The 55,853-nt window shown below is 72.3% G+C and carries 58 protein-coding genes and 1 riboswitch (2 of these 59 running past the window's edge); of the genes, 20 read left to right on the forward strand and 38 right to left on the reverse strand.

What is annotated here, in order from left to right; genetic code table 11:
* The 3 genes from I847_RS0109305 to I847_RS0109315 all read left to right on the forward strand — a co-directional run.
* Window positions 1–879, forward strand: the 3' end of a protein-coding gene (locus I847_RS0109305) for an MDR family MFS transporter (protein ID WP_028049475.1). The gene continues 927 nt to the left of window position 1, outside the view; the window shows 879 of its 1,806 coding nt (coding positions 928–1,806); its start codon lies off the left edge, out of view; its stop codon occupies window positions 877–879.
* Window positions 880–1,074: 195 nt separating this feature from the next.
* Window positions 1,075–1,581 (forward strand): ubiquinol-cytochrome c reductase iron-sulfur subunit, encoded by a 507-nt coding sequence (locus tag I847_RS22870; RefSeq protein WP_081680700.1) that lies wholly within the window; start codon window positions 1,075–1,077, stop codon window positions 1,579–1,581.
* Window positions 1,582–1,584: 3 nt separating this feature from the next.
* Complete coding sequence (locus tag I847_RS0109315; RefSeq protein WP_028049477.1) at window positions 1,585–1,977, forward strand: hypothetical protein; 393 nt, start codon at window positions 1,585–1,587, stop codon at window positions 1,975–1,977.
* Between the two features lie 6 nt (window positions 1,978–1,983).
* Here I847_RS0109315 and I847_RS0109320 read toward each other — a convergent pair whose 3' ends face one another.
* The 10 genes from I847_RS0109320 to hisC form a co-directional block, all read right to left on the reverse strand.
* Complete coding sequence (locus I847_RS0109320) at window positions 1,984–2,652, reverse strand: hypothetical protein (protein WP_028049478.1); 669 nt, start codon at window positions 2,650–2,652, stop codon at window positions 1,984–1,986.
* A 63-nt stretch (window positions 2,653–2,715) separates the two neighbouring features.
* Window positions 2,716–3,039, reverse strand: a complete 324-nt coding sequence (locus tag I847_RS0109325; RefSeq protein ID WP_028049479.1) for a hypothetical protein — start codon at window positions 3,037–3,039, stop codon at window positions 2,716–2,718.
* A 21-nt stretch (window positions 3,040–3,060) separates the two neighbouring features.
* Window positions 3,061–3,729: a hypothetical protein gene (locus I847_RS0109330; protein ID WP_028049480.1), complete on the reverse strand. Its 669-nt coding sequence runs from the start codon at window positions 3,727–3,729 to the stop codon at window positions 3,061–3,063.
* Between the two features lie 51 nt (window positions 3,730–3,780).
* Window positions 3,781–5,040, reverse strand: a complete 1,260-nt coding sequence (locus tag I847_RS25555; protein ID WP_051274682.1) for a hypothetical protein — start codon at window positions 5,038–5,040, stop codon at window positions 3,781–3,783.
* Complete coding sequence (locus I847_RS25560; protein WP_196804523.1) at window positions 5,037–5,357, reverse strand: type VII secretion target; 321 nt, start codon at window positions 5,355–5,357, stop codon at window positions 5,037–5,039. Before I847_RS25560 ends, I847_RS25555 begins: the two co-directional genes overlap by 4 nt.
* The gene (locus I847_RS26685; RefSeq protein ID WP_231384158.1) at window positions 5,354–5,803 is read right to left on the reverse strand and encodes a YbaB/EbfC family nucleoid-associated protein; all 450 of its coding nucleotides are present in this window, start codon (window positions 5,801–5,803) and stop codon (window positions 5,354–5,356) included. The genes I847_RS25560 and I847_RS26685 overlap by 4 nt, the downstream gene beginning before the upstream one ends.
* A 16-nt stretch (window positions 5,804–5,819) precedes the next feature.
* Window positions 5,820–7,367 carry a dihydrolipoamide acetyltransferase family protein gene (locus I847_RS0109350; protein ID WP_028049482.1) on the reverse strand — a complete coding sequence of 516 codons (1,548 nt, stop codon included), beginning with the start codon at window positions 7,365–7,367 and terminating at the stop codon, window positions 5,820–5,822.
* A 22-nt stretch (window positions 7,368–7,389) separates the two neighbouring features.
* Complete coding sequence (locus tag I847_RS0109355) at window positions 7,390–8,412, reverse strand: alpha-ketoacid dehydrogenase subunit beta (protein ID WP_028049483.1); 1,023 nt, start codon at window positions 8,410–8,412, stop codon at window positions 7,390–7,392.
* On the reverse strand, window positions 8,409–9,554 hold the full coding sequence (gene pdhA / locus I847_RS0109360; protein WP_028049484.1) for a pyruvate dehydrogenase (acetyl-transferring) E1 component subunit alpha: 1,146 nt from the start codon (window positions 9,552–9,554) through the stop codon (window positions 8,409–8,411). The genes I847_RS0109355 and pdhA overlap by 4 nt, the downstream gene beginning before the upstream one ends.
* Window positions 9,555–9,859: 305 nt before the next feature.
* A complete protein-coding gene (gene hisC, locus I847_RS0109365; protein WP_034609821.1) occupies window positions 9,860–10,927 on the reverse strand; it encodes a histidinol-phosphate transaminase in 1,068 nt (355 codons plus the stop codon).
* Window positions 10,928–11,019: 92 nt separating this feature from the next.
* Here hisC and I847_RS22885 point away from each other — a divergent pair, with 92 nt between their 5' ends.
* Entirely contained in the window at window positions 11,020–11,448 is a 429-nt protein-coding gene (locus I847_RS22885; RefSeq protein ID WP_051274686.1) for a phage holin family protein, read from the forward strand.
* Here the strand turns inward: I847_RS22885 and I847_RS25565 are convergent.
* The 7 genes from I847_RS25565 to I847_RS25570 all read right to left on the reverse strand — a co-directional run bounded on the left by I847_RS25565 (window position 11,445) and on the right by I847_RS25570 (window position 17,214).
* Window positions 11,445–12,857, reverse strand: a complete 1,413-nt coding sequence (locus I847_RS25565; RefSeq protein WP_028049486.1) for a hypothetical protein — start codon at window positions 12,855–12,857, stop codon at window positions 11,445–11,447. The genes I847_RS22885 and I847_RS25565 overlap by 4 nt on opposite strands.
* Window positions 12,854–13,069 (reverse strand): hypothetical protein, encoded by a 216-nt coding sequence (locus I847_RS0109380; RefSeq protein WP_028049487.1) that lies wholly within the window; start codon window positions 13,067–13,069, stop codon window positions 12,854–12,856. The genes I847_RS25565 and I847_RS0109380 overlap by 4 nt, the downstream gene beginning before the upstream one ends.
* A 111-nt stretch (window positions 13,070–13,180) precedes the next feature.
* On the reverse strand, window positions 13,181–13,729 hold the full coding sequence (locus tag I847_RS0109385) for a hypothetical protein (protein WP_155856085.1): 549 nt from the start codon (window positions 13,727–13,729) through the stop codon (window positions 13,181–13,183).
* Complete coding sequence (locus I847_RS22895; protein WP_081680703.1) at window positions 13,726–15,030, reverse strand: DUF58 domain-containing protein; 1,305 nt, start codon at window positions 15,028–15,030, stop codon at window positions 13,726–13,728. The genes I847_RS0109385 and I847_RS22895 overlap by 4 nt, the downstream gene beginning before the upstream one ends.
* A gap of 2 nt (window positions 15,031–15,032) precedes the next feature.
* A complete protein-coding gene (locus tag I847_RS0109395; protein WP_028049489.1) occupies window positions 15,033–16,007 on the reverse strand; it encodes a MoxR family ATPase in 975 nt (324 codons plus the stop codon).
* Window positions 16,004–16,477, reverse strand: coding sequence for a hypothetical protein (locus I847_RS0109400; protein ID WP_028049490.1), 474 nt, complete (start codon window positions 16,475–16,477; stop codon window positions 16,004–16,006). The genes I847_RS0109395 and I847_RS0109400 overlap by 4 nt, the downstream gene beginning before the upstream one ends.
* Window positions 16,474–17,214 (reverse strand): DUF4129 domain-containing protein, encoded by a 741-nt coding sequence (locus tag I847_RS25570; RefSeq protein ID WP_081680705.1) that lies wholly within the window; start codon window positions 17,212–17,214, stop codon window positions 16,474–16,476. Before I847_RS25570 ends, I847_RS0109400 begins: the two co-directional genes overlap by 4 nt.
* A gap of 141 nt (window positions 17,215–17,355) precedes the next feature.
* On the opposite strand from I847_RS25570, the gene I847_RS0109410 reads away from it, so the two are divergent.
* The 3 genes from I847_RS0109410 to I847_RS0109420 all read left to right on the forward strand — a co-directional run bounded on the left by I847_RS0109410 (window position 17,356) and on the right by I847_RS0109420 (window position 20,372).
* Window positions 17,356–17,721: a hypothetical protein gene (locus I847_RS0109410; protein ID WP_028049492.1), complete on the forward strand. Its 366-nt coding sequence runs from the start codon at window positions 17,356–17,358 to the stop codon at window positions 17,719–17,721.
* 45 nt (window positions 17,722–17,766) lie between these two features.
* Window positions 17,767–19,215, forward strand: coding sequence for an adenylosuccinate lyase (gene purB / locus I847_RS0109415; RefSeq protein ID WP_028049493.1), 1,449 nt, complete (start codon window positions 17,767–17,769; stop codon window positions 19,213–19,215).
* A gap of 302 nt (window positions 19,216–19,517) precedes the next feature.
* A complete protein-coding gene (locus tag I847_RS0109420) occupies window positions 19,518–20,372 on the forward strand; it encodes a hypothetical protein (protein ID WP_231384167.1) in 855 nt (284 codons plus the stop codon).
* A gap of 142 nt (window positions 20,373–20,514) precedes the next feature.
* Here I847_RS0109420 and I847_RS27390 read toward each other — a convergent pair whose 3' ends face one another.
* The 4 genes from I847_RS27390 to I847_RS0109445 form a co-directional block, all read right to left on the reverse strand.
* Window positions 20,515–21,669 carry a hypothetical protein gene (locus tag I847_RS27390; RefSeq protein ID WP_231384159.1) on the reverse strand — a complete coding sequence of 385 codons (1,155 nt, stop codon included), beginning with the start codon at window positions 21,667–21,669 and terminating at the stop codon, window positions 20,515–20,517.
* Window positions 21,670–21,936: 267 nt separating this feature from the next.
* Window positions 21,937–22,455: a DUF4825 domain-containing protein gene (locus I847_RS0109435; RefSeq protein WP_028049495.1), complete on the reverse strand. Its 519-nt coding sequence runs from the start codon at window positions 22,453–22,455 to the stop codon at window positions 21,937–21,939.
* A 351-nt stretch (window positions 22,456–22,806) separates the two neighbouring features.
* Complete coding sequence (locus tag I847_RS0109440) at window positions 22,807–23,463, reverse strand: response regulator transcription factor (protein ID WP_028049496.1); 657 nt, start codon at window positions 23,461–23,463, stop codon at window positions 22,807–22,809.
* Window positions 23,451–24,719 (reverse strand): sensor histidine kinase, encoded by a 1,269-nt coding sequence (locus I847_RS0109445; protein ID WP_051274688.1) that lies wholly within the window; start codon window positions 24,717–24,719, stop codon window positions 23,451–23,453. Before I847_RS0109445 ends, I847_RS0109440 begins: the two co-directional genes overlap by 13 nt.
* Before the next feature lie 156 nt (window positions 24,720–24,875).
* Between I847_RS0109445 and I847_RS0109450 the strand changes: the two genes are divergently transcribed.
* Window positions 24,876–26,156 carry an ion channel protein gene (locus I847_RS0109450; RefSeq protein ID WP_028049498.1) on the forward strand — a complete coding sequence of 427 codons (1,281 nt, stop codon included), beginning with the start codon at window positions 24,876–24,878 and terminating at the stop codon, window positions 26,154–26,156.
* A gap of 2 nt (window positions 26,157–26,158) precedes the next feature.
* On the opposite strand, the gene I847_RS0109455 is transcribed toward I847_RS0109450, so the two are convergent.
* The gene (locus I847_RS0109455) at window positions 26,159–27,403 is read right to left on the reverse strand and encodes a glutamyl-tRNA reductase (protein WP_028049499.1); all 1,245 of its coding nucleotides are present in this window, start codon (window positions 27,401–27,403) and stop codon (window positions 26,159–26,161) included.
* Between the two features lie 46 nt (window positions 27,404–27,449).
* Here I847_RS0109455 and hemE point away from each other — a divergent pair, with 46 nt between their 5' ends.
* The 6 genes from hemE to hemL all read left to right on the forward strand — a co-directional run bounded on the left by hemE (window position 27,450) and on the right by hemL (window position 34,224).
* A complete protein-coding gene (gene hemE / locus I847_RS0109460) occupies window positions 27,450–28,514 on the forward strand; it encodes a uroporphyrinogen decarboxylase (RefSeq protein ID WP_028049500.1) in 1,065 nt (354 codons plus the stop codon).
* A 7-nt stretch (window positions 28,515–28,521) separates the two neighbouring features.
* Window positions 28,522–29,883, forward strand: a complete 1,362-nt coding sequence (locus I847_RS0109465; protein WP_028049501.1) for an NAD(P)/FAD-dependent oxidoreductase — start codon at window positions 28,522–28,524, stop codon at window positions 29,881–29,883.
* Window positions 29,884–30,195: 312 nt separating this feature from the next.
* The gene (hemC, locus tag I847_RS0109470) at window positions 30,196–31,116 is read left to right on the forward strand and encodes a hydroxymethylbilane synthase (protein WP_028049502.1); all 921 of its coding nucleotides are present in this window, start codon (window positions 30,196–30,198) and stop codon (window positions 31,114–31,116) included.
* Window positions 31,113–31,904, forward strand: a complete 792-nt coding sequence (locus I847_RS22910; RefSeq protein ID WP_051274691.1) for a uroporphyrinogen-III synthase — start codon at window positions 31,113–31,115, stop codon at window positions 31,902–31,904. The genes hemC and I847_RS22910 overlap by 4 nt, the downstream gene beginning before the upstream one ends.
* Entirely contained in the window at window positions 31,901–32,881 is a 981-nt protein-coding gene (gene hemB, locus I847_RS0109480) for a porphobilinogen synthase (protein WP_034609723.1), read from the forward strand. Before I847_RS22910 ends, hemB begins: the two co-directional genes overlap by 4 nt.
* Window positions 32,881–34,224 (forward strand): glutamate-1-semialdehyde 2,1-aminomutase, encoded by a 1,344-nt coding sequence (gene hemL, locus I847_RS0109485; RefSeq protein ID WP_034609725.1) that lies wholly within the window; start codon window positions 32,881–32,883, stop codon window positions 34,222–34,224. The genes hemB and hemL overlap by 1 nt, the downstream gene beginning before the upstream one ends.
* 264 nt (window positions 34,225–34,488) lie before the next feature.
* Here the strand turns inward: hemL and I847_RS0109490 are convergent, their stop codons facing one another.
* On the reverse strand, window positions 34,489–34,947 hold the full coding sequence (locus I847_RS0109490) for an Rrf2 family transcriptional regulator (RefSeq protein WP_028049505.1): 459 nt from the start codon (window positions 34,945–34,947) through the stop codon (window positions 34,489–34,491).
* 93 nt (window positions 34,948–35,040) lie between these two features.
* Between I847_RS0109490 and I847_RS0109495 the strand changes: the two genes are divergently transcribed.
* Genes I847_RS0109495 through I847_RS0109515 form a run of 5 tightly spaced genes read left to right on the forward strand, consistent with a single transcriptional unit; the run spans window position 35,041 to window position 39,221 of the window.
* Window positions 35,041–35,322 carry a metal-sensitive transcriptional regulator gene (locus I847_RS0109495; RefSeq protein ID WP_028049506.1) on the forward strand — a complete coding sequence of 94 codons (282 nt, stop codon included), beginning with the start codon at window positions 35,041–35,043 and terminating at the stop codon, window positions 35,320–35,322.
* An 11-nt stretch (window positions 35,323–35,333) separates the two neighbouring features.
* Complete coding sequence (locus I847_RS0109500; RefSeq protein WP_028049507.1) at window positions 35,334–35,564, forward strand: heavy-metal-associated domain-containing protein; 231 nt, start codon at window positions 35,334–35,336, stop codon at window positions 35,562–35,564.
* 35 nt (window positions 35,565–35,599) lie between these two features.
* A complete protein-coding gene (locus tag I847_RS0109505; protein WP_081680757.1) occupies window positions 35,600–37,966 on the forward strand; it encodes a heavy metal translocating P-type ATPase in 2,367 nt (788 codons plus the stop codon).
* A gap of 58 nt (window positions 37,967–38,024) precedes the next feature.
* Window positions 38,025–38,888 carry a CPBP family intramembrane glutamic endopeptidase gene (locus I847_RS22915; RefSeq protein ID WP_081680711.1) on the forward strand — a complete coding sequence of 288 codons (864 nt, stop codon included), beginning with the start codon at window positions 38,025–38,027 and terminating at the stop codon, window positions 38,886–38,888.
* Between the two features lie 45 nt (window positions 38,889–38,933).
* The gene (locus tag I847_RS0109515; RefSeq protein ID WP_028049509.1) at window positions 38,934–39,221 is read left to right on the forward strand and encodes a hypothetical protein; all 288 of its coding nucleotides are present in this window, start codon (window positions 38,934–38,936) and stop codon (window positions 39,219–39,221) included.
* 26 nt (window positions 39,222–39,247) lie between these two features.
* On the opposite strand, the gene I847_RS0109520 is transcribed toward I847_RS0109515, so the two are convergent.
* The gene (locus I847_RS0109520) at window positions 39,248–39,832 is read right to left on the reverse strand and encodes an HdeD family acid-resistance protein (protein WP_231384160.1); all 585 of its coding nucleotides are present in this window, start codon (window positions 39,830–39,832) and stop codon (window positions 39,248–39,250) included.
* Between the two features lie 204 nt (window positions 39,833–40,036).
* Between I847_RS0109520 and I847_RS0109525 the strand changes: the two genes are divergently transcribed.
* Window positions 40,037–42,646: a lysylphosphatidylglycerol synthase transmembrane domain-containing protein gene (locus I847_RS0109525; RefSeq protein ID WP_028049511.1), complete on the forward strand. Its 2,610-nt coding sequence runs from the start codon at window positions 40,037–40,039 to the stop codon at window positions 42,644–42,646.
* A 183-nt stretch (window positions 42,647–42,829) separates the two neighbouring features.
* Here I847_RS0109525 and I847_RS0109530 read toward each other — a convergent pair whose 3' ends face one another.
* The 14 genes from I847_RS0109530 to I847_RS0109595 all read right to left on the reverse strand — a co-directional run.
* A complete protein-coding gene (locus I847_RS0109530) occupies window positions 42,830–43,213 on the reverse strand; it encodes an SHOCT domain-containing protein (protein ID WP_028049512.1) in 384 nt (127 codons plus the stop codon).
* Between the two features lie 180 nt (window positions 43,214–43,393).
* A complete protein-coding gene (locus I847_RS26690; RefSeq protein ID WP_155856086.1) occupies window positions 43,394–43,549 on the reverse strand; it encodes a hypothetical protein in 156 nt (51 codons plus the stop codon).
* Window positions 43,550–43,565: 16 nt separating this feature from the next.
* Window positions 43,566–43,640: riboswitch (cyclic di-GMP riboswitch) on the reverse strand.
* 809 nt (window positions 43,641–44,449) lie between these two features.
* The gene (locus I847_RS22920) at window positions 44,450–44,620 is read right to left on the reverse strand and encodes a CsbD family protein (protein WP_034609727.1); all 171 of its coding nucleotides are present in this window, start codon (window positions 44,618–44,620) and stop codon (window positions 44,450–44,452) included.
* A 49-nt stretch (window positions 44,621–44,669) separates the two neighbouring features.
* Window positions 44,670–45,104, reverse strand: coding sequence for an SRPBCC domain-containing protein (locus I847_RS0109545; protein WP_028049513.1), 435 nt, complete (start codon window positions 45,102–45,104; stop codon window positions 44,670–44,672).
* A gap of 43 nt (window positions 45,105–45,147) precedes the next feature.
* A complete protein-coding gene (locus I847_RS0109550; protein WP_028049514.1) occupies window positions 45,148–45,741 on the reverse strand; it encodes a DinB family protein in 594 nt (197 codons plus the stop codon).
* A gap of 48 nt (window positions 45,742–45,789) precedes the next feature.
* Entirely contained in the window at window positions 45,790–46,362 is a 573-nt protein-coding gene (locus I847_RS0109555; RefSeq protein WP_028049515.1) for a 1-acyl-sn-glycerol-3-phosphate acyltransferase, read from the reverse strand.
* Between the two features lie 7 nt (window positions 46,363–46,369).
* Window positions 46,370–47,524 carry an NAD(P)/FAD-dependent oxidoreductase gene (locus tag I847_RS0109560; protein WP_028049516.1) on the reverse strand — a complete coding sequence of 385 codons (1,155 nt, stop codon included), beginning with the start codon at window positions 47,522–47,524 and terminating at the stop codon, window positions 46,370–46,372.
* Window positions 47,521–48,555 (reverse strand): semialdehyde dehydrogenase, encoded by a 1,035-nt coding sequence (locus I847_RS0109565; protein ID WP_028049517.1) that lies wholly within the window; start codon window positions 48,553–48,555, stop codon window positions 47,521–47,523. The genes I847_RS0109560 and I847_RS0109565 overlap by 4 nt, the downstream gene beginning before the upstream one ends.
* Before the next feature lie 376 nt (window positions 48,556–48,931).
* Window positions 48,932–49,330 carry a hypothetical protein gene (locus I847_RS0109570; RefSeq protein WP_028049518.1) on the reverse strand — a complete coding sequence of 133 codons (399 nt, stop codon included), beginning with the start codon at window positions 49,328–49,330 and terminating at the stop codon, window positions 48,932–48,934.
* 238 nt (window positions 49,331–49,568) lie between these two features.
* Window positions 49,569–50,429 (reverse strand): NAD(P)-dependent oxidoreductase, encoded by an 861-nt coding sequence (locus I847_RS0109575; protein WP_028049519.1) that lies wholly within the window; start codon window positions 50,427–50,429, stop codon window positions 49,569–49,571.
* Between the two features lie 10 nt (window positions 50,430–50,439).
* On the reverse strand, window positions 50,440–51,006 hold the full coding sequence (locus I847_RS0109580) for a sugar O-acetyltransferase (RefSeq protein WP_028049520.1): 567 nt from the start codon (window positions 51,004–51,006) through the stop codon (window positions 50,440–50,442).
* A gap of 13 nt (window positions 51,007–51,019) precedes the next feature.
* A complete protein-coding gene (locus I847_RS0109585) occupies window positions 51,020–53,542 on the reverse strand; it encodes a polynucleotide kinase-phosphatase (protein WP_028049521.1) in 2,523 nt (840 codons plus the stop codon).
* Window positions 53,539–54,924 (reverse strand): 3' terminal RNA ribose 2'-O-methyltransferase Hen1, encoded by a 1,386-nt coding sequence (locus I847_RS0109590; protein ID WP_028049522.1) that lies wholly within the window; start codon window positions 54,922–54,924, stop codon window positions 53,539–53,541. The genes I847_RS0109585 and I847_RS0109590 overlap by 4 nt, the downstream gene beginning before the upstream one ends.
* 29 nt (window positions 54,925–54,953) lie before the next feature.
* On the reverse strand, window positions 54,954–55,853 hold the end of the coding sequence (locus I847_RS0109595; protein WP_081680713.1) for a penicillin-binding transpeptidase domain-containing protein. The gene runs 1,095 nt beyond the window's last position; only the last 900 of its 1,995 coding nucleotides appear in the window; the start codon falls outside the window, past its right edge — the gene reads right to left on this strand; its stop codon occupies window positions 54,954–54,956.

Here is a 55,853-nt window from a genome sequence, read left to right on the forward strand (position 1 = left end):
TACCTGCAGATCGTGAAGGGCCAGACGCCCACGCACGCCGGCCTGACGCTCATCCCGTTCACGCTCGGCATCATGGCGGGCTCGATCATCGCCGGTCAGACGACCGCCCGGACGGGCCGCTACAAGGCCCTGCCGGTGTTCGGCACGGTGCTGATGGCCGGCGCCTCGCTGATGTTCTCGCGGCTGCAGACCGACACGTCGCTGAACTTCCTCTTCGCGTGCTCCATCGTCTTCGGGCTCGGGCTCGGCTTCACGATGCAGCCGCTCGTGCTCGCGGTGCAGAACGCCGTGCCCGTGCGCGACATGGGTGTCGCGACCTCGTCGTCGCTGTTCTTCCGGCAGATGGGCGGCACGCTCGGCACCGCGATCTTCCTGTCGATCCTCTTCTCGACGGTCGGCGACAACATCAGGGCCGCCTTCGCGTCGGCGGTCAAGACGCCTGCGTTCCAGCAGGCCGTCGCCGACCCGGCCGTGCAGGGCAACCCGGCGAACGCGCCCGTGCTCGGCCTGCTGCGGCCCGGATCGGATGGCGGGAGCCTGCCCTCGCTGAACGACTCGTCGTTCATCAACAACCTGGACCCGCGGCTGGCCAAGCCGTTCCTCGACGGGTTCTCCCAGTCGATCGACACCGTGCTGCTCGTGGCCGCGTGCATCATCTCCGTCGGGATCATCCTGACCGCCCTCCTGCCCGAGCTGCCGCTGCGCAACGTCTCCGGCATCCAGGGCCGCATGGACGCCGACGCGGCCGACGCCGCTGCGGCCGAGGTGCCAGGTGCGACCGCCGGTGCGACGGCCGTCAGCGGGGTGTCCGCGATCGTGGCCGACCAGGCCGCCGTCGACCGGGTCGACGCGGAAGCGGCACAGGGGCCGTCCAGCTGACCGCCTCGTCGTTCGACCCTCCGCCGGCTCCCTGACGGAGGTCGAACTGACGGAGGTCGAACGGTGAGGCGGACCGGCGGCGTCGAGCCTGGCGGGCTAGCGTCAACGCAAACAGGTGCCCCGTGCGGTGAACTTCCGCGACCTCCGCCTCGTGACAACTGGTGACCGCTCGTCCCGGCTCGCACGGAGGTGGCAATGTCCTCGCTGCTGGATTCCCCGAACACGCTGGACCCGACCGACGTCACGCACGCCGACTGCACCGGTTGTCTCGACCGGCGCACGGTCCTGGCGCGCGCCGGCCTGGTGACCATGGGCGTCGCCGCGGCCGGTGTGCTGGCGGCCTGCGGGGGCAGCTCGTCGAACACCGACCCGGGTTCCACCTCCGGCGGCGGCGGGTCGGGCGGCGACGGCTCGCTCGCCAAGGTCTCCGACATCCCCGAGGGTGGCGCGATCTCCGCGACGGGTTCGGACGGCAAGCCGATCCTGCTGACCCAGCCGTCGGCGGGCACGATCGTGGCGCTGACCGCGATCTGCACCCACCAGGGCTGCACGGTCGCACCCGACGGCAAGCAGCTGAAGTGCCCCTGCCACGGGTCCGTCTACGACCTGTCCGGCAAGAACGTGTCCGGCCCGGCGCCGGCGCCGCTGACCGCGATCGACGTCCACGTCAGCAACGGCGAAGTGCTCGCGGGGAAGGCCTGAGCCATGGAGCGGCAGCCGACGTCCTACGTCCTGCGGGCCCTGCTCAGCGTGTGCCTGCTGGTCTCGGCGATCGTCCACCTCTACCTGTGGAACGACTGGGCGAAGGACGTCGCGGTGGTCGGCCCGGCGTTCCTGCTGAACGGCTTCGGCGGGATCGTGCTGGCCGTGCTCGTCCTGGTCTGGCGGCACTGGCTGCCACTGCTGGGTGCCATCGGGTTCGGCATCGCGACGCTGACGGCATTCGTCATCTCGACGACGCCCAGCGGGTTCTTCGAGGTGCACGAGCGGTGGGTCGGCACCTCGGTGTGGCTGGCCGCGATCTCCGAGCTCGGGGCGATCGCCCTCGGCATCGTCGCGATCGTCGTCGAGTCGAACGCCGCCCGTCGAACCGCGTAGCCCCGGTCAGTCGTCGCCGAGCAGCCGCCGCTCGTAGGCCGCGACCACCTGCGCCGGGGTCCAGTCCTCGGTTCCGACGGCCTGCGACCGACCCACGTACGTTCCCCGACCGCGATCGGCGCCGAGCCAGCACGCCTCGTCGAGGAACACGGCCCGGGCCTGCGCCAGCGACCGGGAGGTGAACAGGACGCTCGCGACACCCCGGTCCCGATAGGCGACGACGAAACCGTCCGCCGTGGCCTCGAGCACGATGCACTCGTCGCCGACCGACCCGCTCGCCCCGATGACGGCGAAGTCGACTCCGTCGAGCAGGTCGTTGTCGAGAGCGTCGAGGCGCAGGTCGACGAGATCCGGCGACCCGACTGATGCGGTCGGCTGCGCGGGCACGGGCGCGACCGGACCCTCCGCGTGCCTGTCGGCGATCTTGACGAGGATCCGGAACCGCCGCAGGTCACGGACGGTGATCGGGAGCCCGTTGGTGTCGAGCAGGCGGATCCCGTCGTCGGCCAGCTCCAGCAGGACGAGCCCGTCGGCGACGAGACTGCTGCGTGGGTCGATGCGGTAGCGGTGCGCGTCGTCGGCACCGCTGTCCGGACGGAGCAGCTCACCGCGCTCGTACCCGACGCGGCACAGCGCGAGGTCGTCGTCGACCGTCAGGGTCCGCACCGCACTCATGCGGGGAGCCTGCCACACGGCCCGGGCATCAGGCCGCAGGAGCCTCGAGCGCCCGGCACGAGCTCAACGACTCACCCACAGAACGGTCTCGCGCCCCGACTCGTGCGCGCGCCAGACCTCCTCGGGGCCGAGGCCGGCGCTGAGCCACTCGACCTCGGCAGGGTTGAGCGTCCAGGCCAAGGTCTCCACCCGGTGACCTGGCGCAGGCGGGCGCCACGGCGCACCGGAGCGCAGACGCACGACGAGGTCCGTCGGATCCCCCGACGGACCCGAACGGAGTCCGAGCCACGCCAGCTGCCGAGGGCCGCCCGGCCCGTCCAGAACCCCGCGAAGCTCCGCCGTCCGCGGAGTCGCCCACTCGATGAAGTCGGCGTTGGCGACCTTCATCCGCGCGGCGCTACCCGACGCTCACGGCTGCGGGGCCGGCAGGAGTCTCAGCTCGGTCCAGGTCCGCTCGGCCAGATCCGTGGTCGCCTCGTCCAGGACCGTCAGCTCCAGGTCATGAGGGAGGTCCGCGCCACGCAGGATCTGTGCCAACGCGTCGGCGGATCCGACGGCGTCGGAGGCGAGTGCCACCAGCGGGACCAGCTCGTCGCCGCGCGTCCGTCTCATCGCCCAGACGCGGCCTGCCAGCTCGGCCTCGCCTGCCTGTGCCACCGCCGCGAGCACGCGCGAGCGCAGCTCGTCGTCCGGGACGGCTTCGGAGGGCCGGACGATGCTGGCCGAACCGTCTGCACGAGGGAGCTCACCGCGGAGCAGGGCCCGAACGTCCTCGACGGGAAGCGTGATCGCCGAGGCGAGCGCGGGATCGAACAGGACGCGGTCCGGAGCAACGGCGTCGAGCACCTCGAGCAGCTCGCTCGGCGAGACGAGGACCCGGTCACCGGGAAAGTCGAACGCCTCCCACGACGCGTGCGTGAGGAACAGCGGCAGCGTCCTGCCACCGGCGTCCCGCGTCGTCGCGACCTGTCCGCCCAGGACGGGTACGGCGACCGGCAGGTCGGCGAGTCGGCGGCTGGCCTCCTCGACGTCACGGACGGCCAGTGCGTGCCTCAGCGCCTCGACCGGGTCATCCACGCGCACGATTCTCCCTCAGTCGGACGGGCATCGACGATCGAGCAGTGCGCATCAGTCCGGGACCCAGTCGCCGGGCTGCCGGGTCCACGCCTCGTTCACGCCGCCGACGAATCTGGGCTCGACAGCGTGTTCGGCGTCGCGGATGAGGTACTCGGGCCAGCCGCCCGGGTTGCCGTCGAGCGGGAGCGCTGGACGGACGTCGTCGACGTGGCTCGGTCGCCGAAGAATGCCTTCGATGAGGAACCGGCCGGGGTTCTCGTCAGGCAGTCCCGCCTCCCACCGGAAGTCGGTCGACGTCCGTGGATCCGTCGGCGTCCAGGACTCGCCGAACGGCCGGGATCCACGCTCGAGACCACCGACCCCGTCTTGCGCCTCGCCGTAGACCCGCCAGACCGTCATCCCCTGCTGCGGGTTCGGGATGTCGAAGAGTTCGGACTTCTGCTTGTTGGTGAGGTCGTCCACGTCGACCGGGTCGTGGACCGAGGGATCCCCGACGCGCTCGGTCGGGGCGTCGGCGACCCGCGGGGTCGGTGCCCCAGGCGCTTCGGCGTGGCCCGGAAGCTTGCTGCGGACGCCGTGGCTGAGGCGGGTGAGGGCTCCCTTGAGGGCGTCGAGCAGCCCTCTGAGGGACTTGGCCGACGTGATGACGTCGGTGACGGAGCGTCCGATGCGGGTGGCCAACGACGAGACCCGGGTGGAGACCTGCCCGACGATCACGGGGGTGGCCAGGCCGAGGGTGAACACGGCCTCGGCGGCCCAGGAGATGATCGACCCCACCAGCTGGGACAGGGTGTCCCGGACCAGGTCGTGCACGGCCTGGACGATCATCGCGCAGACCTTCAACGCAGATCCGATCGAGGCCGCCGACGAACCCGTGACCCGGATCCGGTCCGCCAGGGCGTCGGCATACGCCGAGTACGCGGAGATCGACTCCCCCGACATCGCCTCCAGATCCGCGCGGACCACCCGGGTCAGCTCGTTCCCCGCGGCGCCCATCGCGTCGGCGACGTTGCCCCAGGTGCCCGCGAAGCCCAGCACCGCGCCGGCATCCCCGGTCAGGTCGTTGAGCCAGCCCTTCAACGGCTGGAGGTGCTCGATCAGCCAGCCCAGCCCGGCACTGATCAGCGACCCGAGCGGGTCCACCACCGCCGCGACGGTATCCAGCGCGACCCCGACCCCGGCCAGGCCCGCCGACACCCAGGACGTGGACTGCAACGCGTCGCACAGGCCGCTCACCGAGTCGAGCAGCCCCGCCCCACCGAACGTCGTGGACGTGTCCACCGGGGCGGCGACCAGCGGGTTGACGCTCACCGGTCCAGCGCCCGGGCGATACCGCGCATCAGGTCCTCGACCCGCTCGTCGACCCGGTCGAACGCACCGGCCATCGACCCGAGCTCACGCACCACGCCCTGGGACGCCTCGTGCACCGCGTGCACCGCGTCCCGGGCCGCAGCGTCGACACCGGAGATGACCGGCGGCAAGAACGAGCACAGCACCCCGAACGCCCCGCCGTGCAGATCGGTCGTCCCGGCGGCCGCCCGCGCGGTGGCCAGGTCACCCTCCACCTGCGCGACCCGGGCACCATGGCGGCGCAGCACCTCCGAGTCGACCTCGAACCCCGCGCTCACACCCGCCACCGTGCGTCGAGCTCGCCGCGCAGGTGCGCGCTGATCGTCGACCCCTCGCCGTACGCGTCGTCGGTCACCGCGACCGCCCGGATCCCCGCGTCACGGCCGGCCGCTGCGATCGTCTCGCGGATCAGGCGCGCCAGATCTGCGGCGCGCAGGTTCAGCGCGGCATCGTCCAGGACCAGGTCGGTGATCAACCCGGTCGCGTCCGTCTCGACGACCACCTCACCGCGCGCGCTACGCGCACGACCCCGCACCCGGTCGATCGACGCCTTCACCTCGACCGCCCGCTCCGCCCGCCGCTGCGCCGCCTCGATATCGGCCGCGACCCGCGCCAACGCCTCATCCGGATCGTCAGAGAACCCCGTCACGCCCGGCAGCCTAACCGCAATGCCGCGGCCCGTGCCCGAAATCCACCGATCGGCGACCGCGTCCCCGAACGGCACGCCGCCGCCCCGGAGATCAGCCCCAGACCAGTCCCTGCGCCGGGTCGTGCAGGACTCGGGCGACGTCGGCGAGCACCCGCGAGCCCAGCTCACCGTCGACCAGACGGTGGTCGAAGCTCAGCGCGAGCTGCGTGACGTGGCGGATCTTGATCTTGTTCTTGTGCACCCACGGCTGCTCGCGGATCGCCCCGAACGCGAGGATCGCGGCCTCGCCGGGGTTGAGGATCGGGGTGCCGGTGTCGATGCCGAACACGCCCACGTTGGTGATCGTGATGGTGCCGTCGGACATGTCCGCGGGCGTGGTGCGACCGGCCCGCGCGGTGGCGGTGAGCTCGGCGAGCGCGACGGCCAGCTCCTTGAGGCTCAGCCGGTGCGCGTCCTTCATGTTCGGCACGACGAGCCCGCGGGGGGTCGCGGCCGCGATCCCGAGGTTGATGTAGTGCTTGTAGACGATCTCCTGCGACTGCTCGTCCCAGGAGCCGTTGATCTCCGGGTGCCGACGGACCGCCAGCATGAGCGCCTTGGCGGCGATGAGCAGCGGGGTGACCCGGACGTCGGCGAACTCGCGGTCGGCCCGCAGGCGCTCGACCAGCTTCATGGTCGCGGTGACGTCGATCGTCTGGAAGACCGTGACGTGCGGGGCGCTGAACGCGCTGGCGACCATGGCCTCGGCGGTCCGCTTGCGCACCGACTTCACCGGGACGCGGGTCTGCCGGCCGTCCGGTGACACGGTCCCGCTGGCCAGCCAGGGCGCGTCGTCGCCGGGGTAGGTGGCCAGCGTCCGGGCCTCCGCCTGGGCCGCGCGTCCGAGCACGTCCTCACGGGTGACGATGCCGCCGGGACCCGTCGGGGAGACCGAGTCGAGGTCGACGCCGAGCTCGCGCGCGAGCTTGCGGACCGGCGGCTTGGCCAGTGCGTGGGGCCGGTTCGCCGACCCGTTCGCCGCACGCTCGCGCCGGACGGTGCCCGCCTCCGCCACGCCATAGCCGACGAGGACGGACTTCCGCTCGGTGTGAGCGGCCGGCTCGTCCGCGGCCTGGCCGGTCTCGGGTTCCGACGACGCACCGACCGAGGCAGTGTCCGACGCACCGGCCGACACGTTGGCCGACACGTTGGCCGACGCTGCGGGGGCGGCTGCCGCCTCCACCGCTCGACCCGACCGGGCCGCCGCGATCTCGTCGGAACCCCCGGGCTCGACGCCCTGGTGACGGTTGGGGCGCCCACGGTGGCCGTGCTCGATGGCGCTGCCGCTGCCCTCGTCGGCGATCCGGGCCTGCGACTCGGGGTACTCCGCACCGTCGTCGGCCAGGGTGCCGGCGGGGTCCGTGTCGACCTCGATGATCGGCGTACCCACGTCGACGGTCTGCCCGGGCTCGACGAGCAGACGCGTGACGACTCCCGACCACGGGCTCGGCAGGTCGACGAGCGACTTCGCGGTCTCGATCTCGACGATGGTCTGGTTGACGGTGACCTCGTCACCGACGGCCACGTGCCAGGCGACGATCTCGGCCTCGGTCAGACCCTCGCCTGCGTCGGGGAGCGGGAACTGCTGGTAGGTCGGCACTTTCACGAACTCCTCAGGGGGACTAGAAGGCGAGCGAGCGGTCCACGGCGTCGAGGACTCGGTCCAGCCCGGGCAGGTAGTCGTGCTCGATCTTGGCGACGGGGTAGGGCGCGTGGAACCCGCCGACCCGGAGCACCGGTGCGTGCAGGTGGTAGAAGCAGTCCTCTGCGATCCGCGCGGCCACCTCGGCGCCGGTGCCGTACAGCACGGGGGCCTCGTGCACGACGACGCAGCGCCCCGTCCGCTTCACGGAGGCGGCGACGGTCGCGGTGTCCAGCGGCGACAGCGCGCGCAGGTCGACGACCTCGATCGACGTGCCCTCGGCACCCGCGACCTCCGCGGCCTTCAGCGCGGTCTGGACGGTCGGGCCGTACGCGACGAGCGTGACGTCCGTGCCCTGACGCAGCACCTTCGCGGTGTCCAGGCCGGGGTGCGGGGCGCCCATCGCGGCATCGAGATCGACGGGGCCCTTCTCCCAGTAGCGCCCCTTGGGCTCGAAGAAGAGCACTGGGTCCGGCGACGCGATCGCCTGCTGGATCATCGTGAACGCCTCGGCCGGGCTTGACGGGCTGACCACCCGCAGGCCGGCGGTGTGCGCGAACAGCGCCTCGGGCGACTCGCTGTGGTGCTCGATCGCGCCGATGCCGCCGCCGTACGGGATGCGGATGACGACGGGCAGGTTCAGCCGCCCACGCGAGCGGTAGTGCATCTTCGCCAGCTGGGTGGTGATCTGGTCGAACGCCGGGAAGACGAACCCGTCGAACTGGATCTCGCAGACCGGGCGGTAGCCCGCGAGGGCCAGCCCGATCGCGGTGCCGACGATGCCCGACTCGGCCAGCGGCGTGTCGACCACCCGGTCTCCGCCGAAGTCCTTCTGCAGCCCGTCGGTCACCCGGAAGACGCCGCCCAGCGCGCCGATGTCCTCGCCCATGAGGAGCACCTTGGGGCTCGACTCCAGCGACCGTCTCAGACCTAGGTTGATCGCCTTGGCCATCGTGAGCGTCTGCACGCCGGTGGTCGAGGTCGTGTGGACGGGCGCATTCATCGGTGGCTCCCCTCTCCGGAGTGGCTGGCGTCCAGGAACGACGCCTCGTACTGCTCGAACCAGGCGCGCTCGGCCTCGACGACCGAGTGCGGAGTGGCGTAGACGTGCTCGAACATCGACGCCGCCGACGGGCGCCCCATCCCGCGCACCGTCGCGCGCAGGCGCTCGCTCAGCTCGTCACCGTCGCGCTCGAGGCTCGCGACGAAGGCCGCGGACAGCTCGCCGCGCTCCTCGAGGTGGGTGCGCAGGCGGTCGATGGGGTCGCGCTGACGCCAGTGGTCCTCCTCCGCGGCCGAGCGGTACCGGCTCGGGTCGTCGGAGGTGGTGTGCGCGCCCATCCGGTACGTGAAGGCCTCGATGAACGTCGGGCCACCACCGCTGCGGGCCCGCTCGAGCGCCTCCGCGGTCACCGCGTAGCTGGCCAGGACGTCGTTGCCGTCGACCCGCACGCTCGGGATCCCGAAGCCGCGACCGCGGTCGGCCAGCGGCACGCGCGACTGCCTCGTGGTCGGCTCGGAGATCGCCCACTGGTTGTTCTGGCAGAAGAACACGACCGGCGCGTTGTTCACGGCCGCGAAGACGAGGGCCTCGTTGACGTCGCCCTGCGAGGTGGACCCGTCGCCGAAGTACACGACGACCGCCGAGTCCCTTTCCGGGTCCCCCGTGCCGACCGCGCCGTCGCGCTGCAGCCCCATCGCGTACCCGGTCGCGTGCAGCGTGTGCGAGCCGATGACCAGCGTGTACAGGTGGAACCGGAACTTCTCGGAGTCCCAGCCACCGTGGTCGATGCCACGGAACAGCCGCAGCAGGTCCGCGAGGTCGACGCCGCGCGTGTAGGCGACGCCGTGCTCGCGATAGCTGGGGAACACGTGGTCGTGCTCGGCGAGCGCGCGGCCCGAGCCGATCTGCGCCGCCTCCTGGCCGAGGCTCTGGGCGAAGAGGGCGAGCTCACCCTGCCGCTGCAGCGAGGTGGCCTCGTTGTCGAACCGGCGGACCAGCACCATGTCCCGGTAGAGGCCGCGCAGGGCCTCGGCGTCGAGGTGCGCCACCCGGGCGTCGTAGTCGGGATGAGCCGTGCGCCGGCCAGCGGGCGTCAGCAGCTGGACGAGTCCGTCCTCGGTCACGGGGCCGTTGGGGACCACGCGGTTCTCCTTCGCGTGCAGCGGTCGGGGGCCGCTCCGGTGGGTCGGTCACGGGCCTCCTGCCGCGTAACCTACGACACCGTAGCCTACGGAACCGTAGGTTATGCCGACAGTTCGTCACCAAGGCTTGTGGCGACGGGTTGTCGGGTCTCCACATCCGTGGGTTTGCGATGAGGCCGACGACGTCCGACGCCCTCAGGACCGGTGAGTCGAGAACGCCACGGGCGCCGTCGTGGCCCGACAGATCGGACGACGGAATGCGGACAGCGCCCCCGCGTGAGGGTTCTCGAGGGGGCCGCCTCGCGTCAGCGGGCCAGCCAGTCCGCGGTGACCTCGAGGAGCAGGTCGGTGGCTTCGGGCTCCCCGACGCTGACCCGGACGCCGTCGCCGGCGAACGGCCGGACGAGCACGCCCGAGCGACCCGCGCGCTCCGCGAAGGCCGACGCATGGTCGCCCAGTGCGAGCCACACGAAGTTGGCCTCGCTGTCCGGCACCGTCCACCCCTGCTTGCGCAGACCCGCCAGCAGGCGAGTGCGTTCGACGACGATCTGGTCGACCCGTGCCATCAGCTCACGCGTGGCGCGCAAAGAGGCCAGCGCGGCGAGCTGCCCGACGTGGGAGACGCCGAACGGTGTGGACGCCGCCCGGATGCCGGCCGCCAGACGAGGTCTCGCCACCGCGTACCCGACCCGCAGGCCGGCCAGACCGTACGCCTTGGAGAAGGTCCGCAGCAGGACGACGTTCGGGCTGCCGGCGAACGCGGCCAGTCCGTCGGCGGCCTGCGGGTCGCGGACGAACTCGACGTACGCCTCGTCGAGGACGACGAGGACGTGGCTCGGCACGGTCGCCAGGAAGCTGGCGAGGTCGTCGGCGCGCACGGCCGGGCCGGTCGGGTTGTTCGGCGTGCAGACGAGGACGGCCTTGGTCCGTGGCGTGACCGCGGCAGCCATCGCGTCGAGGTCGAGCCGCCCGTCGTCGTCGACGGGCACCGGAACGCCGACCGCACCCGCGAGCGTGATCGCGATGGGGTAGGCCTCGAACGACCGCCACGGCAGGACGACCTCGTCACCCGGTTCGCAGACGGCGTTGAGGACGTGGCCGAGCACGGCGACCGACCCGCACCCGGTGACGACGCCCTCGGGCGCGACGCCCAGAGAGTCGGCGATCGCGCCGACGAGCTCGGTCGCGTACATGTCGGGATAGCGGTTCACGTCCGCGGCGGCGTCCGAGATCGCCATGAGCACCGACGGCAGCGGCGGGAACGGGTTCTCGTTGGAGGACAGCTTGTAGGCCGCGGCACCGACCGGGACGCGAGCCCCCGGCACGTACGGCGGGAGGTCGGCGAGTGCCTGGCGGAGGGGTACGCGGCTCACGCGCACAGCATGCCAGTTCCCCGCCGACCGTCCCCGAGGACGTCCCGCGACACTGCCCGGCGCGCGCCCATGCCGGATGGCAGGATCGGCGCATGGCCTTCGTGCTTCGGGTGCTCATCAACGGCGTCGCCATCTGGTTCGCGGCCCTCGTACTGCCCGGTCTGTCGATCAAGGGCGGCGACACGGGTTGGCAGCAGGCGGCGATCATCCTGGCGATCGCTCTGGTGTTCGGCATCATCAACGCGATCGTGAAGCCGATCGTGGCGTTCCTGTCGATCCCGCTCTACATCCTCACGCTCGGCCTGTTCCACATCGTCGTGAACGCGCTGATGCTCTGGATCACCGCCTGGATCACGTCGGCGACGCACTGGGGCCTGGACATCGCCAACTTCGGAACGGCGTGCTGGGCCGGGATCATCGTCTCGGTCGTCAGCCTGGCCCTGTCGGTGCTCCTTCCCGGACCGCGTGGGACGGGCACCCAGGTGCAGACCAGCACGTACTACTACCGCAGCGACAGCTAGGGAACCGGCCGGATCGTCGGCGGGACGGACCGCGCGATCTCCGGGTCGCGGGTCGCCTGGAACTGCAGCGTGGCCGCCGTCGTGCCGGGCGGCCCCAGCACCGACGTGACGGCCCGGCTGTAGTCGTCCTCCGGCACGGGCAGTGCGGCGGTCGTGATGTACCGCCTGATGTCGTGCGCCTGGACGGGGTCGGGCGACCCGGGCAGGTCCTCTCGCAGGACGGTGACGTCCCTGGTCGTGATGTCGGGGGAGCCGTCGGTCTGCGGTACCACGTCCTCGTCGTGCCGGTAGTTGCGGACCTCGACCCCGGGCCGTGGTCGGTGCGGGATGTCGGGCGACCCGGCTGTCGCGACGACGCGGACGCTGTAGCCGGTACCGACCGCGGCCGCGACCGACATGGCGACCATCCCGCCCTGGCTGTGGCCGGCGAGCATGACCGGCTCGTCGGCACCGATGCCCGCCTGCTGCATGGCCTCCAGGACGGCGTCGGTCATGTCGTCGGGCAGGCCGGCCATGAGGCGGAGGTTGGTGGTCGAGTCCATCGGGTTCGTGTCGTTGACCGTCCAGACCTCGGTGCCGGGGATCTCGACCACCCACGCCCGGGTGCCGTCAGGGTGCGTGAGCTGCTGGAGGGAGACCATGCCCGCGGGTGTGCCGGGCGCCGCCGTGTCGTAGGACCTCGCCACGTTGCCGAAGACGTCGGAGGTGTTCCGGGGCGCGGGGAGCTGCGGCGGGTTCACCCGGGGCACCACGACCGTCGACCCGGCGGCTCCTGGAGCGTAGGCGCCCATCGCCGCGGTCTCGCGTACCGCGTCGAGGGTCGGCACCTGGTGGCCCGACCGCAGCGCCCGGGCGAACGAGGCGGCTGCCAGCACCGCCAGCTCGGCCCGACCGTCCGCGCCCGCGGCCCCCAGTCCGTCGAGTGGGCCGCGCCGGTGCAGGACGTGGCTGAGCAGCTGGAGCCCGACGAGCGCCGGGCCGACGGCGACGACGGTGGACGCGATGCCCGCCGCCGCGGTACCGACCACCGCGGCTCCCAGGAGCGGCCGCTCGCCCAGCTCGTTGCCGCCCACCGCGGCCGCATGTCGCAGGACCGCGTGGGCCGAGGACTCCGCACCGTCGTACAGCGCGACGACCTGCCGGAGCCGCCGCGCGATCCCCCGCACCTCGTCGGCCGCGTGGGCGTGCAGCCTGCGGGCGGCGCTCAGCGCGTGCAGCGCCCTCCCCACCGCCGGATCGTCCAGCGGTCGCCGCACGCACGCGCGGACGGCGCGGTCCAGGGCGGAATCGGCCGAGTCGAGGCGGTCGGCCGCACGTGCCAGCACCCGTTCGACGTGCGCGAGCTCCTCGAGGTCCGCCGCTGTCGGCCCGGTCCCGCCGACGAGCCGGTAGTCGTCTGCGGTGGTCACGAGCCGTCCACCGCAGCGACCGGCGCGACCGCCGCCTCGGACGCCGAGCGCGCCCGGTGGACCGCCTGGACCGCGTCGGCGAGTGCCGCACGGTAGAGGGTCGCGGCCCCCGAGGACCACGACACCTGCTGCGCGACGACGAGCGCGCTGAGCGCCTGGTCGGCGTCCAGGATCGCCGACCGGACCGAGGGACCTGCTGCTGCGTGGTGCATGGGCTCGACGCTAGGCGCGTCGACCGGGCGCCCGGCGGGCCGGATCCGCCGGTCCCCGCTGCGGTGGGTTGGGGGCGGCTCGAGCCGACAGCCACCCGCGAGGAGTGGCGGTCAGGACTCTCCGCGCGGCAGCACCAGAAGCGTCAGGGCGACGGCGCAGACCGCCGCGATCGCGCGCCAGACGTCGTCACCGGAGACCGGGCTGACCAGCGACACCGCCACGACCGCGAGGACGAGCGCGAACACCTGCACGACGGCCACGTCCCGCAGCCCGCGCCCGATCACCACCCACTCGATCGACGCCCGCCACGAGGTCCGGGCCGCGAGCGCCGCGGTCCACAGGGTCAGGTGCACGAGGACGACGAGGGCCAGCACCTCGGGCAGCGCGGGCGGGTCGAAGAGCAGCACCCGCACGCCCGCGAGCGCGACGACGAGACCGGCCAGCCCGACCGCGGGCCGCAGCACGACGGCGACGGCGACCGCGAAGAGCGCCGAGGCTACGAGTCCGCCCGCACCCGGGCCGGGCCCCCCGAACGCGACGACGAAGGTCGCCACGCACAGCGCACCCAGCACGATCCGCACGAACGGGGCGGGGACGCTCGGCCCGATGGGCACGACGACCTCACGGTCCGCCCGCCGCGTCACGAACGGGAGCCTCATCGCGCCGCCCCCGCCCGCCGCTGCGTCCGTCGCGCGAGGCCGGCCAGCGCGACCGACGGCGCGTCCCGCCACGTGACCAGCTCGACGTCCTGGTCGGCGAGGACGGCGAGCCGGTCTTCGCGCGCGATCCGCAGGAGCCGGAGCGCGAGGTGTTCCCGGTCGGTCAGGTGCCCCTCCCGGACGACCGGCAGGACGTCGACGGCGACCACGCGGTGCCCGGCGCGTCGCCACGTCGACGCCACCAGCGCGGCCCCGTCGTCGAGGAACGTGGAGAAGAGAAGGACCAGCGCGCCCGACGGGAGCTGCGGCGGCCGCACCCGGAGCGGCGGCTCACCCTCGGGATGGGTGACGGCGAGCGCGTGCCGGATGCGCGAGAGCTGTCGGCGCCCACCTCCCGGGGGCAGGGGCCGGCGCACGATGCCGAGGTCCTCGAGGCCCACGCGGTCGCCCTGGTCGAGGAACCCCTCCGCAACGGATGCGGCGGCCTGCCGGGCGAGGTCCAGCGAGGTCGGGTCCTGCGGCCGCGGCGCCTTCGAGCCGCGCCACGTCGTCGGGTCGGGCCCGACCTCGTCCCGGGAGTCGACGACGAGCATCACGACGGCCTCGGCGAGCGCGTGCTCCCGCCGCACGTAGAGCTCGTGCAGGTCGGGAGCCCGACGTGCGGTCACCCGCCAGTCGATGCGGCGCAGCCGGTCACCCGGCGCGTAGGGGTGGACGTCGCGCAGACCGCCGCCCTCGCCGGGTCGTCGCGACTCGTGCGCGCCGGTCAGCCCGCGCAGGCGGGGCGGCAGCGGGAGCTCGCTCAGCGGTCGGGTCGACGGCAGCACGAGTGCGTTTCGCGACGCGGGTTCGGTCGCCTCCGAGACGCTCGCCGCGCCCGGCCCGACGCCCTGCACCTCGACCTCCGCGACCTGCTGCGGCCCGGTGCGGACGGTGTGCACGACGACCGGGACCGTCCTCGAGCCGTCGACGGCGACGAGGACCTCGACGAGCGCTCGCGGGCCTCGTCGGGCGTCGAAGAGTGCTCGCGGTCCTCGTCGGACCCCTACGAGCGCAGCGACGCCCTCCGTCCGGATCGCGATGTCGGCCCGGAGCGTGCCGGCCGTCTGCGGCAGGTCCGACGCGCGCAGGTGCACCGCGGGGCCCTGTGTCGGTCGTCGCCGCCAGTCCCGGAAGCCGGCGACCACCGGTGCCGCGCCGAGGACGGCCACGTCCGGGCGACCCGCGAACGCACCGGCGACGACGAGCGCGGCGCCGACGCAGACCCCGACGAACGCCGTGTTCGAGCGGACCCAGTCCATGGTCAGGCCGCGCGCCTCGTGGTGGTCGGGCCCGCAACCCGCTGGAGCACCTGGGCGACGACACCCTCCGGCGCCGCACCCGTCGCCCACGCCTGCGGCGTCAGCGACAGCCGGTGCGCGAGGGCCGGCACCGCGACGGCCTTGACGTCCTCCGGCGTCACGAAGTCGCGTCCGTTGAGGACCGCGAGCGCCCGCGCGACCAGCACGAGCGCCTGCGACCCGCGCGGCGACGCACCGACCTCGACGGCGTCGTGCGCACGGGTGGCCGCGGCCAGGTCGACGCAGTACCGCAGGATGTCGCCCTCGACGCTGACGGCCTCGACGCCGGCCTGCATGGCCAGCAGGGTCTGCGCGTCCACGATCGTGCGGACGGCGCCCACCTCCTGGCGGCGCGCCAACCGCCGCTCCAGCACGTCGACCTCGCCGTCCCGGTCCGGGTACCCGACCGCCAGCCGCACCATGAACCGGTCCAGCTGGGCCTCGGGCAGCGGGTACGTGCCCTCGTACTCGACGGGGTTGGACGTCGCGACCACGTGGAACGGCGCCGGGAGCGGGTACGTCGTCCCGTCGACCGTCACCTGCCGCTCGGCCATCGCCTCCAGCAGCGCCGACTGCGTCTTGGGGGCGGTCCGGTTGATCTCGTCGGCCAGGAGGAGTCCTGCGAAGACGGGACCCGGCCGGAACGTGAAGCTCGCGGTGGCGGGGTCGAACACGCTGGAGCCCGTGATGTCGGACGGCAGCAGGTCGGGCGTGCACTGCACCCGTCGGAACGTCAGCCCGAGCGCCGTCGCCAGGCTGCGCGCCGCCAGCGTCTTGCCGAGACCCGGCACGTCCTCGAAGAGCACGTGGCCGCCGGCGAGCACGGCCGCGAGCGCGGCCTTGAGCGGGTCCCGCATCCCGACGACGAGCGTCGAGACCTCGTCGAGGATCGCCGCGCCCTTCTCGGCAACCTGGGCGACGGTCAGTGTCTCGGTCATGTGTCCCTGTTCTTCCTCGTGGTGCCGATCCGGTCGAGCGCGTCGACGGCGCGCTTGATGTCCGCCATCTTGGGGTGCGGCGACGTGGTGCGGGTGAGCGTCCGGAAGACCTGGCTGCCGACGAGCTCCTCGATCGCGCGCCCGTCCGCCGGGTCGGACAGGTCCAGCCCGTGGCGGGCGAGCCGACCCGCGCCGATCACACGGATCCGCCGCATCATCCGCTCGCTCACCCGACCGTCGCGCGCGACCATCCCCCACGCGAGCTCCTGCAGCTCACCGCGCGCACCGTGCCGCCTGTCGTGCCGAGCCTGGGTGGACGGGGGGTCGGGCCGCACGTCGAACCGGGTCAGGACGAGGACGCCGGCGAACGCCGCGGCACCGACGAGCGCGAGCGTGACGTAGGAGAGCCCGGTGAGGAGCGCGAGCCCAGCGGCCACGGCGAACGCGACCCAGGGCCGCCAGTCCCTCACGACCGCAGCCCTTCGGCGATCGTCGCGAGGCTCTCCCGGGCGTGCTGGACGTCCCTCTGCGTGATCCGGTGCTCGCTGAACCGGGCGGCCAGGTACAGGTCGAGCAGCTCCTGCGCCGCCTGCGGGTCCGCCGGCGTGCTCCCGAGGACCTCGAGCGTGAACTCGGTCGCCGTCTGGGCGCGGTCCCGGTGGATTCCGGACTTGTCCGCCGACGCCTCCAATGCCACCCATGCCGCGATCACGGCGTCGCCAGGTGGCCCCTCGTCCTCGAGCGCCCGGGCCGCGCTCTGCGCTCCGGCACGCATCGCGCGGGTCGCGACGTCAGCCGCGTCACCCTCGAGGGCCCCGCCCGGGTCGGCCGCATCGAACTCCCGCAGGGCCCGCTGCTCGCGCCTCTTCTGCAGCAGCCAGCGCAGCAGGAAGGCCAGGGCAAGGACGACCACGAACCCGACCACAGCGAAGGCCACCAGGAGCAGCCATGGCTCCTCGGTGATCGGGGTCCCTTTGTGCGTCGCGACGGGCGAGGGGTCCGCCCTCGCCGTGTGCGGCGGTGGCCGGAAGTTCCTGTCCAGCTGCAGCACGAACCGGTGCCGGATCTGCCACGGCCCGGCGAGCGCCGCCATCAGCACGACCACCGACACGAGCGCACCGACCAGCAGCACGGGTGCTGGCCTGGGCGCGGGCGTCACGACGCTCCCCCTGTCGCGTTGCTCCATCGGTCCGCCGGCTGCCGGCATCCGGACAGGTTACTGAGCGAAGCGTGCTCGTCTGAGCCTTTCGGGAATCTGGGTGCCGGCCGGTTCGTGAGCGGAACGCCGCGGGCGGGTGGGCACGTCTGCGACCATGGCTGCCCTCTGGCGCCGAGGATGGGAGATCGCGTGACCACGGACCTGCGGGCACGCCCGGGTCGGAGTGTCGCGGTAGGCCTGGCCGTCGCGATGTTTGTGGTGGCCCTCGTCGGCGGCACCCTGGCCGTCGGAGCGTGGAGCACCACCACGGCGACCCGCGACGGCGGCGCCTGCGGGAGCGCGTTCCACTACCACCCGGGCAGCGCGTTCGAGGTCCACGGCGGCGAGATGTCGGATGCCGAACGCACCAGGCTCAGCGACGAGTGCGACGCGGACGGCGCAGTGCCGTGGCGCGTCGGCATCACCACGCTCGCGGTGACCGGCGCTCTGCTGGTCGCACTGGCCGGCCGGCTGCTCGTGCCCGTCTCCCGCCGAGGCCGGCCCGTCAGCCGCTGACGGACAGTCACTCACCCTCGCGCGACCCGATGGGATGATGGACGCATGGCCACCCCGAACGAGCACGTCGTCCCTGCGCGCGTGCGGCTCGCCGACGTCACTCCGCCGATCGCCCTCGGTCCGCTGGACGGCCGGTACCGTTCCGCCGTCGCGCCGCTCGTCGACCACCTGAGCGAGGCCGCACTGAACCGCGAGCGGGTGCACGTCGAGGTCGAGTGGCTGATCCACCTCACGAGCCACGGCGTCGTCCCGGGCGCACCGACGCTGACCGACGACGACAGGGCCTACCTCCGCAACGTCGTCGCGACGTTCGGGCCCGACGAGGTCGCTGAGCTGGCCGAGATCGAGCGGGTCACGGTCCACGACGTCAAGGCGGTCGAGTACTTCGTGAAGAAGCGGCTCGCGGACGCGCCTGCCGACTCGACCCTCCGGACCGTCGGCGAGCTGGTCCACTTCGCCTGCACCAGCGAGGACATCAACAACCTGTCGTACGCGCTGATGGTGCGCGGCGCCGTGACGCAGGAGTGGCTGCCCAGGGCCCAGGCCCTGGCCGACCAGGTCGCCGCGCTCGCGCACGAGGAGAAGGACCAGCCCCTCCTCGCCCTCACCCACGGGCAGCCGGCGACGCCGACGACGCTCGGCAAGGAGCTCGCCGTCCTCGCGCACCGGCTCCAGCGGCAGCTCAAGCGCATCGCGGCCGACGAGTACCTCGGCAAGCTCAACGGCGCGACGGGCACGTTCGGCGCGCATGTCGTCGCGGTGCCCGGGGCCGACTGGCCGGCCGTGTCCCAGAGCTTCGTCGAGCACCTCGGCCTCACCTGGAACCCGCTGACCACCCAGATCGAGTCGCACGACTGGCAGGCCGAGCTGTACGCGGACGTCGCCCGGTTCAACCGCGTGCTGCACAACCTGGCCACCGACGTGTGGACGTACATCTCGCGCGGCGTCTTCATCCAGATCCCGGTGGCCGGCGCCACCGGCTCCTCGACCATGCCGCACAAGGTCAACCCGATCCGGTTCGAGAACGCCGAGGCCAACCTCGAGCTCTCGTCGGCACTCCTGGACACCCTCGCCTCCACGCTGGTGACCAGCCGGCTCCAGCGCGACCTCACCGACTCCACCACGCAGCGCAACATCGGGCCCGCGTTCGGGCACTCGCTGCTGGCCATCGACAACGTGGCGCGCGGGCTGCGGGCGCTGTCCGTGGATCGGGCGCTCCTCGCGCGCGAGCTGGACGAGAACTGGGAGGTCCTCGGCGAGCCCGTCCAGTCGGCCATGCGCGCGGCCTCCGTCGCGGGCGTCACCGGGATGGAGAACCCGTACGAGCGGCTCAAGGAGCTGACACGCGGGCGACGCCTCACGGCCGACGACATGCGCGAGTTCATCGGTGGCCTCGGGCTTCCCGACGACGTCGCGGCGCGCCTCGCCGAGCTGACGCCGGCGTCGTACACGGGCGTCGCCGCGGCGCTGGTGGAGACCTACCTCGACGCCTGAGCCGCGCATCGTGTGATCGGATCCGGCCCTCTCCGGGGGTCGTGAGGCGGGCCCTGTCGAGACCCGCCCCTCCGCATGACCCCTTTTGTCCGACTTTCAGCAGAAGTTTCACTCGTTCGAGCGCGCGTTCATGAGACGCCGACAGCGCTCTGACCTGCTACGTCACCCGGATGCGTGTCGCCATCTGGACAGGCGCCCGGTAGGGCCTGCACAATCGTGCACCGAACCGTCCTTTTCATCCGGTTCATCCCCTCGATTCATCCTGTTATCCCCTCATGGCAAGGATGCCCATCGTGACGCTCATGCAGAAGGCGATCACGCCAGCGCTGACCCGCGCGCATCTCACCGCAGGTCACGACCGCTTGGCGGGGTATGTGGTGCGCGCCGAGGACGTCGCCTTCGCGACCACCCCGGCCCAGCTGTTCGAGGTCCACGGCCTCGGCTACGAGGGCTCTCCGTTCAGCCCTTACGACCGCTCCATCGACGTCCTGCGCTTCGAGAGCTCCCCCCAGCTCCAGTACCGCGACGTCCCCGGCTACATCCTCCCGCTGTGGTGGCTGCGCCACTCGCGGATCCCCCCGGGGGCCGAGCTGGTCCGCATCTACGACAACGGCACGTCCACGCTCCTGGCGCGCTACGGCGACGTCGGCGCCGGCTGGACCGTGACGCAGCTCGGGGCACCTCGCCCCTCGCTCGCCTCGCTGTCCCGCTGCGTCGGACCGGTCGCCAAGTGGCACGGCGCCTACCTCGAGGCCGACGTCGTCGACAACGGCCACACGGTCGTCCTCGCGCTGGCCAACCCGCCGCTCGCCGAGACCGGGTTCCACCAGTCGGCGTCCGGCCGCTGGTTCCGTCGCGTCGCCCGTGACGAGGTCAGCGAGCTGTTCGAGCTCGACCTCACCGCACGGTGGAACGGCCTGCACGTGCGGGTGGTGGACCAGTGGCAGGACGCGCAGCGCTACGTCGTCGCACGGATCTCGCACCTGGGCGACGACATCGAGCGTGCCGAGCGCCTGCAGCTCAACCGCGTCGAGGCCGGCGTCTACGAGGGAATCGTCTACGCTGCCGAACTGACGGACATCCAGACCAACCAGGTGGTGCCCCACACGTGGGCACCCGGGCCGGCTGCCCAGCAGCAGGTGGTCCGAACCAACTGAATGCGCAGCAGCTAGCTGCGAACATCCCCGGACTGGGGTCACGACGACGACGTCGCGGCTCCGACGGGCGCGTGCCGGGCCAGACCCTCCCCCCCGTTCTGGCCCGGCACGCTCCATGTCACGGCCGCTGCACCGGTCGTCGTCAGTCCAGATCCTGCTCGCGGCGTCGCAGCCAGGCCCCACCGGCAGCCATGGCGAGCCCGACGGTCGCCAGCGCGGCCGAGACGCCGAGCAGCGGCACCACGTCGGCCCCGGTCGCCGAGAGCGTGCTCTCGACCTCGGGCGGCGACGTCAGGCAGCTCGGGCTCGAGGGCGGGTAGGCGACCGTGACCGTGGCCTCGGGGTTCACCTGGAACAGCACCTGCACGCTCGGACGCACCCAGTCGAACTCGTCACCCTGGACCCAGGTGCCGTCCGACAGCTGCCGCCAGCCCGGCCAGTCCACGCCCCGGCCGTTGGCCGACACGGCGCCCGGCCAGTTGACCGTCCCCGACAGGGGCTGGTCCGCGTAGACCACGTCGGCACCGTCCGGGTTGATCCACGTGATGGTGACCGTCGTGTTCGGCGTACCGGTCACCGTGATGTCGTACCGAAGCTTCGGGACGTCGTTGTCGCAGATGGGTGAGAGCACGCCGACGTTCAGTGCGGGCGTCGGCGTGGGTGTGGGTGTGGGTGTGTCCGTGGGTGTCGGCGACGGGGCCAGGAAGCACGGGGCCGCGGGGTTGGTGGACTGGAAGCCCAGCGCAGCCTCGACCGTGATCGTGCGGGTCTTGGTGGTGGTGCCGTCCGGGAACGTCGCGCCGTTCTCCGCGGTGACGGTCAGCACGTAGAGGCCCGGGCCGTCGTAGGCCGGCGAGACGGTGACGCTGACGTTCGGGAACGTGTCCTCGAAGTCGAAGGACCCCGGCGTCGCACACGTCGGAGGCGTCGGCTCGGCGCCGAACAGCGCCGGGATCGGGACGACGGGCACGGTCGGTGTCGGTGTCGGTGTCGGCGTCGGCGTCGGAGTCGGCGTCGGAGTCGGAGTCGGAGTCGGAGTCGGAGTCGGAGTCGGCGTCGGTGTCGGTGTCGGTGTCGTCGTCGGTGTCGGTGTCGGTGTCGTCGTCGGTGTCGGTGTCGTCGTAGGCGTCGGCGTCGTGGGGTCGGTCGCGGTCGGAACCCACGTCGGATCCGGGTCGGACGGCGACTCGGTCGGCAGCAGCGGGTCCTGGACGTCAGCCAGGGCCCACGATGCTCCGCCGATCCCGAGCACGACGGTGATGAACGCAGCGATGCAGAACTTGTAGATCGATCTCACGACGGGCCCCCCAGCTCATCGGGCGGGCGCGACCCCGCCTTCGCCCCCGAGCCTGGATCGGTGATGCCGCCATTGAGCACCGTCGACTAGATCGCGAGCGATCGTGTTTGTCACCCAAAGTGTGACACGGGTCACTAATTGCCGCGCGCCGGACAATACGGGCGTCCTGTCGCCGCTCGTCCGATCCGCAGGCGCCGCGGGCGGGCTGCACGGTGATGTCCTCACGGCAGAAGAGCGGAAGGTGGCCGGGAGACGGCCCGTGCTGGGTCAGCGCTCGAGCCGCTCCACCAGGTCAGCGAGCCCCGCGACGGACTCCCCGATCTCAGCGACCGGCGCGCCGGCGAGCTCGTCGGCGCTGGCGCGTGTCAGCGCGGCCGTGGTGCCCTCGCCTCCAGGGAGGGTCCACCGGACCTCGTCGGCGTTGCCGATGGTGGCCAGCAGGAGAGCCGCGCGGTCCGTCATGAGCTGGTCCACGAGGGCGGGCGTCGCGCCGTCGGCGAGCGAGGTGAACTCGATCGTCAGGGCATAGGGGCGCGCGTCGGTCGAGAGCGCGAGCGTCTGGTCCCCCAGCGATCCGACGTCGACCGCTGCTGTGAGTGCTGCCACCTTGCTGGCATCGCCTATGTAGGCACTCCGGTGCGCATCCAGGGCGACAAGGTCCACCGACTCGCTCAGGGGCGCCGTGGGCTCGCTCACGGCTGGGTGCGTCACCGAGCAGCCGCCGAGCAGAGCGATCGAGGCAACGGCAACGGCGAGCCCGACACGCGGGACGGTGAACAGCAGCACAGAAGCATCCTCTCGCCCCTGCGGCCTTGGCGGGGGTCGGTGTAGCGCGATCTCACTCACGGCCTTCCAGGCTAGGGCACCTGCACACCCGGTCGTCGGTCGTTGTTCCTGCGAGGGGCAACATCACCCTCCGACCTGGTGCTAACCCACAGCCCTTGGGGTGTCTTGCTCCGGCTCAGTCCTCCTACTGGTGGTCGGACCGAGCCTGCGCTCCGTTCCAGGCGGGTGCGCTGGCGCGCCCCCACCTTCCACTGCGCTCCGGCTCAGTCCCCCTACTGGTGGTCGGACTGAGCCTGCGCTCCGTTCCAGGCGGGTGCGCTGGCGCGCCCCCACCTTCCACTGCGCTCCGGCTCAGTCCTCCGAGTCGTGGACGATGCGGGCCACCTGGACCCGATTCGTCACGCGCAGCTTGGTGAACAGGCTGCCGACGTGCGTCTTGACCGTCGCGACGCCCATGTAGAGGTCGCGTGCGATCTCGGAGTTCGTCTTGCCCTCGCTGACCGCGATCGCGACCTCACGCTCGCGGTCGGTCAGCCGGGCCATCGCGGTGCGTCCTGCTCGTCGGCGCTCGTCGTCCTGAGGCTTCGTGACGGCGGCGATCAGCTGGGACGTGACGCTCGGCGAGAGCATCGGGTCGCCGGCTGCCACGCGCCGGACGGCATCGATCAGCTCGACCGGTGGCGTGTCCTTGAGCAAGAACCCCGAAGCACCGTTCTGCAGCGCCGTCAGCACCATCTCGTCGGTGTCGAACGTGGTCAGGACGATGACCCGGGTGCTCGACCCGCGCAGCGCACGCGTCGCCTGCAGACCGTCCATCCGCGGCATCCGGATGTCCATGAGCGTCACGTCGGGGGACTCCCGCTCGACGAGGTCGATCCCGGCCTGCCCGTCCCCCGCCTCGCCGACGATCTCCAGGTCCGGGGCGCCACCGAGGATCATCCGCAGGCCGGCGAGGACCAGCTGGTCGTCGTCGACCAGCACGATGCGGATCGGCTTCAGGAGTTCCACGGCAGCCTCGCTCTCACCAGGAACGACCCATCCGGTTGTCCTCCGTACGTCAGTGCCCCACCGGCCAGCTCGGCCCGTTCGGTCATGCCGGTCAACCCGACGCCCGGCGGCGCGCCCGACGTGCCGGTGGCTCCCACTGCGACACCCACCCGGTTGCGCACCTCGACCTCGAGGATGCCTGCCGGCTCACCCGACAGCCGCACGGACACCGGCTCGCCCGGCGCGTGCTTACGGGCGTTCGTCAGCGCCTCCTGGACGATCCGGAACGACGTCCGCGACACCGTCACCGGCAGCTTGGACAGGTCGCACTCGCCGAGCCCGAGAACGTCGAGCTGCACCTGCGACCCGGCCTCGCGGACGTCGGCCAGCAGGGCGGGCAGCTCGGCGAGGGTCGGTTGAGGTGCCTCGACCCCGTCGCTCACCCGTCCGGCCCGCAGCACGCCGAGCACCTGGCGCAGCTCGGCCAGGGCGAGCTGGGCGTTCGCCTGGATGGTCGCGGCCGTCTCGGCGGTCTGCTCACGGGTGAGGTCCTCGCGGTAGGCCAGCGCGCCGGCGTGCATCGCGACCAACGAGATGCGGTGGGCGAGCACGTCGTGCATCTCGCGCGCGATGCGGGTGCGCTCGGCGTCCCGCGCGGCCTCCGTCGTCAGAGCCTGCTCCCGCTCCGCCGTCAGGAGCCGCTCGTGCAGGGACGCGACGAGCTCGCGCCGGGCCCGGACATAGAAGCCGGTGACGATCGCGAGGCCGAAGAAGACGAGACTCAGCAGCTGGTTGGCCGCCTGGGCGTACAGGTTGTCGTCTGTCGGTGCCAGGCCGCGGGCCCGGTAGACGAAGGCGGACACGAGCCCGGAGACGAACCAGGCGAGAGCCGTGACGACGACCCACCGGCGCCGGCGCCAGGTGGCCATCGAGACGACGGCCAGCGTCGCGGCGCCGAACGTCGCGGTCGAGAACGAGCTGATGGCGATGGTGACGCAGGCGACGAGGAACGGGTGCTTGCGCCGCTGCGGGAGCAGGGCCACGGCGAAGGCGCCCAGCAGGAGGTCGGCCACGAGCCACATCCCGATGAGGTCCTGGCGCGGCCCGCTCGGCATAGCGCTCAGCTGCTCCACCGACGTCGCCGACCACGCGACCAAGCCGCCGAGCACCGCCAGCAGGTACCGCCACGTGCGCGACCACGGCTGCAGCGCCGGGTGCAGCAGCTCCTCCGGCACGGGGGTGACCCGTGCCTGGGCAGCGCTGACCGGTGTGGACATGCCAGCAGCCTAGGCAGCCCGGGGGTGCGCGCGGATCAGCCGCTCGGGCTGCGCCGGGTCCACCCGGCGGTGGAGCCCGGATCGCCCGCGGCCGACGGGACCGCCACGATGGACGGGCGGACCGCCACGATGGACCAGTCCGGACGAAGGAGGACGATGAGCGAGCCGACCGCGGTCCGCGTCCCGGTCCGTGACCTGCTGCGCATGGCTGTGCCCGCCGTGGTGATCGGCGCCGTCTGCGCCGTGACGCTGGTCGCGTTGAGCGAACTCGCGGCTGTGCTCGAACGCTGGCTCTGGGGCGGTCTCGCCGACCGCGTCGGCGTCGACCCCGACTCAGCCCCGTGGATCGTCGGCGTCCTCACGCTGACCGGCCTGGCCGTAGGTCTCGTCGTCCGGTTCGCGCCCGGGCACGCCGGCCCGGACCCGGCGACCCACGGCCTGGTGTCGGTCCCGCTGGCGCCGCGGGTGCTGCCCGGGCTGGCCGTCGCGATGGTGCTCACGCTCGCGGGCGGTGTCAGCCTCGGCCCGGAGAACCCGATCATGGCAATCAACGCCGCGCTCGTCGTCACCGTCGGCGCGCGGGTCATGCCGCGGGTCCACGTGCCCGCGTGGGTCGTGATGTCGACAGCGGGGACGCTCGGGGCGATGTTCGGCACGCCGGTCGCGGCGGCGCTCATGCTCTCCGAGATCAGCCCGGGCGACCGGCGGGCGCCGCTCTGGGACCGACTGTTCGCGCCGCTCGTCGCCGCCATCGCCGGCGCCCTCACCTCCGCCCGGCTCGCGGACCACACCTTCGACGTCGAGCTGCCCCCCTATGTGTGGGGCGGTGTGCGCGACGTCGCCCTCGCCGTCGCCATCGCCCTGGCTGCCGGCGGGCTCGGGCTCGGCGCCTCCTACGCGTTCTCCCCGCTGCACCGGCTGTTCCACCGGGTCCAGAACCCCGTGCTCCTGCTCACGCTCGGCGGCCTGGCGCTCGGGGTGCTCGGCGTCGTGGGCGGCCCGATCACCCTGTTCAGGGGCCTGGACCAGATGAAGGTGCTGCCCGAGCGGGTCGGCACGACGACGGCCCTCGGGTTCCTCGGCCTGGCGGTGGTCAAGCTGGCCGCCATGCTCGTGGCCAGCACGACGGCGTTCCGGGGGGGTCGCATCTTCCCCGTCGTGTTCGTCGGCGTGGCACTCGGCTTCGCCGTCGGGACCGCGTTCCCCGGGGTGCCGATGGCGCTCGCGGTCGGGGCGTCGACCACCGGGATCCTGGTCGCGGCGACGCGCAGCGGCTGGCTGAGCGTCTTCATCGCCGTCGCGGTCGTCTCGGACGTCACGCTGCTGCCGGCCCTCATCGCCGCGATGCTCGCGGCCTGGGTGCTCGTCGCGAACCGTCCCGAGCTCGTCGCGACGCCGTCGGGCCCGCCACCTGCGCAGGACCCGACGACGACCTGAGGTCAGACCGCGTCGGTCAGGGACGGGACGGGGATGGACGCCAGCTCGGCGAGCGCCTGCGCGTACGTGGTCGCGTCACCGGCGCGGGCGGCCTCTCGCGCACGCACGGTGGGCCCGTGCAGGGTTGCGCGAGTGCGCCGACGCAGGGCCCGGACCGCACGTTCGTCGGACAGGTCGACGAGCTCGTTCTCGAGACCGCCCAGCACACGAGTGCGTTCGGCGACGACCGCGGGGTTCCAGTCCCGCACGCGGCGGTCCGCCTCGTAGGCCTCGGCGGCGGCGGTGACCACCTCGTGCGCGGCCTCGACGGCGGCGTGCTCGGCCGGGGCGTACTCGCTGACGGTGTGCAGGCTGACCAGGCGCACGCCGGGGAGCGACCGGACGCCGGGGTCCACGTCGTGCCGCAGTGCGAGGTCGACGACGGTCAGCGGGCGAGCGGCAGCGGTGCGGGCGACGGCCAGGGCGTCGACACCGAGGACCGCGCCGGCGGCGCCGCTGCACGCGACGACGAGGTCGACGTCCGAGACCTCGGCAGCCAGGTCCGCGCTCGTCGGCAGGGCTCGGACCCCGCGAGCGGCGGCGAACGCCCGCGCGCGGCCCGAGGTCGAGTAGACGCGGACGTCGGTGCACCCGCGAGCCTTCAGCTGGGCCAGCGACGCGCCGGCGTACGAACCGGTTCCGACGAGCACGCAGCGGACCTGCGACCAGTCCGGCAGCTCGGACTCGGCGATGTCCAGGGCGACGCCGACGACCGACCGTCCGGTGGCACCCAGCCCGGTGCGCGCCTCGACGTCGCGCGAGACGCGCGACGCCGCCTGGAACAGGGACTCCAGACCGCTCGTCGTGGTGTGGTCGCGGCGCGCGGTCGTCAGCGCCCGACGCACCTGGCCGGCGATCTCGCGCTCGCCGACGACCATCGAGTCGAGCCCGCTGGCGACGGCGAACAAGTGCTCGGCGGCGTCGGTGCCGGCGCGCAGCCGCAGGTGAGAGGCGACCTCGTCCGCCGTGTACCCCGAACGCTGGGCGACGGTCGCGGCGGCCGCGGCACGGGCCTGCGGGGCGTCCTGCGCGTCGCCGACCTCCAGGTACAGCTCGAACCGGTTGCACGTCGCGAGGACGATCGCACCGGACACGGACGCGGCGGAGTGCACGAGCTCGGACGCGACGGCCTGCACGTCCGAGGAGAGACGTTCCAGCACATCGAGGTCGAGGTCGTGGTGACTAGCGGCGAGGGACAGCAGCACCACGTGGCCGATTCAATCATCTGTTCATTTGTCCGGCACAATCGCACCTGTGAACCTTCCTTCCGCGCACCCGCTGGTCGACGGCCGCACGACGCATTCTTCGCTGGTTCGCGCCTATTCCGGCGAGCGCCCGTCGACGCTGCCCGTGTGGTTCATGCGACAGGCGGGGCGGTCCCTGCCCGAGTACCGCGCCGCCCGCCAGGGCACCGCGATGCTCGACGCGTGCCTCACGCCCTCGCTGGCCAGCGAGATCACCCTGCAGCCGGTCCGCCGGCACGGTGTCGACGCCGCGATCTTCTTCTCGGACATCGTCGTGCCGCTCAAGCTCGCGGGCGTCGACGTCGAGATCAAGCCCGGTGTCGGGCCCGTCATGGGGTCGCCGGTGCGCACGGCCGACGACGTGGCGCGGCTGCGAGCGCTGGGACCGCTCACGCCCGAAGCCCTCGCGCCCGTCTCCGAGGGCGTCGCGCTGACGGTGGACGCGCTCGGCAGCACCCCGCTCATCGGGTTCGCGGGGGCCCCGTTCACGCTGGCCGCCTACCTGGTCGAGGGCGGACCGTCGCGCGACCACCTGGCGGCCCGCACCCTGATGCACTCCGACCCGGTCACGTGGGCCGAGCTGACCGACTGGGCCGCCGACGTCACGGGTGCGTTCCTGCGGGCGCAGGTGCTCGCCGGGGCCAGCGCTGCGCAGCTGTTCGACTCGTGGGCCGGGTCGCTGGGGGTGTCGGACTACACCGCGCACGTCGCCCCCGCCTCGGCGCGCGCCCTGCACCACATCGGGGACCTCGGTGTGAAGAAGGTCCACTTCGGCACCGGGACCGGCGAGCTGCTGGTCGCGATGCGTGACGTGGGCGCGGACGTCATCGGCGTCGACTACCGCCTGCACCTCGACGAGGCGAACCGCCGGCTCGGTGGCACGACTCCGCTGCAGGGCAACATCGACCCGGCCCTGCTCGCGGCGTCCTGGCCCGTGCTGGAGGCCCACGTCCGGGACGTCGTGGCCCGGGGCGCGAGCGCACCGGCGCACGTGGTGAACCTCGGCCACGGAGTGCCTCCGGGCACGGACCCTGCCGTCCTGACGCGCGTGGTCGAGCTGGTCCACGGGCTCTGACCCGCCGATGGACTGGGACGCGATCGTCGTCGGCGGGGGTGTCGCCGGACTGGTCGCCGCCCGTTCGCTGGCGTCCGACGGTCTGCGCACCCTGGTCCTCGAGGCCCGGGACGAGCCCGGCGGAGCGGTCCGGGGGCACACCGTCGCCGGTCTGCGGCTGGATGCCGGCGCGGAGTCGTTCGCCACGCGTGGCGGCGCGGTCAAGGCCCTCGCCGACGAGCTGAGCCTGCCGGTGGTCGCTCCCGAACCCGTCGGGTCGTGGGTGCACCTGGCGTCCGGCGACGGGCCGCTGCCGCGCACCGGACTCCTCGGCATCCCGTCGCAGCCCTGGTCGGCACGGCGGACGATCGGCGTCCTGGGAGCACTGCGGGCCTCCCTCGACCTCGTCCTGCCGCGGTCCGCCGACCCGGCGACCCTCGGTGCGCTCGTGCGGCAGCGCATGGGTTCCCGCGTGCTCGACCGGCTCGTCCGGCCCGTCGTCGGCGGCGTGCACGCGGCCGACCCCGACGACCTGTCCGTCGATGCGGTCGCGCCCGGGCTGGCCGCCGCCCGGAGCCGCGGGTCGCTCGCGCGGGCGGTCCGGTCGATGCGCGCGTCGGCGCCGGCCGGGGCCGCCGCACTCGGGATCGACGGCGGCATGCACCTGCTGGTCGACGCTCTCCTCGCGGACCTGCGGGCGCGGGGCTGCGAGGTGCGCACGGGAAGCACGGTGAGCACGGTGAGCCCGATGAGCCCGGCGACCGGGGCGCAGCCGTCCGACGCCGGCTGGAGAGTGCTCGTCACGACGGGGTCAGACGGGCCGGCGCCGGAGTCGGCGCCCCGCTTGGTCCTCGCCACCCCCGGGGCGCCGGAGCTCCTCGGCCTCCCGACCGGCGACCCGGACCCGGGCGCCGAGGTCACGCTCGTCACGCTGGTGCTACGGGCGCCTGCGTTGGACCACGCGCCCCGCGGGACCGGCGTCCTCGTCGCGCCGGAGGCCGCGGACGTCGTCGCGAAGGCCCTCACGCACGGCACCGCCAAGTGGGCGTGGTTGGCGCGTGAGGCCGGTCGTGGCACGCACGTCGTCCGCCTCTCCTACGGCCGGGCGGGTGCTGCGGTCACGGAGCTGCCAGACGTCGCCCTGGCCCTGCGCGACGCCTCCCGGCTGCTCGGCGTGCCCCTCCACGACGACCAGCTCCTGGGCTCTGCGACGGTGCGCTGGACGCAGGCGCTCCCGCGCCCGAGCGAGGCGCACCGCGCGGTCGTCGCGGCGGTCCGGTCAGCGGTCGCGGAGCTGCCCGGCGTGGCGGTCTGCGGGGCATGGGTGGCCGGCAACGGGCTCGCGTCGGTGGTGCCGGACGCGCGAGCGGCGGCGCGTTCGCTCGTCTGACGACGTGTTATTCGTCACGTATTCCCGGCGCATTTTCTGACAACTCGTCGGCAACGGGCGCACAATGTCGTCCGCAACATTCTTGGCGCGTGTTCTGACAGATTGTCAGGACAGGTTCGCGACCAATAATCACGCAGGCACAGGCGGTCGCGCGCTGGGCATCGTGACGCCGGGCCCGGCTCGTCCGCTCCCGACGGCGGTCGCCACCACCGGACGCGGTCGGCGCACTCGCCCTCGCCACACCGGCTCCGGTCGCGCGACCACCTCTCGGGTTTTCGACATCGCCCCCGAGACCGGAGGACACTGGACCACATGCCCCAGCACGTCGTCGTCGGCACCCGCGGCAGCGCCCTCGCGCTCACCCAGACCGGGCACGTGGTCGACGCGCTCGCGGCGGCCGGGGACCTGACGCTGGAGACCGTCCGGGTCCGCACCGACGGCGACCGTCTGACCGGCTCGCTCGCGAGCCTCGGCGGCACCGGCGTGTTCGTGACCGCCCTGCGGGAGGCGCTCCTCGACGGCCGGTGCGACCTGGCCGTCCACTCGCTGAAGGACCTGCCCACCGGCGACCCGCCGGGTCTGGTCCTCGGCGCTGTCCCGGTTCGCGAGGACCCCGCCGACGCCCTCTGCGCACGTGACGGCCTCAAGCTCGCCGACCTCCCCGTCGGCGCGCGGGTCGGGACGGGCTCGCCCCGTCGCAAGGCGCAGCTGCTCGCCGCCCGGCCCGATCTGGAGGTCGTCGACATCAGGGGCAACGTCGACACGCGGCTCGGTCGCATCGCGTCCGACCTCGACGCCGTGGTCCTGGCGCGCGCCGGGCTCGCCCGGCTGGGCCGCCTCGACGCGGTGACCGAGGCGTTCGGGCCGGACGTGATGACCCCGGCGCCCGGCCAGGGCGCGTTGGCGATCGAGGTCCGTGCCGGGGTCGACGGTCCACTCGCCCGCGCACTCGAAGCCCTCGACGACCGGCCCACCCGTCTCGCGGTCGCCGCCGAGCGGGCGCTCCTCGAGCGGCTCGAGGCCGGCTGTGCGGCACCGATCGGCGCCCGGGGGGTGCTCAGCGGCTCCACCCTGCGGCTCGACGCCGTGGTGGCACGCCCGGACGGCACGGCCACGCTCAGGCGCGGCCTGAGTCTCGAAGCCCACGCCGAGGTCGACGCCCGCGACCTGGGCACCCGACTCGCCGACGACCTGCTGGCGAACGGCGCCGCGGAGCTGGCGGACCTGCGATGACGGCCCTCCCGCTCACCGGCTGGCGCGTGCTGGTCCCACGCCCTACCGCGGGGCGGAGCCCGGCCGTCGTCGCGCTGGCAGCCGCGGGCGCCGAGGCCGTCGTCGTCCCTCTCATCGAGACCGTGGCCCCCGAGGACCCCACGCCGCTCGCCGACGCCCTGCTCGCCCTCGAGGTGGGCTGGTACGAGTGGCTGGTGGTGTCCAGCGCCGCCGCGGTGCCGATCCTCGTCGAGCACGGGCTCCCGGTGGAGCGGACCAAGGTCGCCGCCGTCGGACCCGGGACGGCCCGCGCCCTGCGCGACGTCGGCGTGCACGTCGACCTCGTCCCGCTCAGTGAGTCCACCGCCCGCGCTCTCGTCGCGCAGTTCCCCGCACCCGCCACCACCGGGCGGATCCTCTTTCCGCGCGGCGACCTCGCCGCCCCGACGCTCGCGGACGGCCTACGCGCCCGCGGCTGGCAGGTCGACGACGTCGTCGCCTACCGGACCGTCTCGGCGGAGGCGCCCAGCGCGGAGGTCCGCGAGGCGTGGGTCGACGGGACGATCCGCGGCGCCCTGCTCACGTCGGCCAGCACGGTCCGCGAGCTCAACACCCAGCTCGGTCCCCCGCCGACGAGCACGCTGCTGGTCGGCATCGGCCCGACGACCGCCGCGGAGGCCGCCCGACTGGGCCTTCCGCTCGCGGGCGTGGCCACCGAGCAGACGATGACCGGGCTGGTCGACGCACTGGCCAAGGCGGCGAACACGGCGATGCCCGAACAGATCCCCAGCCCCGAGGAGCTTCCGTGAACCGCCGTATCCGCCCTCGCCGGTTGCGCCAGACGCCGGCGATGCGGCGACTCACCGCCGAGACACGCCTGCACGCCTCCCAGCTGGTGCTGCCCCTCTTCGTCAAGGAGGGGCTCACCGAGCCGCGCCCGATCGCGTCCATGCCGGGCGTGGTCCAGCACTCGCGTGACTCGCTGCGCAAGGCGGTCGCCGAGGCCGCGGGCGTGGGACTCGGTGGCGTGATGCTCTTCGCGATCCCTCTCGAACGGGACGCGATCGGCTCGCAGGCCACGTCGGAGACCGGGATCCTCAACGTCGCCATCGCCGACACCGTCGCCGAGGTGGGCGGCGCGCTCGTCGTGCAGGCCGACCTGTGCCTCGACGAGTTCACCGACCACGGCCACTGCGGCGTGCTCACCCCTTCGGGTGTCGTGGACAACGACGCGACGCTGGTCCGGTACGCGGAGATGGCCCTGGCCCAGGCATCGGCGGGCGCTCACCTGGTGGGCCTCAGCGGGATGATGGACGGCCAGGTGGGCTACGTCCGGGACGCGCTCGACGACGCGGGTCGCGACGACGTCGCCGTGCTGGCCTACGCGGCGAAGTACGCCTCCGCGTTCTACGGCCCGTTCCGCGACGCCGTGGAGTCCCAGCTCGAGGGCGATCGGCGGACGTACCAGATGGACCCGGCGAACCGTCGTGAAGCCGTCCGCGAGGTCGCCCTGGACATCGCCGAGGGCGCCGACATCGTCATGGTCAAGCCCGCCCTCGCCTACCTCGACATCCTCGCCGACGTGGCCGCGACGAGCACGGTTCCGGTCGCCGCCTACCAGGTCTCGGGGGAGTACGCGATGATCGAGGCTGCCGCCGAACGGGGGTGGATCGAGCGCAGACGGGCGATCCTTGAGTCTGTGCTCAGCATCCGCCGCGCGGGTGCCGATCACGTGCTTACGTACGCCGCGACTGAGCTGGCCGGATGGCTGGCAGAGGAGATCTGATGAGTGTCCACGCCACGACCTCGGACCTGACGACGAGTGTCGCTGCCTTCGAGCGTGCGCAGGCGGTCATCCCCGGAGGGGTGAACTCGCCGGTGCGGGCGTACGGCAACGTCGGTGGGACACCGCTCTTCCTCGCTTCCGCCCGTGGCGCGTACGTCACGGACGTCGACGGCAACGAGTACGTCGACCTCGTCGGCTCGTGGGGCCCCGCGCTGCTGGGGCACACGCACCCGGACGTGGTCCAAGCCGTGCGCGACGCCGCCGGTCTCGGCCTCAGCTTCGGCGCTCCGACGATCACCGAGGTCGAGCTCGTCGACGAGATCCGGTTCCGTGTTCCCCCGGCCGAGAAGGTCCGGCTGGTGTCCACCGGTACCGAGGCGACGATGACCGCCCTGCGCCTCGCCCGCGCGTTCACCGGTCGCGATCTGGTCGTCAAGTTCGCCGGCAACTACCACGGGCACGTCGACGCGCTCCTGGCTGCTGCCGGTTCCGGCGTCGCGACGCTCGGCCTGCCCGACTCGGCGGGGGTCTCCGCCGCGGTCGCCGCCGAGACGATCGTCCTGCCGTACAACGACGTCGCGGCGATCGAGGCGGCGTTCGCCTCGCACGGCGACCGGATCGCCGCCGTCATCACCGAGGCGTCGCCCGCCAACATGGGGGTCGTCCCGCCGCTGCCCGGGTACAACGCCGCGCTGCGTCGCCTGACCCTGGCGCACGGCGCCCTGCTCATCCAGGACGAGGTGCTGACCGGGTTCCGGGTGGGCTACTCCGGCTGGTGGGGGCTCGAGGGCCTCCGCGAGGGCTGGTCCGCAGACCTGTACACGTTCGGCAAGGTCATCGGGGGTGGCCTCCCGGTCGCCGCGGTCGGCGGTCGGCGCGACGTCATGGCCCAGCTGGCCCCCGTCGGCCCCGTCTACCAGGCGGGCACGCTCTCCGGGAACCCGGTCGCCACCGCGGCGGGCCTCGCGACACTTCGCCTTGCCGGCCAGGACGTCTACGCCCGGATCGACGCCGTGGCGTCGCAGCTGCGCACCGAGCTCAGCAGCGCGCTCGTCCGCGAGGGTCTGCCGCACACGATCCAGTGGGCGAGCAACCTGTTCAGCACGTTCTTCGGCGAGGAGGCCGCCCGCCACGGCGCCCGCGACTACGCCTCGGTGCTGGCCACCGAGTCGTGGCGGTACGCGCCGTTCTTCCACTCGTTGCTGGAGTCGGGCGTCTACGCGCCGCCGTCGCCGTTCGAGGCCTGGTTCGTCTCGGCCGCGCACGACGACTCCGCCGTCGACCAGGTCGTCAGCGCCCTCCCCGCCGCCGTCCACGCCGCCGCGAGCGCGACGAAGCCGTAGCTCGTCGGGCGGCGGGCGAATCGCTGCCCGTCCACGTTCACGTGCGGCGCCAGCTGTCCGCACCCGTTCGCGCCTAGCTCCACCTGTGACGCGTGACGACTCCTGAGGCGTCGCGACCACCTCACCTGGTCACTCGTGCCGCACGTGCCGCTAGGTCGGCACGTCCGGGCGGCGCGGGCGCGGGCGCGGGTGTGCGTGCGCGAGCGCGGGCGCGCGTGCGGGCGCACCGTGGGGTCGCCGACGAGAGGGTGCTCTGCGCGACGGCTACGGGTTGACCCAGGCGTCGTGCCGGGCGGCGAGGTCGCGGACGCTCGGCGGGAGGTCCCCGGCGACCAGACCTGCGAGGGTCACGCGGTCCAGGACGTCGCGGACGCTGACGCGCAGCGCGACCCAGACGTCGAGCAGCGCCTCGGCCGACCCTGCGTACTCGAGCGCGGTCGGGCGCTCGTCGCGGACGGTGACCAGGGGACCGTCGACCGCGCGGATGATGTCCGCGAGCGTGATCTCCTCTGCGGGCCGCGCCAGCCGGTAGCCGCCCGAGCGGCCGCGCACCGAGACCACCACGTCGCCGCGGCGCAGGTCGCCGAGGATCCGCTCCAGGAACGCCACCGGAAGCTGCTGCCCGACCGCCAGGTCGTCCGCCCGGACCGGGTCCCCGTGCGGGGACGCCGCCAGCTCGGCGCACGCGCGCACTGCATAGTCCGCCTTCGCCGATACCCGCATGCCGTCGATTGTGCCGCTTCCCGGCGTCTGGAATACCCCCTAGGGGTATGGTCGTTGCAGACGACGAGCAACCTTCACCCTCTGGAGACCCCGATGCACGGTTACACCGACGCCAAGGACGACTACCTCAAGCGGCTGCGACGGGTCGAGGGGCAGGTCCGCGGCATCGCCCGGATGGTGGACGAGGACGTGTACTGCATCGACGTCCTCACCCAGATCGCGGCGGTGACCAAGGCCCTGCAGGCCGTCTCGATCGGCCTCGTCGAGGACCACCTCTCGCACTGCGTCGTCGACGCCGCCCGGAAGTCCCCCGAGGAGGGAGCGGCCAAGGTCCGCGAAGCCTCGGACGCCATCGCACGTCTCGTCCGTTCATAAGGAGCAGCACGATGTCCATCACCACGTTCGGCGTCGACGGCATGACCTGCGCGCACTGCGTCTCCGCGGTCACCTCCGAGCTGTCCGCGCTGCCCGGCGTCCACGACGTCGTCATCCAGCTGGCGGTCGGCGGCTCGTCGACCGTCTCGGTCACCTCCGAGACGCCCCTGTCCGAGACGGACGTGAACGACGCCGTCGTCGAGGCGGGCTACGCGGTGACGCCCCGGCGGTCCTTGCTGTGACGACGGAGCGCACCGTCGACCTCGCGATCGAGGGCATGACCTGCGCGTCCTGCGTCGCGCGCGTCGAGAAGAAGCTCAACCGCCTGCCCGGGGTCGCGGCCACCGTCAACCTCCCGCTGGAGTCGGCGCACGTCCGCATCGACCTTTCCGACGAGGACGCCGGCACTCCTGACGCCGACGCGCTCGTCGCCGCCGTGCGGTCCGCGGGCTACGACGCGACCGTCACCCGGACGACAGCACCGGCGGGCCCGCGCACCTCCGGCGGCCTCGACGCGCACCCCGCTCCCGGGCCCCACGACCACCACATGGACGCGTACGAGCACGCACTGTCGGGGCACTCGATGGCCGCCGGTCAGGAGATGACCGCCGACGAGGACACCTCCGCGCCGACGGATGCGCGCGGCACCGACCTGCGCCGACGCCTCCGGGTGGCCACCGTCCTGACCGTCCCTGTGCTCCTGCTCTCGATGATCCCGGCGTGGCAGTTCACCGGCTGGCAGTGGGTGGTCGCGGCGCTCGCCCTGCCCGTCGCCACCTGGGCGGCGTGGCCGTTCCACCGGGCTGCCGCACGCGCGGCACGGCACGCGGCCTCGACGATGGACACGCTCGTGTCGATCGGCATCGTCGCGGCGACCGGGTGGTCGCTCTGGGCGCTGGTCTTCGGCGGTGCCGGCGAGCTCGGCATGACGATGACGCCCACGCTCTGGCCGGGCGACGCCCACGCCACCACCGAGCTCTACTTCGAGGTCGCGGCCGTCGTCACCACCTTCCTGCTGGCCGGCCGGTACGCGGAGCACCGCTCACGGCGGCGGGCCGGCGACGCGCTGCGTGCGCTGCTCGACCTCGGCGCCCAGGACGTCGCGCTGCTGGTCGACGGCGTCGAGCGCCGCGTCCCGATCGCGCAGCTCACGCAGGGCAGCGAGTTCAGGGTGCGCCCCGGCGAGAAGGTCGCCACCGACGGCGTGGTCGTCAGCGGCACGTCCGCGGTCGACACCAGCCTGCTCACCGGCGAACCCGTGCCCGTCGACGTGGGCCCCGGCGACGAGGTGACCGGCGCGACGCTCAACACGTCGGGCGCGCTCGTGGTCCGGGCGACCCGCGTGGGTGAGGAGACCCGGCTCGCGCAGATCGGCCGGCTGGTCGCCGCGGCGCAGACCGGCAAGGCACCCGTCCAGCGGCTGGCCGACCGCATCTCCGCCGTGTTCGTGCCGGTCGTCCTCGTCCTCGCGGTCGCCACGGCGGGACTCTGGCTGGTGAGCGGGGCGGGGGCGCAGACCGCGTTCACCGCGGCGGTCGCCGTGCTGATCATCGCCTGCCCGTGCGCGCTCGGGCTCGCCACCCCGACAGCGATCCTGGTCGGGACCGGCCGCGGCGCGCAGCTCGGCATCCTCATCAAGGGCCCGGAGGTCCTCGAGCAGACCCGCAGCGTCGACGCCGTGGTCCTCGACAAGACGGGCACCGTCACCCAGGGGCGGATGGCGCTGGTCGAGGTGCTCGGCGACCGCGACGTGCTCCGCTACGCATCCGCCGTCGAGCAGCTGGCCGAGCACCCGATCGGGCGCGCGATCGCCGGGGCGGTGGAGAGCCGGACGGGCGACGTCGGCGGGGACGGCGTCGTCATCGGCTCCGACCAGGTGCACGACTTCCATGCCGAGGCGGGGCACGGGGTGTCGGGGGTGGTCCGCGTCGCGCACTCCGGCGTCGGGCTGGGTCGGCGCGTCCTCGTCGGCAAGCCGGCGTGGCTCTCCCGGCACGGGGTTCAGACGAAGGACTGGCTGCAGCCGTTCGAGGCCGCGCAGGCCGGCGGAGCGACCGCGGTCATGGTCGCCTGGGACGGCAGCGCGCGCGGCGTGCTCGTGCTGCGCGACCCGGTCAAGCCGACGTCCGCACAGGCGATCGACGAACTCCGCGCGCTCGGGCTGCGGCCCGTCCTGCTCACGGGAGACAGCCGCGGCGCCGCGCTCGAGGCCGCCCGTGTGGTCGGCATCCCGGAGGACGACGTCTTTGCCGAGGTCCTCCCCGCGGACAAGGTCGAGGTCGTCACGCGTCTCCAGCGCGACGGCACTCGCGTCGCGATGGTCGGCGACGGCGTCAACGACGCCGCCGCCCTGGCCACCGCCGACCTCGGACTGGCGATGGGCACCGGCACGGACGTGGCGATCGAGGCCGCGGACGTGACGCTGGTGCGCGGAGACCTGCGCGCGGCCGGTGACGCTATCCGGCTGTCCCGACGGACCCTGCGCGTGATCAAGCAGAACCTGTTCTGGGCGTTCGGCTACAACGTCGCGGCGATCCCGCTGGCGGCGGCGGGACTGCTGAACCCGATGATCGCCGGCGCGGCCATGGCGTTCTCGTCGGTGCTCGTGGTCGGCAACTCCCTGCGGCTGCGCTCGTTCCGTTGAGCGCCACCGTTCAGCGGGCGTCCAGCGCACGCCCAGGGATCGGCCCTACCCTTCCACCATGACAGCGCCGTCGACGCCGCCCGTGGGGCTGCCGCCCGAGGACGACCGGGCCGCATTTCGCGACGCCCCCGGCACGCTCGTCGCCCCGCCGCCGGTCAGCGACAAGGCCTACCGCCGGCGCCTCACCACCGAGATCTGGATCGTCCTCGGGCTGTCGCTGGGCCGGTCCGGGCTGTACGCGGTGGTCAACATCATCGACCGGCTCACCGCCGGGCCACCGCTCGGCTCGCAGTCGACGACGCTCAACCCCAGCCGCTCGGCGCGCCCGTGGCTCGACCTGACCTACCAGCTGCTGCAGATCGGCTTCGCGCTCATCCCGGTCTTCCTCGCGCTGTACCTGCTGTCGGCCAACGGTCGCTCCGCGGTCCGTCGCATCGGGCTGACCTTCACGCGGCCGCTGCGCGACCTGGGCGTCGGCGTCGCGCTCGCCGCCTGCATCGGCATCCCGGGCCTCGGCCTGTACGTCGGCGCGCGGGCGTTGGGGCTCGCGGTCGACGTCCAGGCCTCCGGTCTGAGCGACCACTGGTGGACCGTCCCGGTCCTGCTCTTCGCGGCGCTCCAGAACGCGCTGCTGGAGGAGGTCATCGTGGTGGGCTACCTCATGGAGCGGCTGCGCGAGCTGCGCTGGAAGGTCCCGATGATCATCGCCGCGAGCGCCCTGCTGCGCGGCTCGTACCACCTCTACCAGGGCTGGGGCGGCTTCGTCGGCAACGCGATCATGGGTGTGCTGTTCGCGTTCTACTACACCCGCAGCCGACGGGTCATGCCGCTGGTCGTGGCGCACACGATCATGGACATGGTCGTGTTCGTCGGCTACTCGTTGATCCCCGCCGCCTGGCTGGCGGCCCTGCACTTCAGCTAGCCCGTGTCTCCCGTCGTTGCGAGGCCTCGTGGGGAGGGTTGTCCGGTGACCAGCGGGTACTTCCAGCGTGTGCGGTGGTTGCACGACGTCGACGAGGATCCCGTCGTGCTGTGGGCGCAGGTCGTCGATGGTTGCGAGGTGCGGAAGGTCGACGAGTTCGCCGATGGGCGCCTGGTGTGGGCCGATGGTGAGCGCGAGTCAGGTAGTACACGGTTGAGCCAGGTGCCGTTGCCGACGCTCGAGGAGATCGCCAGCGATCGGCAGTTCGTGGTCGAGGTCGTCGAAGCGTCCGTGTTCGAGCAGGTCTGGGCGCGCGCCCACGCCGGTTCGTGATCTCGTGACGCGCGGGCCGGCCCGAGCTACGCCTCGATGATCTTCGCGGACGCCGCGAGATCCTTGGCGGCGCTCTTCGCAGCGAAACCGCCGACCACCAGCAGCACACCCGCGACGAACGCGAACAGACCGAGGATCACCACGACGACCTTGACCGACGTCTGCGGGTGCGTGATGAGCAGCAGACCGATGAGGAACGAGACCAGACCCGACGTCAGCAGCCACATCCACACGGCGTCCTTGGCCCGGTAGCGGACCACCGCACCGATGATCTGCAGGATGCCGACCAGCAGGACCCAGATGGCGATCAGCCAGAAGATGAAGGTCGCCGTCCCGCTGGTCCGGAACACGGCCACGAGTCCGAACGCCAGACTGATGAACCCGGTCAGGAACCACCAGCCCGCGCCTGCCTCCTTGCGGTTCGTGAACGCCTCGAACAGCGCGATGAGGCCGTCGAGGATGGCGAAGATCCCGAAGATCCAGATGACGGCGGTGACGGACCACAACGGGTTGGCGAGCATGATCCCGCCGAGGATGAGCAGGAACACGCCGCGGGTCACGGGTACCCACCAGATCCGCTGGACGACGGCGGCAGTTTCGGCGGCGGACATGTCGGACATCGTGGCCTCCAGTCGGAGCGACGACGCCCTCGCGCCGGCTCGTCCGCCACGCTAGTGGAACGTTCCCGACAAATCTCGCATCCGGGCCCGGCGCGATCGCAGGTCCGAGCGCCCGCCGCCGTGTGTGCCGCACCACGCCCGGACTCGGGCCGCAACGGCCGGGCGATCGAGGCCCGGCTGCCTAGACTCGCCCCTATGTCCGCGACGCCGTCCGCACGTCGCGCGGCGGCCAAGGACCCCGCCGTCGCGGAGTCCGTCGCGGGCGCCGCGGGCTCCGTCGCGGGTGCCGACGACGCGCCGGCGGTCCTCGCCGACGAGACGGTCGACGGTCTGGTGGCGGACGAACGCCCGGCCAGCCGGATCGAGATCGTCGACATCCCGAGCGCGCGCGTGCACCACCCGAGCGACCTGCTCGGCATGATCCTGTCCGCGCTGGCCGTCGTGCTGGTCATGGCGATGGCCACCTACGCGCACAACACCACGACCGGTGTGGCCGAGGACGTCCAGGGGTTCGCGACCCTGCTGTCCCAGATCCTGTTCGTGCCGGTGCAGGTGCTCGAGGGCTTCGTGACCCTGGTCGTGCCGCTGGCCGTGATCACGGAGCTCGCGTTCCGACGGCTCGGGCGGCAGCTGCTCGAAGGTCTGCTCGCAGCGCTCGTCGCCGTGCTGCTCAACGAGATCGTGCGCTACGGCGTGGAGCACCTGGCCACCGACGCGCTCGCGGTCGGTCTGTCGATCCGCGAGGCCGGCGAGTGGGTCGTGACGCTCCCCGGCTACGTCGCGATGCTCGTCGGGCTGCTGACCGTCGTCGGTCCCCGCTCTCGTCGGCGGACCGTGAAGTGGTCGTGGAACCTGCTGTGGGTCGCGACGGGCGTGCTGCTGATCACCGCGGGCGTCTCGCTGCCCGGCCTCCTGGTCTCGTTCTTCCTCGGGCGCGTGGCCGGTCTGGGTGTGCGGTACCTGTCGGGGGTCCAGTCCGAGCGGGCCTACGGCGAGAGCCTGGTCTCGGGCGTCCGGCGTGCGGGGTTCGAACCGGCCCGCATCGTGCGCGTCGCCGATCCGACCACCGACGCCGAGGCTGCCGACTCCAAGGTGCCGGTCCCGGACCTCGGCACCGATCCCGCTGCACGCGCCCTGACCCGCTCCACCCGCGACCGCGTGTACGCCCTCACCACGGACTCGGGCGACGACCTCGACCTCGTGGTCATCGACGGCGACCGCCAGGTGGTCGGCATGCTCACCCGACTGTGGCGGACGCTGCGGATGCGGGGCATCGAGGGCCGCTCGGTGGTCTCGCTGCGACAGGCGGCGGAGCGTGCGGCGCTCCTCGCCTACGCCGCTCGTGCCGCCGGGGTGCGCACCCCCAAGCTGTTGAGCCTGGCCGAGGCTGAGGACTCGATGCTGCTGGTCCAGGAGCAGCCCGGGCGTGCCGTGCCGCTGGGGTCGTTGGAGCCGGAAAGGTTCACCGACGACCTGCTGGCGGAGATCTGGGCCCAGCTGCGCCTCGCGCACGAGGCAGGGATCGCGCACCGCGCGCTGACCAGCGACGTCATCCTCGTCGAGGACGTCGTCGGCCGACCGGTCGTGTGGATCACCAGCTGGGAGCTGGGGGACGTCGCGTCCTCGGAGCTGGCACGGCGCATGGACGTCACCCAGCTCGTCGCGCTCCTGGCGCTGCGGGTCGGGGCGGCGCGGGCGGTCGGCTCAGCGGCGGACGTGCTCCCTGACCAGGACATCGGCGCCATCGGACCACTCCTGCAGACGATCTCGCTGCCGCGCCTGACCCGCGACGAGATGCGCGCCCACAAGGAGGTGCTGACCGAGCTGCGGTCGGCGCTCGTCGCGCGGCTGCCCGAGGCTGACGTCGAGCCCCAGCAGCTGATCCGGTTCGGCGCCCGCTCGGTGCTGACCGTCGTCGTGCCCATCGTCGCGCTGCTGTTCGTCATCACGACCATCAACATCGACGAGATCTCGCACGCCCTGTCCAAGAGCGACTGGCGCTGGACCGCGCTGGCCTTCGCCCTGGGCATGCTCACGCTCGTGGGTGCCGCGCTGGCGTTCGTGGCGTTCTCGCCGGTCAAGCTCCAGCTCTGGCGGACCATCCTGGTGCAGACCGCCGCCGCCTTCGTCGCGCTCGCGGCGCCGGCAGGCCTCGGTCCCGCTGCGCTCAACCTGCGGATGCTCACCAAGCGCGGCGTCTCGGCCACCCTGTCCGCCGCGACGGTCGCACTCGTGCAGGTCAGCCAGCTGATCGTGACCCTCGGGCTGGTGGTCGTCCTCACGCTCGCGTCGGGCAACAACGAGTCGCCGCTCCCGATCTCGCCGGCCGTGCTCATCGTCGTCGGCATCGTCGCCGCACTCGTCGCGGCGTCCCTGCTGATCCCGCGCGTCCGCCAGTGGGTGCTCGCCAAGACCCTGCCCACGCTGCGCCAGACCTGGCCCCGGCTCATCGAGGTGGTGGGCCAGCCGTGGCGCCTGATCCTTGCCCTCGCCGGCAACCTGCTCATGACGCTCGGGTTCATCTTCGCGTTCTACGCCTCGATGGAGGCCTTCGGGCAGCACGCGACGCTCATCCAGGTCGCGCTGGTCTACCTCCTGGGGAACACGACCGGAGCACTCGTCCCGACGCCCGGCGGGGTGGGCACCATCGAGTTCGCTCTTGCCGCGTACCTTGCCAGCGTGACGGGCATCAACGCCGGTGTCGCCACCTCGATCGCGATCGTCTTCCGCGTCGTGACGTACTGGCTGCGCATCCCGATCGGCTGGGTGGCCATGCAGTACCTGCAGAAGCGCGGCGAGCTCTGAGCCCACCGGCCGGGCGTCGTCACCGCTACCGCGACCGGAATCGTCCGTGGCTCCCGGACCAGACCGCTTCCGGACAGACCGCTTCCGGACAGACCGCCTCCGGACAGACTGCCTCCGGACAGACGTCCGGGCCGGTACGCGATGTGCGTACCGGCCCGGAGGTCACTGCTCTACTGCTGAGGGTCAGGCGAGGGCCTTGGCCTTCAGCGCCTCGAACTCGGCCTGCGAGATCGTGCCCGAGTCGAGAAGCGCCTTGGCTTCGGTGATGTGGTCTGCCGGAGACTTCCCGGACCCTGCGACTGTCCTGATGTACGAGTCCGTGTTGGCCTGCGCCGCCTGGACCGCCTTCAGCTGGCGCTCCGCCATCCCATTGCCCCGGGCGATGATGTAGATCAGCGCGACGAGGAACGGGATGAAGATCAGGCCGATGATCCAGACCGCCTTCCACCACCCGCTGAGGGCGTGGTCGCGGAAGAGGTCACCGATGATCTGGAACAGGATCATCAGGTAGACGACGAACAGGAACCACCAGATCAGCAGCCAGAACCACTGTGAAAAGTTGCTCATGCGACCCTCTCTTCACCTGGGCCTGCTCTGAACGGCCGACCCACTGCGCTGAGGCTAAACCACAAAGCACTCAATCTGTACAGGTCCCCCCCAAAGGGTCATCCGATGTTTGCTCCGGACGCGACAAGACCCCCGGTCAACGGTGACCGGGGGTCTTGACGACTGCGAGCGGGAAGGCGCTCAGGCAGCGGCGTGATCGCGCTGCGCTGGGATCAGCTCGATCGCCTTGCCACGCGCCGCGAGTCCTGCCCACGCCTGGAGGCGGGTGACGGGGAAGACGTTGGTGACGGGGATCGATGCCTCGGACGGGTCAACTGAGTACCCACGCTGGTCCATGTTGCAGTCCTGACTGTTCGGTAGCCCGGCTGACCGTGTAGGTCCCGTGGCTTTGCGTCCCCTCCTTGCAGAGGGTTTGCCGTTTCGCTGACAAGTCCGACATTAGACGACAGGTGTCCGGGACGGAAGTGATCGGACCCGCTCAACTTCGGACACGACCCCTTTTCACCCGGATGGCGGTATCAGACGGCACCTGGAGGGCGCGTTTCGGTCTCACCCGGTGCAATCCGGACGGTCGACCATCTCAAGTGGCGGATCCATGCCCTGTGAGAGTGAACACCTCGGCACCCTCGTTCCCACGCAGCTCGAGCCGCCCGGCTGGCGTAGCCATGCGGGCTGACCAGCCAAAACGCGCCCGCGCTTGGCAAGACCTCGCCAGCCGGCCGTCCAGCGCCCTCCCCTAACGTGTGAAGCCGTCCGACTGTGACGTGCCCCACAGCGAGTGGTCGCCGGGGGCATGGATTCCGCGTGATAGCGCAACCGGAACGCGGAGCGGGGCGGGTGTTTGCGCGCAAAGTAGGCGGATGTCCATGTTTCGCGGAGTTCGATCGTGTTCGTTTGCGCCCAGGCTCGCGGGCCGGTGTCCGCCGAGCCCTCAACCGCCCTCGCGAGGGCGCCTTTCCGCTTACTGACCGCTCAGTAAGTGTTTTCGTGGCGATTTCAGCCGGGTTGGTGTCCGGCGCAACGGGGCGGCGCCGACGCTGATCCGGACAGATCGACCACCTTCGCCGGACCCGGGATGAGCGTTTCTGTGTGGTTGCCGTGCCGGACCCGTCAGGCGAGCTCGGAGCGTCGTGGAGTCACCACCAGCCGGGCTCGCCGAGCGCCAAAGACCGCACAAGCAAGGCCCCCGCCTCTCGGTCATCGAGAGACGGGGGCCGGGGTGCGTGGACAGGCGCGCTACTTGAACGCGTCCTTGACCTTCTCGCCCGCCTGCTTGAGGTCGGCACCGGCCTGGTCGGCCTTGCCCTCCGCCTCGAGCCGTTCGTCGTCGGTCACCTTGCCGGTGGCCTCCTTGACCTTGCCCTTGGCGTCCTGTGCGGTGTTCGAGATCTTGTCGTCGAGACCCATGAGAAACACTCCTTTCGGGTTGGCAACGTCTTCGACGCTACGTCCGTCCTCACGGATGCGCATCCGGAGCAACCGAGGCGGCCAGCGCGTCGAGCACCTGCCGCCAGAGCCCCTCGGCGTGCTCGACCTCGTCGGTCGAACCGTTGCCGTCCTGCTCCAGGGTGACCGTGGTCGACCCGTCGGACTCCTCGAGCATGAACGTCAGGTGGTGGTAGCTCTCCGGCACGTCGGGCTGTCCGGACAGCGGCGAGTAGTGGGTGTAGCGCAGGAGTCGCGGGCGGTCGACCTCGACGATCTCGCCGTGGTCCTGGAACGGTGTGCCCTCCCACTCGCCGTCGAACGTGATCGGGTCGCCGACGACGTACGTGCTGCTCACACGCGATCCGACCATCCACCGCGCGGACGGGTCCACCAGCACCGACCACACCTCGTCGGCCGAGGCCGGCACCTCGACGACGGCACGTGCCACCAGGTTCCCAGCCATGCGACGAACCTCCGATCCTCAGCCGGTCAGCACGATGTCGGAGTCAGCCACGGAAACCCGCTCGGTGCAGGTCCGTGAGCGTGAAGATCTCCGAGCCGTGGTGGATGATCTCGCGGTTGACGTGCAGGACGAGCTGCGCGAAGGGTGCGGCCGCGTCGATGCTCGTGGCCTGGCTCAGCCCGACGGTGAAGATCTCGGCGTCCGGCAGCTCCGCGATCCCCGACCGCCACGCGTCCGCGACACGCGTCAACGCCGTGACCGCCGGGCCGACCTCGCCGGAGTAGCTGAGGTCCGGTCGCCTCAGACGGTGCCCGCCGAAGGTCCAGTCGTACCGTTCGGTCAGGACCTCGGTCAGGTGCGCCACGAGCCACGCGACCGTGCGCGGTCCCGGCGAGTCCGGCCCCTCGGGCCACTCGACCACCCAGTCGCCGACCCCGAACGTGCGGGCCGCGACGGACTCGGAACGCCGGCGCACGGAGAGTGCGCCCGGTACGGGCTCCCAGACGAACTCGTCCTGCGTCACGGAGACCAACCGCCGCCTGAGCTCCATCCAGGAGAACTCCAGCTGGCTGCGCAGGGCCGCACGCGGGGTGGGGATCTCGGTCAGGGACCAGTCGAACTCGTCGGTGGATGCCACCCGAGCGACGCTAGCGAAGGGCACCGACAGGCACGAGGCAGCCAGTGGTCACACCGACTCCTCCCGCAGCCGCGGCTCGGTCCGGCGGGAGGGCTTGAGACCGGACTTGTCGGCGTAGAACGCGCGGATGACGTCCATGTCGGCCGGGATGTCGCCGGTCAGCTCGATCGTCGGGCCGAGTCCGGTGGTCATCGTCGTGCGGTCGACGTAGCCGAGCGTCACCGGCAGGCCGGTGGCGCGCGCGATCCGGTAGAACCCCGACTTCCAGCCGTCACCGCTGCGGGTTCCCTCGGGCGTCACGACGAGGTAGAACCGGTCGCCGTCCTTGATCCGCGCGATGAGCTCGTCGACGAGACCGGCGGGGTTGGCTCGGTCGACGGGGATGCCGCCCAGGCCTCGCATGACCGGCCCGGCGACGCCGCGGAAGAGGCTGTTCTTGCCGAGCCAGCGGAAGCGCATCCCGCCCTCACCGGCGATCGCGAGCATCAGGACGAAGTCCCAGTTGGACGTGTGCGGCGCACCGATGAGCAGGCCCGCGCCGTCCGTCGGAACCCGTTCGGTCTTCAGGGTCCACCGGCTCACGCGCCAGAATCCCCGGGCCAGGGCGTGTCGAACCGTCATCGTCTGCTCACCCAGGAACGGTAGCCGACACCTTCTGCGGGGCACGGAGCCGGGCGCTCGACACGAGCGCACCCGGGACGCGCACGGCCCGGGACCTCGACGGCATGAACCGGACGAAGAACCCGATCCGCATCAGCCACGCCGCCCACCCGGTGATCGGCAGCCCGTAGAGGTCGGCGATCCCGTGGCCGACGCCGAACGACGCCGCCTGCCCGAGCCCGAGGTAGCGGAAACGACCGCCCGACCGTCCACGCAGGGCGCGGACCACGTTCCTCCCGATCTGGTCGCCCGCCTTGATCGCCCACAGCGCGTTCGCGGTGACGGGCTCTCCCGACCGTGGGTGCAGCACCCGCGCCGCGTCGCCGGCCGACCACACGTCCGGTGAGACCTGCAGGTCCGGCGCGGTGATCAGCCGCCCGACCTCGTCGCGCGGCAGGTCGTCGAGACCCGGCAACGGGACCGCTCGCTGACCGGTGGTGGCGAGGACGACGCGGGCGTCGAGCCGTGCTCCGTCCGAGAGGAGGACGCCGTCCGCGGAGACGTCGACCGCTCGGACACCGGTGCGGACCACCACGCCGAGCCGGTCGAGCTCACGCTCGCAGCGGTCCGCGAGCCTCGGCTGGCCCGCGCGCAGCGCCGGAACCACCCGGTCGCCGGAGTGCACGAGCGTCACAGGTGCCCCGCGCCGCACGAACGCAGCCGCGAGCTCGACGCCCGCGAGGCCACCGCCGATGACGACGACCGGACCCTCGGAACCACTCCCGACGAGGGCCCGGAGGTCGCCGGGCGAGCGCAGGGTCGACGCATCCCCGAGGCCGTCGACGGGTTCCCGGGCTCCCGTGCCGACGACGAGCGCGTCGTAGGTGAGGACCGACCCGTCCCCGTAGGTCACGCGACGGTCGTCGAGCGACACGTCGGTCACCCGCGCGTGGACGACCCGCGCCCTCGGCATCGCCTCGGCGAGCGGCGTCTGGGCCAGGTCGATGGGCAGCAGACCGGCGACGACCTCGCCCGTGAACCCGTGGAAGTTGTGCACGGTGTCGGCACTGATCACCACGATCTCGACCTCGCCCCGACGCAGCTCACCGCGTAGCCGCCGCGCGATCGCCCCGTACGCGTGCAGGGAGACGTAGCCTCCGCCGAGCAGCACGACGCGCCTCATGAGACGACCACCGACAGCTCCGCGAGCGGGCGTCCGAAGCTCGTCGGAGGGGCTGCTGCGAAGCCGAGGTGCGCGAACCGTCGTGCGAGCTCGCGCACGTGGTCCACCTGGTCGAGCGTCGGGACGCCGATCGAGAAGTGGCCACGGTGGCCGGCAAGCCCGAGCAGGAAGGTCTCGGCGAAGCACGCGTAGCCGCGACGAGGAGGCAGCCCGATCGCGGAGCCGCGCAGCCGCATCGTCGGGATCTCGACGACGCCGCCGTCGACCACCGTGACGTCCGGGCGTCGCGTCACGAGGTCCGGGTCGGTGTTGCGCGGCTGGGTGGCGTCGAGCACGAGCGCCCCGGGAGCGAGATGCTCCGGGCCGAGCAGGGCGTCGCTCGACGCGGTCAGGAGCACCACGGCGTCGGCCTCGCGGACGTCGCCGATGTCCGTCGAGATCGTCGTCGGCACCCGGCCCCCGACCTCCCGCTGCAACGCGGCGAGCTTCGGTGCACCGCGCGCGACGAGCGTCAGCGAGTCCACCGACGCTTCACGGGCGAGCAGCCGGACCAGGGTGGTGCCGACGCTGCCGGTGGCGCCGACGACCGCGACCCGGCGCCGATCGCCCAGCATCGCCATGAGCTGGTCCTCGACGATCGCCGCGGTGTACGCGTTGCCGTTCGTGACGCCGACGTCGGTCCGACCGCGCAACGACACGCCTCCGGCGGTCACGGTCGCGGTCAGTGCGCCGAGGCCCACCACACCGGCGCCGATCGACGCCGCGTAGTCGACGCACCGCGTGACGCGGGCCTTGCCCTCGCCCGGTTCGCTCAGCAGGTGGCGCGCGCCGTACGGCACGAAGACCACGTCGCCGGCCACCCGATCGCCCAGCACGACCCGGGACATCGAGAACGGCTTCAAGGGGAGCTTGCGCACCGCGGCGTCCGCGAGCGGTTCGGGAAGGTGGCGGAGCGGACCCCAGACCAGCCCGAGATCCTCGGCGATCCTGACGCGCGGGTGGATGAGGAACGCGAACGGTGTGGCGCTCATGGGCTGGCTCCCGTCGGACCACGCGCGGGAGCAGGCCCGCGTCGTTGGTGGAGGGTGCACGACCCGTGCGGCCGCACGAGAACTATGGGTCCGGACGAGCGTGTCCGAATACGCCGCCGTGGGTGAATTGGGCGCCTGACCAGCCGGAGCGCGACCCGGGACGCGACGCGGCGGACCGGCAGGGAGGCCACTGCGACCCGGTTCGCCTACGGATCCGCGATGGTCGTCGCGTACCCGGTGCACCGCTCTCGGTGCACCGGGTACGGGGGCGGGCCGTCCCCACGGGCTCGTGGGCGGACGACACACCGCGACGTCTCGCCGGGATCGCGTCTGTCAGATCAGGGACGACGAACCCGTCGCGAGGTAGAACAGCCGTTTAGGCGATGCATTTGTCCAGCGCGGACGACACTTTGCCGCCCGAGGCAGCGATGCTCAAGAGCTTCCACTCCCAGGTGAAGACCACAGCCATCCCCTTGACAAGGCCGTAATAGCACTGGAGGGAGCTGTACTTCGGCACCTTCGCGACCGTGCCGTAGCCGGTGAGCTGGGTGACGTGGATCAGCGTGCCATTGATGTACGTGCGCAGGGCGGAGCCCTTGCACGTGCTCAGCGCGTCGCCCGGCTTCAGGAAGTAGTGCGCGCCGGCAGACGAGATGCACTCGTACTGGTAGTTCCCCGCGGCCTCCGCCTGGGCAGCGGTCGGAGCTCCGACCGAGAACAGAGCGGCTGCCATGATTGCCGCAATGAGGACGGTGAGCCGTTTAATGCGTCGCATGAAACATTCCCTTTCATTTTGGGCTCGCGTATCGCGAAGAGAAATGCACGTCGCGGCAGACGTTACCCGCTTGCGGCGGCCCAGATGCGACATAGGGGTCGTGCGCCACTTTCGGGTGACATATCGCGCTAAATGGGACATGCCTGCGTCGCATGTGCTAAGCGTCCGGACCTCCATCCGCGGAAGCCCGAACGGGGCGTTCACGGCCCGACGTCGACAACGTCCTGGCCGAGCGCCCCTAGCCGGCGTGGTTGCGCCAGGTGTGGCTCGGGTCGAAGCCCAGCAGGCTGCGCGCCTTGTCGATCGACAGGAGCGTCTCCGTGCCGCTGACCGGCCGTGTGAGCGGGACGTCGGGGAAGTAGCGCGCCAGCAGGTCCGCCGACGGCGTCGTCATGACGGTGTCCGGGGACGCGACGATGAACGCCTCGGCACCGGTGAGGTCGCTCTCCAGCGCCCTCTGGACCGCGAGGGCGCCGTCGCGCGCGTCGATGTAGCCCCAGAGGTTCCAGATCCGCCGCCGCGGGTCCTGCTCGAACGACGGGAACTCGGCGTAGTCCTCGACCTCCATCACGTTGGAGAAGCGGAGGCCGATCAGCTTGGCGGTCGGGTCCCAGCGCGCGAAGTGCCGGGCCATCTCCTCCTCGACCGCCTTGCCCAGCGAGTAGGTGCTCTCCGGGCGGACCGTGTACTCCTCGTCGACGGGCGCGTACGGCGGGGGCGTCTCGAAGGGCAGGCCGAGGACCGTCTCGCTCGACGCCCAGACCACGTTGCGGATGCCCGCCCTTCTCGCTGCGCTGAACACGTGGTGCGTGCTCAGCACGTTGTTCGCGAACGTCGCGCCGCTCGGCCGCAGGCCCGGCGCGGGGATCGCCGCGAGGTGCACGACCGCGTCGACCCCGTCGTACCGGTCGTCGATCCCGGTCAGCGCCTCGGTCACCTGACCGAGGTCAGTCAGGTCGACGCGCGTGAACCGTGCGGGCTGACCGGGGGGCGGCGGTGCGGTGTCGACGTTGACCACGTCGTACCCGTGTTCGGCGAGGTGCGTGACCACCGCTCGCCCGAGCTTGCCGCTGCCGCCCGTGACCACCACTCGACTCATGGGGACGACGCTAGACGTCCTTGACCACCCGTGCGGGGTTGCCCACGGCGACGACGTCCGCCGGCAGGTCCTTGGTCACCACGGAGCCCGCACCGACGACCGTGTTGTCACCGATGGTCACTCCGGGGCAGACGATCACGCCGCCGCCGAGCCAGACGTTGTTGCCGATCGTGATCGGCTTGGCACTCTCGAGCTTGGCGCTGCGCGCCTCGGGATCGATCGGGTGCACCGGCGTGAGCAGCTGGACGTTCGGGCCCAGCAGCACGTCGTCGCCGATGCGAATCGGGGCCACGTCGAGCGCCACCAGACCGAAGTTCACGAACGTGCGCGCTCCGATGTGGAGGTGCACGCCGTAGTCGACGTACAGCGGCGGGCGGATGGTCGTGTCGTGGCCGAGGGTTCCCAGCAGCGACCGGAGCTCCACCTGGGCGGCGTCGGGGTCGACGCGGAACGCGTCCGCGTACCGGTGGGCGCGTTCCTGGGCCTCGTTCGTCATGGTGACCAGGTCAGGGGTCGCCTCGTACCAGTCGCCGGCGACCATGCGCTCGTACTGGGACCTCGTGTCGTCGTCGCTCACGGGTACGACGCTCTCACAGTCGCGGGTCCACAGGTTCGCTCTCCAGCGCGAGCACCGCGAAGACCGGTTCGTGCACGCGCCACAGCGGCTCCCCCGTGGCGAGGCGGTCGAGCGCCTCCAGGCCCAGCGCGTACTCGCGCAGCGCCAGCCCTCGCTTTCGGCCGAGCGAGCGCACCTTGAGCCGGTCGAGGTGACGCGTGTAGTCGGGGCCGTAGATGATCCGCAGGTACTCCCGACCGCGCACCTTCAGGCCGGGCTGCACCAGCCCGCGGCGCCCGTGCACCAGGTTGGCGAACGGCTTCACGACCATCCCCTCGCCGCCCGCAGCCGTCAGCTCCTCCCACCAGGCGACGCCCTCCGCTGGATCCGCGGCGTCCACCTCCAGCCGTCGGGTCGTGCGCAGGAGGCTCGGTTCTGCGGCCACGAGCCGGTCTGCCACGGAGAGGTGCCACCCGTGATCGCGTTCGTTCCACGTGGAACCTTCGCTCGCCAGGACCTGGAAAGGGGCGAGCTGGACGCCGTCGAGCCCGTCCGTCGGCCAGACGTAGCGACGGTAGGCCGCTCGGTACAGGTCGGCGTCGTCGCGACGAGCCCGCGTCCGCTCGTCGAGAGGGCCGACGTCCAGACCGCGCGCGGCCGCCCGCGCGAGCGCGTCGACGGCCACCGGAAGCATCGCGCCCGCGGCCGCGCCCGTCGCCGCGTACTGCTCGCGCAGCAGCGGACCCGCCTTCAGCGACCAGGGCAGCAGCTCGCCGTCCAGGACCAACCAGTCGGTGCCCAGCTCGTCCCAGAGGCCCGCGGCGGTCACGGCGTGGCGCAGGCGCTCGAGAAAGACCTCGGTGAGCGGACGGTCGAAGAACGCGCGCCCCGTCCGCGTCCACAAGGACCCCGTCTCCCCGGGCGGCGCCCCGAACCGTCGGGCAGCCGTGTCGTCGTCGCGACACACGAGCACCGACGCCCGGGAGCCCATGTGCTTCTCCTCGCAGATCACGTGCGAGGCCCCGGACGCGAGGAACGCCGAGAACGCTTCCGCCGGGTGCTCGAGGATCCCGGGCAGCGGCGAGGTCGCCACCGGCGCCATGGTCGGCGGGAGGTAGGGCACCCAGCGCGGGTGCTGCGCGAACCGGCTCATCACCTCGAGCGCGGCGGCGGCGTTCTGCTCGTCGATCGTGATGCGCCCGTGGTGCTTCGTCTCGACGGAACGCCTCCCCTGGACGTCCTGGATGTCGAGGACGTCGTCCGGACGGGTCGGGGCGGCCTGGAACGGCTTGGCCGGCTCGTACCAGACCTGCTCGGCCGGGACCTGAACGAGCTCCTTGGACGGGTAGCGCAGCGCCGTGAGGTGCCCCCCGAACACGCAACCCGTGTCCAGACACATCGTCTTGTTCGTCCACTGCGGCACCGGGGTCGGCGTGTGCCCGTAGAGGACCATCGCCGAGCCGCGGTAGTCGTCGGCCCACGGCAGCCGGACCGGCAGCCCGTACTCGTCGGTCTCGCCCGTGGTGTCGCCGTACAGCGCGAAGCTGCGCACGCGTCCCGACGTGCGCCCGTGGTACGCCTCCTTCAGGCCGGCGTGCGCGACGACGAGGCGGCCCTCGTCGAGCACGAGATGGCTGACGAGGCCGTCGAGCCACTCACGGACCGCGATGCTGAACGACGGGTCCTGGGCGGAGAGCTGCGCCAGCGTCGTCTCGAGCCCGTGGCTGACCGTCACCGCGCGACCGTCGAGGGCGCGCACGAGCTTGTTCTCGTGGTTGCCCGGGACGACGAGCGCGTGCCCGGCGGCGTGCATCCCCATCGCCAGGCGCAGCACGCCCGGCGAGTCAGGTCCGCGGTCCACGAGGTCGCCGAGGAACACGACGGTCCGCCCGTCCGGGTGCACGGCGTCGACCGGCCTCCCCTCGGGATCGCGGAGCACCGCGTAGCCCAGCAGGCCCAGCAGCGACTCCAGCTCCGACCGGCAGCCGTGCACGTCGCCGACCACGTCGAACGGACCCGTCATCGAGCGCAGGTCGCTGCGCAGCGGGACGCGGCTGATCACCGCCGCCTCGACCTCCTCCGGCGTGCGCAGCACGTGCACGTGGCGGAAGCCCTCGCGCTGCAGACCGCGCACGGCCCGGTGCACCAGGTCGGCCTGCCGCTTGACCACCCGCGCCGGAACCCCCCGCTCTCCGCGGCCGGTGTTGCGCTCCAGGCACACGGCCTCGGGCAGGTCGAGCACGATCGCGACCGGTAGGACGTCGCTCGCGCGGGCAAGGTCGATCACGTGCTTGCGGGAGTCGCGCTGGGCGTTCGTCGCGTCCACCACCGTCAGCCGCCCGCGGGCCAGCCGCTTCCCGACGATGGCACCGAGCACGTCGAACGCGTCGGCCGTGGCGTCCTGGTCGGTCTCGTCGTCGGAGACCATGCCGCGGCAGACGTCGCTCGACACGACCTCGTACGCGCCGAACCGTTCGCGCGCGAACGTCGACTTTCCCGACCCGGACGCCCCGACGAGGGCGACCAGTGACAGCTCGGGGATCTCCAGGGTGCTCATGCGGCATCACGCGCCGTGAACACGACCAGCTGCGTCGGCGGTCCGACCTCGTCGTCGACCGGACCGATCGCGGCCACCCGGAACGTGTAGCCGTACGCCGCCTGCACACGAGCCGCCCAGTCGGCCAGCTCCGCACGGGTCCACTCGAACCGGTGGTCGGTGTGCCGCAGGCCCCCGGCGTGCAGGTGCGGATAGCGCACGTTGTGCTCCGCGTTCGGCGTGGTCACGACGACGGTCCGCGGCCTGGCCTCACCGAACACCGACCGCTCGAGCGCGGGCAGCCTGTCCAGGTCGACGTGCTCGATCACCTCCATCAGCACCACCGCGTCGGCCCCGGCGAGGCGCTCGTCACGGTAGGTGGCCGACGACTGGAAGAGGCTCAGCCGGGCGCGCACCGAGTCAGGCATCCGGTCGAGCCCCGCGGCGGCCTTCTTGAGCTCCCGCACCGAGACGTCCACACCGACCACGCGCGTGAACGTCGGGTCGGCGAGCAGCGCCCGCACGAGCGCACCCTCTCCGCAGCCGAGATCGACGACCGAGCGCGCTCCGCTGGTCCGTAGGGCATCGAGCACCGCGTCGCGACGATCCACCGCGAGCGGCCGCGCGACTGCCTCGTCCTTCGCAGCCTCCGGGTCCGGGTCGGCGGTCTCCTCGACCGTCAGCCCGTCGAGCACGGTGAGCCGTTCGACCGCGTCGGCGACGTACTCCCGCCGGTGCGCCAGCGTCCGACGCAGGATCCAGTCCCGCTCGGGATGCCCACCGAGCCAGTCCCCGGCCGCCCGGACCAGCTTGTCGACCTCGTCGGGACCCACGAAGTAGTGCTTGCCGCCGTCGAGCGCGGGCAGCAGGACGTACAGGTGCCGCAACGCCTCCGCGACCGTGAGGGACCCGGTCAGCCGGACGTCGCCGTAGGGTGCCGGCCCCCACGACGGCACCTCCGGGTCGAGGGCCGGGACGTCGACGTCGACCGACCACCCGAGCGGCCCGAACAGCCGCGCCACCATGGACGGTTCCGGCATCGCCGGGACGCGGACCTCGAGCGGCATCGTGACGCCCTCCAGGTCCGGCCGGTTGACGCAGGTCCCCGTCATCGCCGTGCGGAACACCCGCCCGAGCGCCACCGCGAGCAGCGAGCTGGCCGCGTAGGGGCGGTCGTTCACGTAGTCGGTCAGCGCCTCGCCCGACCGACGTCCGCGCACGAGGTCGATCGGGTCGACCTCCACCAGCAGCGCGACCGTGCACCGCTGCGGCGACGCCTCCGGGTAGAAGACGTGCGCCTGCCCGACGGACAGGTCGAACGTCTGCGCGCGGTCGGGATGCTTGTGCAGCAGGAACCCCAGGTCGGTCGCATCCGGAGCCGTCGAGGTCAGGGTGAGGAGCACCCCGTCATTGTGTCGGGCGGCGCCAGCAATTACCCCTGCGGTTGCGCCGCCTCCAGGAACGCCTTCAGCAGCGGACCCGCAGTCGTCGAGCCGTACTCGCCCTCGTCGACGAACACCGCGACGGCCAGGTCACCCTGGGTCGCGATCATCCACACGTGGTTCTTGAGGTTGCCGGCATCGCCGAACTGCGCCGTGCCGGTCTTCGCAGCGACGTCGCCGCCGGGCACATCCTGCAGGAACGGCGCGCCGCCCTCGGTCACCACGCTGCGCATGAGCGACTGGAGGGTCGCCGCCTCGTCGGCGGTCAGCGGCACGGCGGGTCGCCCCGTCGGGGTCGCTGTCGCCGTCTCCGTCTCGCTGGGTTCGGGCGCCGCCGCACCGTCGGCGGGCACGACGAGGTGCGGCACCACGGTCGACCCCTTGGCCACCGACGCGGCGACCGTCGCCATCCCGAGCGGGGAGGCGAGCACCCGGCCCTGACCGATCATCGAGGCCGCGTGGTCGGTCCCGTCCGAGTCACCGGGCACGGCACCGAGGAAGGCGGGGAACCCGAGCGACGCGTCGGGGTCGAGCCCGAGCGAGCCGGCCGCGTCGATGAGGGCGTCCTGCGTCGCCGAGTCCCGGGCCGAGATGAACGCCGTGTTGCACGAGTTGGCGAACGCGGTCCGCAGCGGCACGGTGCCGAGCTTGTCGGCGGGATATCCCGGGAAGTTCTGGAACGCTCGACCGTCCACCGTCACCGTCTCGGGACAGGTGACGGGCGAGTCGGGTGTCAACCCGGACCGCAGCAGCGCGAGCGCGCTCGCCACCTTGAACGTCGATCCCGGAGCGAACTGGCCGAGCGTGGCGGTCGACAGGTTCTTGCCGCCGGCGCCGCTGGCCGCCGCGAGCACCTCGCCGGTCGAGGGTCGGATGGCGACGATGGCACT

This window comes from Cellulomonas sp. URHD0024, assembly GCF_000426185.1.
GTDB lineage: Bacteria > Actinomycetota > Actinomycetes > Actinomycetales > Cellulomonadaceae > Cellulomonas.

Bases quoted from the DNA above. Each gene is read 5' to 3' on its own strand.
- I847_RS22870 (WP_081680700.1), top strand. From the start codon at position 1,075: ATGTCCTCGCTGCTGGATTCCCCGAACACGCTGGACCCGACCGACGTC.
- I847_RS0109315 (WP_028049477.1), top strand. From the start codon at position 1,585: ATGGAGCGGCAGCCGACGTCCTACGTCCTGCGGGCCCTGCTCAGCGTG.
- I847_RS0109320 (WP_028049478.1), bottom strand. From the start codon at position 2,652: ATGAGTGCGGTGCGGACCCTGACGGTCGACGACGACCTCGCGCTGTGC.
- I847_RS0109325 (WP_028049479.1), bottom strand. From the start codon at position 3,039: ATGAAGGTCGCCAACGCCGACTTCATCGAGTGGGCGACTCCGCGGACG.
- I847_RS0109355 (WP_028049483.1), bottom strand. From the start codon at position 8,412: ATGAATGCGCCCGTCCACACGACCTCGACCACCGGCGTGCAGACGCTC.
- I847_RS22885 (WP_051274686.1), top strand. From the start codon at position 11,020: ATGGCCTTCGTGCTTCGGGTGCTCATCAACGGCGTCGCCATCTGGTTC.
- I847_RS0109380 (WP_028049487.1), bottom strand. From the start codon at position 13,069: ATGCACCACGCAGCAGCAGGTCCCTCGGTCCGGTCGGCGATCCTGGAC.
- I847_RS0109385 (WP_155856085.1), bottom strand. From the start codon at position 13,729: ATGAGGCTCCCGTTCGTGACGCGGCGGGCGGACCGTGAGGTCGTCGTG.
- I847_RS22895 (WP_081680703.1), bottom strand. From the start codon at position 15,030: ATGGACTGGGTCCGCTCGAACACGGCGTTCGTCGGGGTCTGCGTCGGC.
- I847_RS0109395 (WP_028049489.1), bottom strand. From the start codon at position 16,007: ATGACCGAGACACTGACCGTCGCCCAGGTTGCCGAGAAGGGCGCGGCG.
- I847_RS25570 (WP_081680705.1), bottom strand. From the start codon at position 17,214: ATGCCGGCAGCCGGCGGACCGATGGAGCAACGCGACAGGGGGAGCGTC.
- purB (WP_028049493.1), top strand. From the start codon at position 17,767: ATGGCCACCCCGAACGAGCACGTCGTCCCTGCGCGCGTGCGGCTCGCC.
- I847_RS0109420 (WP_231384167.1), top strand. From the start codon at position 19,518: ATGCAGAAGGCGATCACGCCAGCGCTGACCCGCGCGCATCTCACCGCA.
- I847_RS0109445 (WP_051274688.1), bottom strand. From the start codon at position 24,719: ATGTCCACACCGGTCAGCGCTGCCCAGGCACGGGTCACCCCCGTGCCG.
- I847_RS0109450 (WP_028049498.1), top strand. From the start codon at position 24,876: ATGAGCGAGCCGACCGCGGTCCGCGTCCCGGTCCGTGACCTGCTGCGC.
- I847_RS0109465 (WP_028049501.1), top strand. From the start codon at position 28,522: ATGGACTGGGACGCGATCGTCGTCGGCGGGGGTGTCGCCGGACTGGTC.
- hemC (WP_028049502.1), top strand. From the start codon at position 30,196: ATGCCCCAGCACGTCGTCGTCGGCACCCGCGGCAGCGCCCTCGCGCTC.
- I847_RS22910 (WP_051274691.1), top strand. From the start codon at position 31,113: ATGACGGCCCTCCCGCTCACCGGCTGGCGCGTGCTGGTCCCACGCCCT.
- hemL (WP_034609725.1), top strand. From the start codon at position 32,881: ATGAGTGTCCACGCCACGACCTCGGACCTGACGACGAGTGTCGCTGCC.
- I847_RS0109490 (WP_028049505.1), bottom strand. From the start codon at position 34,947: ATGCGGGTATCGGCGAAGGCGGACTATGCAGTGCGCGCGTGCGCCGAG.
- I847_RS0109495 (WP_028049506.1), top strand. From the start codon at position 35,041: ATGCACGGTTACACCGACGCCAAGGACGACTACCTCAAGCGGCTGCGA.
- I847_RS0109500 (WP_028049507.1), top strand. From the start codon at position 35,334: ATGTCCATCACCACGTTCGGCGTCGACGGCATGACCTGCGCGCACTGC.
- I847_RS0109505 (WP_081680757.1), top strand. From the start codon at position 35,600: ATGACCTGCGCGTCCTGCGTCGCGCGCGTCGAGAAGAAGCTCAACCGC.
- I847_RS22915 (WP_081680711.1), top strand. From the start codon at position 38,025: ATGACAGCGCCGTCGACGCCGCCCGTGGGGCTGCCGCCCGAGGACGAC.
- I847_RS0109520 (WP_231384160.1), bottom strand. From the start codon at position 39,832: ATGTCCGCCGCCGAAACTGCCGCCGTCGTCCAGCGGATCTGGTGGGTA.
- I847_RS0109525 (WP_028049511.1), top strand. From the start codon at position 40,037: ATGTCCGCGACGCCGTCCGCACGTCGCGCGGCGGCCAAGGACCCCGCC.
- I847_RS0109530 (WP_028049512.1), bottom strand. From the start codon at position 43,213: ATGAGCAACTTTTCACAGTGGTTCTGGCTGCTGATCTGGTGGTTCCTG.
- I847_RS26690 (WP_155856086.1), bottom strand. From the start codon at position 43,549: ATGGACCAGCGTGGGTACTCAGTTGACCCGTCCGAGGCATCGATCCCC.
- I847_RS22920 (WP_034609727.1), bottom strand. From the start codon at position 44,620: ATGGGTCTCGACGACAAGATCTCGAACACCGCACAGGACGCCAAGGGC.
- I847_RS0109545 (WP_028049513.1), bottom strand. From the start codon at position 45,104: ATGGCTGGGAACCTGGTGGCACGTGCCGTCGTCGAGGTGCCGGCCTCG.
- I847_RS0109555 (WP_028049515.1), bottom strand. From the start codon at position 46,362: ATGACGGTTCGACACGCCCTGGCCCGGGGATTCTGGCGCGTGAGCCGG.
- I847_RS0109560 (WP_028049516.1), bottom strand. From the start codon at position 47,524: ATGAGGCGCGTCGTGCTGCTCGGCGGAGGCTACGTCTCCCTGCACGCG.
- I847_RS0109565 (WP_028049517.1), bottom strand. From the start codon at position 48,555: ATGAGCGCCACACCGTTCGCGTTCCTCATCCACCCGCGCGTCAGGATC.
- I847_RS0109570 (WP_028049518.1), bottom strand. From the start codon at position 49,330: ATGCGACGCATTAAACGGCTCACCGTCCTCATTGCGGCAATCATGGCA.
- I847_RS0109575 (WP_028049519.1), bottom strand. From the start codon at position 50,429: ATGAGTCGAGTGGTGGTCACGGGCGGCAGCGGCAAGCTCGGGCGAGCG.
- I847_RS0109585 (WP_028049521.1), bottom strand. From the start codon at position 53,542: ATGAGCACCCTGGAGATCCCCGAGCTGTCACTGGTCGCCCTCGTCGGG.